Origin of the sequence: Marinomonas phycocola, from assembly GCF_047525455.1 — a bacterium.
Classification (GTDB): domain Bacteria; phylum Pseudomonadota; class Gammaproteobacteria; order Pseudomonadales; family Marinomonadaceae; genus Marinomonas.
Window position 1 is genome coordinate 1 of the sequence record NZ_JBLIXL010000007.1, and the last position, 57,671, is coordinate 57,671.

Sequence of the window (57,671 nt, forward strand, 5' to 3'; positions counted from 1 at the left end):
TTGATAAATCAAACAAACAAGAACGAATTGAAAGTGTTATAGACTCTCGTAAGACTTCAAAATGTTTTCGAAGTCTCCAGCGAGCGCCCACACAAATTATCTGATTAACTATTTTAAAGAGCGATGAGAGTTTTTCTTTACCATCTTGCGATGGTGAACTGCTTCTCAGTGGGGCGTATAATACCCTTTCCGTTTTTTTTGGCAAGTAGTTTTTTACTCTTTTTTAAAAAAAAGTAAAAATTAAAAAAAAACCTGTATACAGAGTAAAATGTATACAAGGTTTGTTATCTTTTCCTTATTAGCCTAACCACTTACGTGCATTTTGGAACAAACGCAACCAAGGCGCTTGCTCAGACCATTCAGTCGGATGCCAGCTATGCTGAACCGTTCGATATACTCGCTCAGGGTGCGGCATCATAATGGTAACTCGACCATCTTCAGATGTAAGTCCAGTAACACCATTTGCAGAACCATTTGGATTAAAAGGGTATTGCTCTGTCGCTTGACCGTAGTTGTTTACATATTTCAATGACACTTGAGCATTAGCAACCAAAGCATCGTAATCTTCGGTATTTCTATATTCTGTTTGCCCTTCACCATGCGCAACAACAATCGGCATACAAGAACCTTCCATTCCTTTAAATAGAATAGAATTTGATTCTTGCACTTCGACTTGAACCAAGCGTGATTCAAATTGAGCTGATTCATTACGAACAAATTTAGGCCAATGTTCTGTACCTGGAATAAGTTCACGTAGCGTTGAAAGCATTTGACAACCATTACACACACCTAACGCAAAGGTGTCGGGTCTTTGGAAGAACGATGAAAACTCTTCTCGTGCTACTTTGTTAAAGAGAATTGATTTAGCCCAACCCTCACCAGCACCTAGAACATCACCATAAGAGAAACCACCGCAAGCAACCAAGCCTTGATACTCTTTAAGGCTCACGCGTCCAGTTAAAATATCACTCATGTGAATATCATAGGATGCAAAACCCGCTTTATGGAAAGCGGCTGCCATTTCAACATGGCCATTTACTCCCTGCTCTCTTAATACTGCAATTTTAGGCCGTTTAACACTTTCACCTACCAATGTCGTTATGTCTTCATTGATATCAAATGTTAGGCGACTGTGTAACCCAGGATCTTTATTATCAAGAAGTGAATCAAACTCTTGCTGAGCACATTCAGGATTATCACGCAATGATTGAACACGATAACTGGTTTCAGACCACGTTCGTTGCCAATTTACTCGACTCTCCTCTAACACAACATTATCTTGATACTTAATACGAATTTGATCATCTGAGCTCAACGTCGCGACAACACAGGCTTGCACACTAACACCAGTTAGATGAGATAAAACGCTTTCTAAATCACTATTACGAACTTGAATCACAGCCCCAAGCTCTTCATTAAACAGCGAGGCCGTTATTTCGTTTGCACTAGAGACTAATTCCGAAAGGTCCACATCCAAACCAAGATGACTGGCAAATGACATTTCTACCAATGTAGCAAACAAACCACCATCAGAACGATCATGATAAGCCAACACCTTACCTTCGCCATTCAATTGCTGAATCGAGTCAAAAAAGGCAGCCAGTACCTTAGGATTATCAACATCAGGAACAATAGAGCCGATTTGGTTATGAACTTGGGCAAGCGCAGAACCACCTAAGCGGTTTTTACCTTCACCTAAGTCAAGCAGCACTAAACTGGTATCAACATCATTTTTTAATTCAGGCGTTAAGGTTTTACGAACATCGACAACAGGAGCAAATGCAGTAATAACCAAAGAGAGTGGAGAGGTAACACTCTTCTTCTCAGATTGCTCTTCCCATACCGTTTTCATCGACATGGAATCTTTACCTACTGGGATAGCGATATCCAATGCAGGACATAACTCCATGCCAACCGCTTTAACCGTTTCATACAGTTTTTCATCCTCACCTGGATGACCGGCCGCCGCCATCCAGTTTGCAGAAAGCTTAATTGCTCTACGTCCTGTCACCAAGGATGCAGCAAGGTTAGTTAACGATTCGCCAACGGCCATACGACCTGAAGCAGGTGCATCCAAAATTGCCAATGGAGTACGCTCCCCCATGGACATGGATTCACCCGTATAACTGTCTAAAGAAGACGTCGTTACAGCAACGTCTGCAACAGGAACCTGCCATGGACCAACCATCTGATCACGCGCAATCATGCCTGTAATTGAACGGTCACCAATGGTGATCAAGAAATTCTTACTTGCAACCGTAGGTAAAGACAATACGCGTTTTGCAGCATCAGATAAATCAATCTGAGAGCCATCAAATTGATCACCTTTAATTGTGTCCTTAGTTGCCTGTCTGTGCATCTTAGGTGGTTTGCCAAACAAAATAGACATCGGTAAATCAACAGGCTGATTAGAAAAAATTGTGTCATCAACAGACAAATGCATCTCTTCTGTTGCCTCACCAACAACAGTAAAAGGACAACGCTCTCTTTCACACAATTTGGTGAATTCAGCCAAACGCGATGGAGGAACAGCAAGCACATAACGTTCTTGTGATTCATTACACCAGATTTCTAATGGCGACATGCCTTTTTCATCAATAAGAACACTACGTAAATCAAACTTACCGCCACGTTCACCATCTTTTACTAACTCAGGTAACGCATTTGATAAACCACCTGCACCCACATCATGAATAAAACTAATTGGGTTATTTTCTTCTAGCTGCCAGCAGCGATCAATCACTTCCTGACAACGTCGCTCCATCTCTGGGTTACCACGCTGTACGGAAGCAAAATCCAAATCTTCATTACCATCAGATGATGACATAGAGGAAGCGGCACTTCCGCCAAGCCCGATCAACATCGCTGGTCCACCTAGGACAATCAACTTAGCGCTAACAGGAATCACACCTTTTTCTACATGATCTCTACGGATATTCCCTAACCCACCAGCAAGCATGATCGGCTTATGGTACCCACGAACCTCATCACCATCAGTTCCTGCGATTGTTTCTTCATATGTACGGAAATAGCCAAGAATATTTGGACGGCCAAATTCATTATTAAAAGCAGCTCCGCCAATGGGACCTTCAATCATAATGTCTAAAGGCGACACAATTCGGTTTGGCTTGCCATATTGACTTTCCCAAGGCTGCTCAAAACCCGGTATTTTCAAATCAGATACTGTGTAACCAGTTAGCCCTGCCTTTGGCTTAGAACCAACACCTGTTGCACCTTCATCACGGATTTCACCACCAGAGCCCGTTGCAGCACCAGAAAATGGCGCAATTGCCGTCGGATGGTTATGCGTCTCAACTTTCATAAGAATGTCTATTGGCTGAGTATTGAAACCATATTCTTTCGAGTCAGCATTAGGATAGAAGCGCCCTGCTGTATGCCCTTCCATCACGGCAGCATTATCTTTGTAAGCAGAAAGCGTACCATCTGGATTATATTCATGAGTGTTCTTAATCATTTTGAATAAAGAACGCTCTTGATCAACACCGTCAATCGTCCAACTTGCATTAAAAATCTTATGTCGGCAATGCTCTGAGTTCGCTTGTGCAAACATCATTAATTCAACGTCATTAGGGTTTCGGCCTAATTGAACAAATGCCTCCACCAAATAATCAATCTCATCATCCGCTAAAGCAAGACCGAGTGTAACATTCGCTGATGCAAGAGCTTCACGTCCACCTCTTATTATATCAATTTGCGTCATTGGTGCAGGTTGTGACTGATGAAAGATTTGAGTAACTTGCTCTAACGACCCCAAAACACTTTCAGTCATTCGATCGTGGCAGACATCAATCAATTGCAACAAATCGCTTTCAGATAATGATGAATCACTATGAACAAAATACTGTATGCCGCGTTCAACACGCAGCACTTGCGTCAAACCACAATTATGTAGGATGTCAGTTGCTTTAGAAGACCAAGGAGAAATGGTTCCTAATCGAGGAATAACCAAAAAGCGAGCGCCTGACTCCTTCACTTCAGAAGTTTTAGCTCCGTATGTTAAAGCTCGGTCAAGAACATTCTCTTCTTCTTTGGACAAGTGATGGCCATCTTCAAGCGTTGCAAAATGTATAAACTGAGCATCAATATCCGTCACTGCTGGAACAATGTGCTGCATTGCTGACAAGATTTTTGCTTTTTGAAATGCGGAAAGGGCGGAAGAACCATGCAAAGTTAGCATGCTGTGTATTGCCTCGCTATGGGTAGTTTTTGGGGAATTTGCTGTATTTTAAAACAAGGCACTTAAAGGAGGCTAGCAAAGAGTCGAGTTTATTGTAGATTAAATCAAAAAAGGGCAACAATTGCCTGTTTCACCTCATTTTCTTGATCTTCTTTTTTTGATCTCGCCTATATTGAAAAAAATGACTCAGCTTTTGAGACGCTTTATCCGCTAAAACACCACCAACGACAGAGACCTTATGATTTAAAAACGGCTCAGAAAAGAATTCATGCTGGCTACAAACGGCCCCACTTTTAGGCTCGACAGCACCATAAATAACTTGCTCAATACGAGCATGAATAATAGCGCCCGCACACATTGAGCAAGGTTCTAAAGTAACGTATAACTGGCAACCCGAAAGTCGATAATTGCCAATATTCTCACATGCTGAGCGAATCGCTTGGATTTCAGCATGCGCCGTGGGGTCACACAAAGAAATCGGAGCGTTATATCCTTGACCAATAATTTCATTGTTTAATACAACAATAGCCCCTACTGGAATTTCACTCTTCAGCTCAGCTTGATCTGCCAACTCAAGTGCTTTTTCCATCCAATATTCATGATCCAATGCTAATTGCCTTTTTTAAATTCAGTATAAAATAAGTTCGCTTAGACAGTGCCAACTAAGGCAACATCTGCGGCTTGCAAACCAAACTCTGTCTCTACGATTTGAAAAGTAACATCTTGTCCTTTTTTTAACGTTTTATGCCCATCAAATAAGATCGATTTATAATGTACAAAAACCTCTCCTTTATCCTCTAACATAATAAACCCTATTCCTTTTGTATTATTAAACCATTTCACTTTTCCCAATTGCTTATTCATTGCTGGCTTCCTCTTTTTTTATTTTTAGCCTAAACAAAAACGGGAGCCTAGGCTCCCGTTTCATAACAACCCTGCTTCTATAATGATTCAATCGTCGTTTTTTGTTGCTGCAATTTACTGACAGCAAGTTCTAAATCCTCCGCTTTGGCTTTCTCTTTCGCTACAACCGCTTCAGGGGCTTTGGCGACAAAACTTTCATTATTTAGCTTACCAAGAATTCGTTGTAAATCTTTCTCTGATTTATCAATTTCTTTTTGTAAACGAGCTAATTCAGCATTTTTATCAATCAAGCCAGCCATTGGAACCAATACTTCCATATCACCAACTAAAGCCGTCGCCGACATAGGCGCTTCATCTTCACCCGACAACCAAGTAACGGATTCTAATTTTGCCAATTTTTGCAAGAAGGTAAGGTTTGCATCAAGACGACGCTTATCTTCAGATAAACCATTACGCATTAATACCGTTAATGGTTTCGATGGTGCAATATTCATTTCACCACGTATATTCCGAATACCTTCAATAACACCTTTAACCCATTCAATATCTGACTCTGCTTGCTCATTCAAACGCGTCATATCTGCTTGAGGGTAATTAGCAAGCATAATTGTATCGCCTTCAATTGCTGCCAGTGGTGCAATTTTCTGCCAGATTTCTTCTGTAATAAATGGCATCATTGGATGCGCCAATCTCAAGAAGACTTCCAACACTCTAACCAAAGTACGACGCGTCCCCATAAGTTGCTCAGGCGTAGCGCTTTCATCCCATAACACAGGTTTAGACAATTCTAAATACCAATCGCAGTATTCATGCCACATAAACTCGTAGAGTGCTTGAGAAGCCAAGTCATATCGATGCGTTTCAAAAGCATGATTAACCGCTTCTTCCGTACGCTGAAGTCGTGAAATGATCCATTGATCTGCCAGTGACAGAGTCACCTCTTCATTATTTTGACCGCAGTTTTGATCTTCCGTATTCATCAATACATAACGGGTCGCATTCCAAATTTTATTACAGAAGTTACGATAGCCTTCAAGACGATTCAAATCAAATTTGATGTCTCGACCGCCAGATGCCAAAGAACACAACGTAAAGCGCAACGCGTCCGTACCATATGCTTGAATACCATCTGGGTACGCCTCTCTTGTTGCCTTCTCGACTTTTTTGGACAAGGCGGGTTGCATCATTCCTGATGTGCGTTTTGCCACAAGTTCTTCAAGTGAAATACCAGATATTAAATCTAGGGGATCAATGACGTTCCCTTTTGATTTAGACATCTTCTGCCCTTTCTCATCACGAATCAAGCCAGTGATATAGACTGTTTTGAAAGGCACCTTTTTAGTGAACTTCAGCGTCATCATAATCATTCTGGCAACCCAGAAGAAAATAATATCAAATCCCGTAACCAATACATCAGACTCACTGAATTTTAAGAAGTCTTGTGTTTCTTCAGGCCAACCTTGAGTCGCAAACGTCCATAATGCCGAAGAGAACCACGTGTCCAATACATCGTTATCTTGGTTTAACTCAAGCCCTGCTGGTAATGAATATTTAGCTCGAACGTCTTCTTCACTATTACCCACATAGAACTTACCTTCAGAATCATACCAAGCTGGTATACGGTGCCCCCACCATAACTGACGAGAAATACACCAATCCTGCAAATCACGCATCCAAGAGAAATAAGTATTTTCCCATTGTTTAGGAACAAATTGAATGTCCCCATTTTCAACCGCATCAATGGCTGGTTGCACTAAAGATTCAACACCAACATACCACTGATTCGTTAAGTAAGGTTCAATTACCACTCCAGAACGGTCACCACGAGGAACCTTTAATTTGTGATCATCTATTTTTTCCAAAAAACCAAGTGCATCAAAATCAGCAACAACGACTTTACGAGCCTCAAAACGATCTAATCCACGATATTTTTCAGGAGCAGCGTCATTAATGGCCGCATCATCGTTGAAAACATTAATCAAAGGAAGATTATGACGCTTACCCACTTCATTATCATTAAAGTCGTGAGCTGGAGTAATCTTTACACATCCTGTACCAAATTCTTTATCTACATAACTATCAGCAATGACAGGGATACGGCGGTCAACTAATGGGAGCAACACTTCTTTGCCCACTAGATCAGCATAACGCTCATCATCAGGGGCCACCGCTACGGCAGAATCACCCAACATTGTTTCTGGACGGGTAGTCGCAACAACAATGTAGTCTTTGCCATCCGCTGTTTTTGCGCCGTCCGCTAGTGGATAACGGAAATGCCACATAAAGCCGTTTTCTTCTTCGGACAATACTTCCAAGTCAGAAATCGCTGTGTGTAATTTTGGGTCCCAATTGACCAATCGTTGCCCACGATAAATAATGCCTTCATCGTACAAACGTACAAACACTTCTTGTACGGCTTTAGACATACCTGGATCCATGGTAAAACGTTCTTTTTCCCATGCAACCGAGTCGCCTAACACACGCATCTGGCCAGAAATTGTGCCTCCAGACTCCGCTTTCCAATCCCATACTTTTTCAAGGAACTTCTCACGACCTAAATCGTGACGCTTAATCCCATCCGCTAACAATTGGCGCTCAACAACCATCTGCGTCGCAATGCCTGCATGGTCGCTGCCCGGCTGCCATAATGCTTGTTTGCCACCCATACGTTCACGACGAATCATAGCGTCCATTAACGTATGCTGGAAAGCATGCCCCATGTGCAAACTGCCCGTCACATTCGGTGGCGGAATCATGATAGAGAAAGGAGTGCCATTACCTTGAGGAGAGAAAGATCCAGACTCTTCCCATTTTTGGTAAATTGGTTGTTCAATTGTGTGTGGTTGGTAAGTTTTTTCCATTATGGTTTCTTAGACTTCTATAAATAATGAGAGGAGAAAAGAATAATTATGGAGGTTAGTATAACGCGACAAAGGGAGAGAAAAAAACAGCCAAGAGTAAGTAAACGCAGAAGACGAGATAAAACTAGATATTCATGACCATGAATATCTATAAATCGTTAAAAAGGCAGTACTAATTTAATCATACATCATTAAACTAATTCATCTCGCTTTTTCAGATGTAAGAGTTAATTCTTTAATTACTTCTTCAACAATAGTTGGCAATAAACGCTCTATCACAGTTTTTATAGCAGATTGTAACTGGGCGCTGTCCACTCCAGAAAAAGATGTAATTGGAGCTTGATCAACAGGCACTGTAGTTACCGAAACGCTGCTATCAAGAGGAGAAGTCGAGGTTACGCCCTTTGATTCACTTTCCATTTTTTTAGAAAAATACGTTTCTTGGTTGAGACTAAGTGAAACATGTTCACCCACGATATCCATCAAAATAGGAATATCATCTTGATTCCGTAGCGCTTCTATTAACACGTTTTCATCGGGTTCAGAGACCATGCGTTCATGCTCTTGTGACAAATCTGACATAACCATGCTTAACCATTAATTAAATTTTTCCGAGTTGTTCAATTAACTTTCTCATTCAAGAGATAAAAAGTCCACCCAAGATAACCCCTAAAAAAGTAAAACACCTTCCTTTGAATACACATTATTGAATTTTTTTCATATAAATCAAATAGATAAAAAAAACAGAAGAAATAAAAGCAATAATTAAACTCGATCACTCAAATTTAAAAAAGAGCAATGAACGACTGAAGCCAACCCTCACTTAGTCGTCCATTTATTAGATAAGCGTAATGAGAGCGACCTAACAATTACCCATTTGCTTTCAACAATAGATATTGAGTGAGTAATGCAACAGGACGACCGCTTGCGCCTTTCGCAGCGCCACCCGACCAAGCCGTTCCAGCAATGTCTAAATGAGCCCAAGGATAAGACTTAGTAAAACGAGACAAGAAACATGCAGCGGTTACAGAACCAGCTTCAGGGCCGCCGATGTTAGCAATATCGGCAAAATTACTGTCTAACTGCTGCTGATACTCTTCATCTAAAGGCATTTGCCAGATTTTATCAGCAGAGACCTTGCTTGCTTCATGTAAATCGGCCGCCACAGTATCGTTGTTTGAATACATCCCAGAGTTCACACTTCCAAGAGCAACGACACACGCACCAGTTAACGTCGCAACATCGACCACAGATTTAGGTTCGAAGCGTTCAATGTAAGTCAATGCATCACACAAAACCAGACGACCTTCAGCATCGGTATTTAAAATTTCTACCGTTTGACCAGACATGGTTCGAACCACATCACCCGGTTTGGTTGCACGTCCACTTGGCATGTTTTCAGCAGCGGCAATCACAGCAGTAACATTAAGTTTAGGTTTCAATTCACAAATCGACTTCATTGTGCCGAACACACTGGCAGCGCCACACATGTCGTATTTCATTTCATCCATTTTAGAACCGGGCTTCAATGAAATACCACCCGTATCAAATGTAATACCTTTACCTAGCAATACATGGGGCGCATCACCTTCTTCTCCGCCTTTGTATTCCATAACAATCAAGTAACTTGGTTGATCACTGCCTCGACCAACAGAGAGTAAGCACTGCATACCCAATTCATCCATGCGATTTTCATCTAACAAATCGACCGATAAGTTGTAATCGTCACCTAGTTGCTGAGCTTGAGAAGCCAAGTAACTTGGTGTACAAACATTCCCTGGCAGGTTACCAAGTTGACGCGCATAATGAGAGCCGTGTGCCGTTGCAACACCAAAACTTAAAGCAGATTCGTCACATCCTTCCAATAGAATCGTTTCAATCTCAGGCTTAACTTCAGGCTCTTTTTTAAAGCCAACAAATTCATAAAAGCCTTCATTTATCCATTGTGAAATCAAAGTTAACACATTTTCGGTAGAACGGTTTTTTATCGTTAGACCGCTGTTCGCAATCGCTACCGTTTTATACGGTAATTTTTTAATTTGAGCCGCAATTGCACCAGTGACTTTACGCGCTTGCGCATCAGACAATGCGCCGTCCTTGCCTATGCCAACCAATAGAATAGGCTGAGCAAAATCTTGTGTCGTTATAGGCAATAGAAGTGTTTCAGAAAGCTTACCAGCAAACACATTGGAGACTCTAAGTTGTTCAATACTGCCGTCTAGACGCTCATTTAACCAACTCGTTGAAACGGGTAATTCTGAATCACTCGGAACAAATGCCACAACCAAATCGGCTTGGACAGTAGATAAACGATCAAATAATGCCGTGTTCATTCACAAACCCTCAAATTATAATTTAAAAAACACTGGATAATCACCATACTAGCACGTGATAATGGGGACTTTATAGCGATTGTCAACTCCCTACGTATTCACACGTAACATAAACGAGGTACTCTTGATAATATTCAGATACTTGGCAAAAGAAGTTCTAGTATCAACAGCAGCGGTTTCACTTATATTACTGTTGATCATAATCAGTGGACGTTTTGTAAGTTACTTAGGCCGTGCCGCTGAAGGAAAAATGACGTTCGAATTTCTCTTCGTTATTTTAGGTTTCCATATCCCAAGCTTCATACAAATGATTCTGCCGCTGGCTTTCTTTTTATCCTTATTATTAGCGTATGGGCGCTTATACGTTGAAAATGAAATGTCGGTTCTATTTTCTTGCGGCATCAGTAAAATCAAACTAACAGGGTACACCTTGGGAATCGCTACTTTAGTAACAATATTGAATGCATTTGTTACATTTTGGGTTGCCCCTGCCAGTGAATATAAGATAGAGCAAGCCTCTCAACAACAGGATCAATTAACCGTTTTTGATTTTATTAAACCAGGGCGTTTCCAAGGCAGCGGTCAACAAACCACATACGTCACCAGCTTAACGCCTAACGAAGGCTGGATGAATGATGTTTTTATTTCAGATTCAGTACGCGTTGAAAACCAAGACGTTCCTGTGCAGACGCTCGCATCTTATGTAGAGCAAGTAACAATAAATTCCGAAGGCGAAGAGGGTGCAAATTACTTAGTCTTTAAAAATGGCACTCGCTACGAAGGCACCCCAGGAAAAAATAACTATAAAATCACCACATTTGACACCTATGCCGTTCGTTTAGAGGAACCTGAAAAGGAAGAAATTACCGACCTCGTCACCAGAACCACCAGCAGCATTTGGAACAGTGAAAATTTAGAAGAATACGTTGAAATGCAGTGGCGTCTTGCCATTGTTTTAATGATTCCTATTCTTGCAATTATTGGAACAGCCTTGAGTCACGTCAACCCAAGACAAGGACGTTTCTTTAAACTATTACCAGCCATTATTTTAGTTATTATCTATTTGGGCATACTTATTTGGGCTCGTACAGCCTTGAATAAAGGAGAGATCCCAAAAGAGTTCGGTCTTTGGTGGGTTCACAGTATTTTCCTCATTATTGCCATACTATTACTTATGAACTTCCTTGGTTTTACTTTAAAGAATAAGAGCCGCATTCAATGAATAAACTTGATCGTCATATTGGCTCCAGTGTTTTTTGGTCATTTTTGACTGTTATTCTTGTCTTACTTGGTATGGACTTCGTTTTAACCTTCATTGATCAAGTAAAAAAAGTAAATGATAGCTTCCCACTTGAATCTCTGCTTCAAGTTCTTGTCTTTCGTCTGCCGGGGAGGTTTACAGAGTACATCCCTATTGCTTCTCTCATCGGCACGTTAGCAGGTCTAGGTGCGTTGGCATCAAACTCTGAGCTTACCATAATGAGGGCTGCCGGCATCCCACTCTGGCGAATCGGTTATTCTGCCATTCAGCCTGTTTTATTAATTTCCGCTGTTGGCATGGCTATTACTGAATACGTTGCTCCAGAAGCCAGACAAAAAGCCGATTTAATTGAGAAATTACAAAACCAACAAAATAACCAATTTTCTTTAACTGGTGGTGTTTGGATACGCTCCGAGGATAAATTTGTTTATATTAATGCCGCAGACAAGAACGGTACATTATATGGGGTACAAATATTCACTCCGGATGGACACAAGCTCTCCAACATTCGCAAAGCAAATACTGCGACACATAAATCTGACAACCAATGGGAATTACAAACGACGAGCACAACCCACTTCTTGGAAAGCACCGTCGAAACGTATCAAGAGAATACCAGCACATGGGCCACTTCATTAAAGCCAGAACATCTATTTCTAGCCGCTCAGGAGCCTGAATCATTGTCTTTAAGTCAGTCACTACAGTATCAAACGTATCTCAAGCAACAAGGATTAGACAGCGGCACTTATCAGTTAGAATTTTGGGGTAAAGCACTCAGCCCTCTTGCCTCAATCGCCTTGGTCATTGTTGCCTTATCGACTGTCTTTGGACCTTTAAGGTCCTCCACCATGGGAGGACGAATTTTCTCTGGTGTAATGATTGGCCTAGTTTTTCAAAATGCTCTAAGCCTATTTGGTAGAATCAGTCTAACTGTCGGGTTTTCACCTTTAATTGGTGTTTTAATCCCTATTGCAATCTGCTTCTTATTTGGGCTAATTTTGATGAAAAGAGTAAATTAATATGGTTTTTATAGAGCTTCTTTTGCTTTTTTATGATCGATGTACACCAATTTGGTTTGACTTAACCTATCATGCCAAGAACGCCCTTCTTTATCGATGAGACACCATAAAAAACCCAGTCCAAACACACCCCAAGATATCATTGAAAGCAAAAAACGCATACTGGCTTGACGGAGCGTCACATGTTGACCACTTTCAGACACTAGCTTAATTTTCCAAACTTGCATACCTAATGTTTGTCCTGGGTAACACCAGAATTTCACAAAAAAAGACCACGCAACAAAAATCAGAAACCAAAACATCCAAGGCCCTTCTACTGCCGCACCATCATTTAATAACACCAACCCCCAGCCCAAGATAAAATACAAAGCCAAAAGCAAAAAACTGTCATATGCGGCAGCAACAAGACGCCGCCATAGTCCGACCCGAATCAAATCCATAGTTTTACCACTTATATAAAATAAACATCAGTATAATGCTTACATCTCATTTGTATCAATCAAGCATCCTTCCGCTTCATGTATTGCTCGATCCTCTTTAAAGCCTCTTCTAAGCGAGCTTCATTACATGTGTAGGCAAAACGTACGTATTTATGAGAATTATGAAATCCGAAATCATCCCCCGGCGTTAATGCAACTTTGTACTCATCCAATAACCCCAAACACCATTGCATCGCATTTCCAGTAATACCTGAAACATCAACAAACACATAAAATGCACCTTGAGCGGGTGCAACAACAGGCAAACCTAAACGATCCAGCTCCTTCAACAGAAATTGACGACGTTTATCTAACACTTGCCGTCTACTTTCACACCCAACAAGAACATCATCCTCTAGCGCTCTCACTGCGGCATATTGAGAGACCGTTGGAGCCGAAATAAAGAGATTCTGTGCTAATTTCGTTGCGCCTTCAATCGCCCATTCAGGCACCACGGCCCATCCTAATCGCCATCCAGTCATTGCGAATTTTTTAGAGAAACTGTTAATAACAAAAATATCATCCGATATGGATAAAGCTGTCATATCTTCACCTTCATAAACAAGACCTTGATAGATCTCATCCACCATCAGGTGACCTCCAAGCCGGCTGACTTTTGAAAAGGCCGTTTCAAGATAGGCTTGATCTAGCACGGCTCCCGTTGGATTAGAAGGTGATGCCAACCAAAGACCTGAAGTCTTATCATCCCAATATTCTGACAACTGCTCTAAATCAATAGCAAACTGCTGAGATGAATGCGTTTCAACTAATTTTGCTTGCGCTCCAACTTGGATCAGAAAGTGTCTATTACAAGGGTAACAAGGGTCTGGCATCAATACATTGTCATCAGAATTAACCAACAGAGATGAAAGTAAAAGCAAAGCCCCTGATGCTCCTGAGGTGACGATAATACGCTCTGGAGAAACATCAACCTGATACTGTTTTTTATAATACGCAGACAGCGTTTTTTTTAATTCTGGTAAACCTGTCGCCGAGGTATAACCCGTATGATGTTTTTGAATGGCTTCTATACCTGCATTGGCGACCGATGAATCAGTAACAAAATCTGGCTCTCCTACCTCTAAGTGAATGACATCTTCACCTGACGCTTGCAACATCTTCGCTTTATCCAAAATAGCCATGACATGAAATGGGGAAATGCTTTCAACTCGATGCGCTAATTTACTCATAATTTGTCTCATTTCCTTAGATAAACCGCTTTTTTCTCAAAGTATTAACAGAAAGTGTTAAAAAAAGTGGTTTCATGATCAATAATTTGATAAGTTTTCGGCCCTCAATATACCACCCTTAATTATTGTTTACAGATTTGTGTAAAAACAGCCTGTAAAGTGAGGCAAATGAATATGCCAAATACGAACCCTGAGTCATTAATGAAAGACTTCACACCTTACGAATCGAAGGCTGATGAAGAGTATATGAACGAAGCTCAGCGCGAGCATTTTAAAAATATTTTGCGTAATTGGAAGCAAAACTTAATGGAAGAAGTTGACCGTACCGTTCATCATCTCCAGGAAGAAGCGGTTAATTACGCAGACCCAAACGACAGAGCCAGTCAAGAAGAAGAGTTTAGTCTTGAATTGCGCACACGTGATCGTGAACGTAAATTAGTCAAAAAAATCAACAAAACAATTGAAAAAATTGATGAAGATGATTACGGTTTTTGCGATCATTGTGGCATTGAAATTGGTATTCGACGCTTAGAAGCTCGCCCAACGGCTACACTTTGCATTGACTGTAAAACGCTTGCAGAGATCAAAGAAAAACAAGTCGGACGTTAAGCTTAACGCTGACTTGATGAGTTGTTTGTACAGCTATGCATAGTCACTATGTAGGTCGGTTTGCACCCTCGCCAACTGGCCCTCTTCATTTTGGGTCTCTTGTTAGTGCACTTGCCAGCTATTTAGACGCCAAAGCCAATCACGGACAATGGCTGCTTAGAATAGAAGATGTTGATCAAACTCGCTGCAAGCCTCATTACATTCAAGAAATCATTAACTGCCTCTCTAGTTATAACCTTGAGAGCGACAGCCCTATCCTGCTTCAATCAGAACACACCACGCTATACCAAACCTACCTAGATCAATTAAAGGTACAAGGCCAGGTATTTCCTTGTAATTGCACTCGCCAAACGCTTCAGCTCACGCAAAATAAGCACATAGGGAATTGCAATGGCACCATCCAGTCCCCCCATTCATGGAGATTACGCATTCAAGCAGAAAACCTTCGTTACATTGATCCAATACAAGGGGATTTGACTTTCACCTTAAATCAACGAACAACATGCCCTATACTCAAACGTAAGGATCAACTTTTTTCCTATCAACTAGCGGTTGTCGTTGACGACCACAAACAAGGCATTACCCATATAGTGAGAGGCTCAGATCTTTTAGAAACCACAGATACTCAGCTCTATTTGTACAAATTGCTTGGCTGGACACCTCCATCTATCGCCCACATCCCCCTTATACTCGACCCTTACAAACAAAAAATCAGCAAACAAAATCACGCACAAGCCTTGCCACATGGAGAGCCTTTTGTTCTAAAAGCAGCATTATCTTATTTGGGAATACCAGAATGCAGTAGCAAGGACATTCTCACAATACTTGAACACGCGACCTTAGCTTGGTCTCTTGCTCCATTAAAAGGCAAAAAAACACTCGACATACAACCACAACATGCTTGCCTCGCTTTTCAAACGTAACGCTGTTAAACATGGCTTTATTCCCAGTTTCTACTTCAAGATAAAATACGAAAGTGTATAATTGTGACCCATCGTTACCAATGGTTACAGCTATGCAGAATATTCTTTTAATCTTTCCGATACACTCTCCTCTTGAGGAAGCCAATATATGGCTGTCTCGTAGTGGATTTAATACCTTTTGTTGTCATCACATCCACCAAGCACAAACAGATCATGAATTAAACACCATCGACTTAATCTTAATCGACACACTCTCACTGCCCTCAAGCTCTGTTAACCTTTCTTTTTCCCCTTGTCCTATTATTATTTTCGATCAATCTCCGTCAGTGACCAACGCCACCTTGATGATGAAAGAAGGAGCTCACGACTACCAGCCATTACCAACAACATCAGAAAAGCTACTCGAAAAAGTAGTAAGTATTTTTGATAAAAGCACGCCAAAAACCAAACTTTTTGCTAAGACAGGCAGTAAAGATGAATCTCTTCACCTACAAATTCTAGCAAATGGCATTATTGGCAGTAGTCCACTGATGCAAAACCTCTTTAATGATATGCAAAAAATATCCACAACGGATGTCACTGTACTGATTAGAGGTGAATCAGGGACTGGTAAAGAACTGGTAGCGAAAGCACTACACAATTTAAGCAAAAGAAAAAATCAGCCCCTCATTAGTGTTAACTGCGCTGCAATACCAGAAAACCTCATTGAATCTGAACTATTTGGTCATGAAAAAGGCGCATTTACTGGAGCAGTAAGCGCTAGAGATGGATTAATTTTTGCTGCAAATAAAGGCACTCTATTCTTAGATGAGATCGGCGAACTGCCTGTAGAAGCACAAGCCAGACTACTACGAGTACTGCAAGAAGGAGAAATCCGACGAGTCGGTGCAGTCACCTCAACAAAAGTCAATATTCGGCTTGTTACTGCTACCCATAGAGACCTAAGAGACATGGTGTCTAAAGGGTTATTTCGTGAAGACTTATATTATCGCCTCTATGTAATGGAGCTTATTCTCCCTCCATTACGAGATAGAGATAATGACATCTCCCTAATTGCCGAAACATTACTCTACAAATCTTGCGAAAAGCATCACAAAACCAAGCTCAAATACACCAAAGAATTTGATCAAGCAATTAGAGCCCATGACTGGCCTGGAAACGTTCGTGAATTAGAAAACGCAATAGAGCGAGCAACCATACTCAGTGATTCGAATAAAGTAGATCCATCAAACTTAAAAATCCCTCCAAGAACCACAAAAAAAGACGAAAAACAAAACAGTGGACTAGACGGAAGCTCGATATTTACCCTAGATGAGTACTTAAAGCACGTTATTCTGACTCATCAACACGCCCTAACAGAAACTCAACTTGCTCTTTCTTTGGGCATTTCTAGAAAAAGTCTGTGGGAGAGAAGAAAAAAACTAAAAGTAGAAAAAAAGTAACAACGAGAAGTAACAAGTGATACATAAATACCCAAAAAAAGACAATTGCTTTTTATTATTTTACCCTTAAAAAAACAAGAAAGTCTTAAATTTCAAAAAGATAACAAAAGTGGCACACCTTGTGCTCTATTACGAACACAACGATAACAAGAAAGACCATAATAAAAATAAGTTAGTCGTGAAATGTAAGTTCCTAAAAATAAAAATAAAAATGTTAGGAACACCTTAGCCTCTTAAAATAAAAATAAAATCTGAGGCTAGGGATAGAAAAATCGCTTTGGATAGTTGATCTTTTTAGATATATAAGCCTTCGGGCAATGAAAACATTGCAATAATAAAAATAAGTTTTGAGTAGAACTGCGACAGCAGCACCAACTTTGTTTTCGGAACTAATATCTTCATGTATCCAAAGCGATTATTTGTTTACCCCACCTAATCGCTAAATCTCATATTCTCATATCTTTTTATTTCAAGTGAAACTTTTACGTTACATGTGTAAAATGCAATCACCGTCAATTTAATAGTTTGTACCCTAATGCTAACAGGATTTAAAAATTTGGCTAAAAAAGCCAGTTCGCTTTTTACTCCAAGAAAAACACACGAGTATCCTATAGTGATACCTCGCGATAAACATACCCTTTCTCGCTCCAACCTAAGCACCAACGCTGTTAAGGTTCTTTATCGTCTAAATAAAGAAGGCTTTGACGCCTATTTGGTTGGTGGATGCATTCGAGATCATTTAATTGATATGAAACCTAAAGATTTTGATGTGGTGACCAGCGCCACACCGGAAGAGGTTCATGCAATTTTTTCTAACTCTCGTTTAATCGGTAGACGCTTTCGCTTAGTTCACGTTACTTTTGGTAGGGAAATCATTGAAGTATCGACATTTCGTGCAAATGCGGCCCCAGCAAACAAAGAAGACGACAAAAAATCAAACAACAGCAGTTTAAAAGGTAAAGATTCTGCTCGCTCTTCCCACGGTATTATTTTAAGAGACAATGTGTGGGGAGACATTGAGCAAGACGCTCAACGTCGTGACTTCACATTCAATGCTCTCTATTACAATGTCACTGACTTTAGCATTCATGATTACTGCGGTGGACTTGAAGACATCCAAGCACAGCAAGTAAGGATCATTGGTGATGCAAGCCAACGCTACCAAGAAGATCCTGTGCGTATGTTAAGAGCGGTGCGTTTTGCAGCCAAACTTGATTTTACTATTGAAGCTAAAACAGCCGCTCCAATTAAAGAGATGGCTCACTTATTAGACCATATACCACCTGCACGATTGTTTGAGGAAGTCTTAAAGCTCCTTGGCAGCGGTAATGGCGTAGAGACCTATCACCTATTGAAAGAATACGGCTTATTCCGTTATCTTTTTCCAGAGATCGATGACCTTATTCGTACTAACTGGCAATCACCTCTAATAGAGGTAGAAGCATTCATTCTTAAAGGTCTTATAAATACAGACAAACGCTTAAGTGAAGGCAAAAGCACTGCACCTTACTTCTTATATGCCGTCCTATTATGGCCGAAAGTGTTGCATCGCCATGAAGAATTTTTAGCACAAGGACTGCCAGAAACACCCGCATTACACCAAGCAGCATCTTTAGTACTGGATAATCAAGTTGCCCATACCTCCATCCCAAGGCGATTTTCAACACCAATGCGAGAAATTTGGGACTTACAGTTCCGCTTGCCTAAGCGCTTTGGAAAACGTGCTTTCACACTGGAGCAACACCCTAGATTTAGAGCCGCATTTGATTTTATCCTGATCAGAGAAGAAAGTGGGTCTGAGCTAGGAGGCCTTGGAGAATGGTGGCAATTATTCCAAGATGCCAATGATAAAGAGCGCCGAAATTTAATAAATAAAGCGGACCCATTAAAAAACGGTAAAAAAACGTCTGCTAAACGCCGTATTAGGCGTCGAAAATCAAATACCAAATCATCATTTGATACAACAAGTTCGACACAAAATGAATAAAATTTATATTGGACTTGGCAGCAATCTAAATAACCCTATACAACAGCTAGAAAACGCACTAGCTGCGCTTTCTGCTTTGCCAGAAATAACTGATTTAATTTATTCCAACTTCTATTCAAGCAAACCCGTTGGCCCTCAAGATCAACCGGACTTTGTCAATGCTGTTGCCTCTTTCTCAACCTTATTAGACCCCATTCCGCTACTAGATGCTTTACAAAACATCGAACAGGAACATAATAGAATAAGAGAAAGACATTGGGGTCCAAGGACGCTGGACTTAGACATACTTCTAATTAACAATGATACCTTATCATTACCTAGGTTGACGGTTCCCCATCCCTATATGCTAGAACGTGGGTTTGTCATTAAACCATTAGCAGATATTACACCGGGAATGCTTTTACCAAACGGCAAAACCGTTGAAGAGCATTTACATTGCATAAATACTACGGACCTAGTCTGTCTATAAGAAGAATACTATGTACGCTGACACTTCGAAGAAAAAACTGAATAGCCCAATTACCCTAAGCCACTTGCAAAAAATGAAAGCAAAAGGGGAAAAGTTCTCTTGCTTAACAGCCTACGATGCAACCTTCACCCACATCATGAACGAAGCGGGCATAGACACCATTCTAGTGGGTGATTCATTAGGAATGGTCATTCAAGGACAAGACAGCACGCTTCCAGTAACGATCGAAGAAATGTGTTATCACGTCAGAGCCGTCAAACGTGGAAATAGCAATGCTTTCTTATTGTCTGACATGCCTTTTATGAGTTATAGCAAGCCTGAGCTGGCGCTCGATAATGCTGCAAAACTTATGCAAGCAGGGGCAAACATGGTAAAGCTAGAAGGAGGAAGCTGGCTATGCGATACCGTAAACCTTTTATCACAACGCGGCATTCCAGTGTGCGCCCATTTAGGACTTACCCCTCAAGCCGTTCATAAACTAGGCGGCTATAAGGTACAAGGCAAAACAGGTGATGCCGCAGATCAAATAAAACAAGACTCTCTCGACTTAGTAAAGTCAGGCGCAGATATTTTACTATACGAGTGCATCCCAACTGATCTAGGCAAAGAAATTACCGAGCTGGTTAGCGTGCCAACCATCGGTATAGGTGCAGGTAAGCATACGGATGGCCAAGTATTGGTGCTACACGACATGATTGGCATCAACCTAGGTAAGCGCCCTAGATTCGTTAAGAATTTTTTAACCGATGGACGATCCATCCAAGAGTCTTTCGAAGCCTATGCACAAGAAGTAAAAAACCAGACCTTTCCATCCGACGAACACGGTTTCTAGCAATGAGAACATGCCATACGGTACATGAGTTAAGAGCAACATTAAAAACCGAACGACTAAAAAACAAGAGTATTGTATTTGTGCCAACAATGGGCAATCTGCACGACGGGCACATGAGTTTGATTAGACGCGCTACAAAGGAAGGTGACATTGTTGTTTCCTCAATCTTTGTCAACCCCATGCAATTTGGAGAAAACGAAGATATTGAACGCTACCCCAGAACACTAGCAGAAGATCAAACTCTGTTATTAGAAAATGGCTGCCACTATCTTTTTGCCCCTGACGCATTAGAAATGTATCCAGATGGCAAGCGCAGTCAAACCCAAATAGAAGTGTCTGATATCTCGAATATTTTATGCGGAGCCAGCCGACCAGGACACTTTGTAGGCGTATCAACTGTTGTAACCAAGTTATTTAATATCGTTCAACCTGATGTTGCTATCTTTGGTTCAAAGGATTTTCAACAGCTCAAAGTCATTGAAAACATGGTTCGAGACTTGAGTGCCAATATCAAAATTATTGGAGAAGAAATTGCCCGCGCAGAAGACGGCCTGGCTTTAAGTTCAAGAAATGGCTATCTAACACCAGAAGAAAGAGTGATTGCGCCATCTGTTTATCAAAGCTTGCTAAATGCAAAAGAGCAAATTCTATCCCGAGAAAAAACGTTCGAAGAAATTAGCGAAGAGGCACAGAAAAAACTTGAGGCATCAGGACTTACCCGAGATTATTTTGAAATTCGCTCGCAACATACTCTTAAAAAGCCCACGAAAAAGGAAAAAGATCTCGTTATTTTAGTCGCTGCTTATTTAGGAAAGGCAAGACTTATAGACAATCTATGCATCACGTTAAACTAACTTAAAACGTATTTTTAGGAGAGAGTAATGACGTCACCAACACACCTACCATCTTGGAAAGCACTATCCGAGCATCGTGCAGAAGTCGACGCGACTAGCATCCAACAAATTTTTGATACACACTCTGATCGTATTACAGAATGCACTGTAAACGCTGCAGGCTGGACCTTGGACTTTTCAAAAAACCGAGCAACGTCAAAAACACTGTCTCTCCTAACTCAACTGGCTAAAGAAGCGGACATTGAATCCCTTAGAAATAAAATGTTTCAAGGCGATACTATCAACTCAACAGAAAACCGCAGTGTATTACATACCGCACTAAGAGCCAGCCACGCTCAAGAGTCTTTAGTAGTAGATAACAGCAATGTATTGGCAGAAGTACGATCTACCTTAAAACAAATGGAAAAATTTGTTTGGCAACTCCAGAGTGGTCAATGGAGAGGCTATTCCAATAAAAAAATCCTTGATGTTGTTTCCATTGGCATTGGTGGATCCTACCTTGGCCCAAAGGTCGTTACTGAGGCATTAAAACCCTACGCCCAAGACACCATACGAGTCCATTACATTGCAAATATTGACGGCTCGGACATTAGCGAAAAGTTAAAAAAACTGGATCCTGAAACGACTCTATTTATTGTTTCATCAAAATCATTTGGAACACTAGAGACTCTATATAACGCAAATGCTTCTAGAGAGTGGTTTCTACGTAATGGCGGACAAGAGAATCAAATACACAAGCATTTTGCAGCGGTAAGCTCTAACGTTAAAAAGGCGGTTGAATTTGGTATCGCAGAAGAAAATATATTCCCAATGTGGGACTGGGTTGGTGGTCGTTATTCCCTTTGGTCAGCCATTGGGTTACCGATTGCTGTCTCAGTAGGCATGGAAAACTTTCGCGCCTTACTTGACGGTGCCCATGAGATGGACACCCACTTTAAAACAGCACCCTTAGAAAAAAACTTACCAGTAATAATGGGAACATTAGGCATTTGGTATTGCAATTTTTATGGAGCACAATCCCATGTACTTATTCCTTATGATCATTACTTGCGAGGCCTCCCTGCCCACATTCAGCAATTAGATATGGAAAGTAATGGTAAAGCCAATCACCAAGACGGCTCCAACACAGAAATAGACACAGGTCCAATAATATGGGGCGGATCAGGTACAAACGGCCAACATGCTTATCATCAACTACTGCATCAAGGCACTCGACTCGTACCAGTAGACTTTATAGCACCTTTAACAACTCACAACCCTGTAAATGATCACCACCTACAGTTATTTGCAAACTGTGTTAGCCAATCTCAGGCTCTTATGGTTGGAAAAACACTTACTCAAGCAAAAGATGAGCTTAAAAACAGCGGTGCAACAAACGAACAAATAAATAAAATCGCACCACACAAAGTCATTAAGGGAAATCGTCCAAGTAACACGTTATTAACTGAGAAACTCACTCCCTTCACTGTTGGTTCACTCATCGCACTGTACGAACATAAAACTTTTGTTCAGGGGGCCATCTGGGGCATAAATTCTTTTGATCAATGGGGTGTAGAATTAGGCAAGGTATTGGGAACAGATATAGCACAAAGGCTTTCATCAAGCACGGATAATGCAGAACTGGACACATCAACACAAGCACTAATCGAAGCCTTTAAAAAAGCACAGTCATAATTAATCTTTAGAACAGAAAAACAACCACACTCATACTCTAACGGTATATAGAATATGAGTGTGGTTTTTTTATATGCCATCCTTATTCTTGCACTGCATTTCGAACCAAGCGAAGAGAGCCGCCCGAGTTCAAACGTTGGGTTTCAACCCGTCCATGAATAAACTCCACAACCCAAATATTATCTTGAGAAACATCTTTCACTGGTGTTGAAGTAAAAAAACTTACAATAGGAGTATTTGGAAACACCTCTAAATTAACGGCAGGTCGGTAGCACTGCTCCTCTACAATAGAGCGAAGCTCTTTTACATTTGGCATACGCCAATCTGTATGACCAGCAAACCCATCACCTTCATTTAAGGTAATTACACTTCGTAAAAAGACATCCCAAAATGCAGAACTGACACTACCCGTCTCGCAATCACTCCCTGACAGTCCTTCAGCACATTGCTTCCACATTAGGCCTGTCTTTAAATCCGTAACAGTCTCATCACCATTAATAGTAAATCGTGATGAGGCTGTCGTAGGCGTAATATTATTCGGCTTACAATTTACCTGCTCAGCATACGCAGAAACGGAACCTGCACTTAAATACCCTAAGCATATAAATCCAAATATTTTTTTCAACATAACTAGTCCCCACTAACCAAGCGAACAGAACGACCTGCGTTTTTACTTTCTGACAGAACAAGACTTCCACCTGTTAATGTCGCTGCATTAGCCACATCAAACAAAATAACCCACGCTTTATGGCTTTCTGTGTTTTCAGGATCAGATCCGTTAGACCAGAACTTGGCACCACTTTCTATATTGGGGAAAAAGTTTGTATCTATTGATGGAGAGCTTTCACCAAAATGCACCAACCCTAATAATTCACTAGGTGATGGCATTCGCCAATCACTTTTCCCACACAATTTGCTCGTATTTACACGCTCTACAAACGCTTTTGTGTTACAAAAATTCTCACTACTTTCAGTATAACCAAAACAAGCAAGTGGCTGCGTATTTTCTCCTCCTGAATCACGACCATTTTCTGCAATATCAGGGTTATACCAGCTGAATATATCATCAACATCATGCAGACCTTGATCCGCCTTGAAACCATTACCTCCTTGTTTAACCTCCCAAACCAATCCAGTGACATTATCTTGAACGCAATTCCAAAAAGTCTCCGTTTCTGCCAAAGGTGAACCCAAAGCATCCAGTTTTGTATAACTAAAACCAGCGAAACCATCTATAGGATCATTACTTGTCGAATCAAGACCAGTAGAACAATCTTGCAGCTCTACAAATGTTCCACTGCAATCAGCATTATGATTACCTGCTGCGTTGGGATCACTCACATAGTCAGGGAAGTCGATACCAAAATCTATTCCAGTATCTGTTAGCACTCTAGACGTAACTGTAGCAGCAGAAACGCTTGGCGTTGCAGAAGCCTCTACACTTATAGCACTTTCCACTCCATCAGAAGCAACAGATGTAACAACAAAAAAGTAAGGTGTATCATTCGTTAAACGTGAGACACTGGTTAAAGCACCGGTAATACCAGAAACAAGTGTACCTCCAGCCAATGAGGAGTAATTCGATATGTCACTTAATGACGCAAAGCTTTCTGTTGCATGATAAACATTGTAAGAAGCTGCATCAGACACTTCGGCCCAAGTCAGTTCTACTCGCTGATTTCCAGCCACAGCAACTAAATTTTCTGGCGCACCATTTGAAATGGGAGTGGCTCTTACTTCCGCGCTTCGACCACCTTCACCTGCGCTATTAACAGCCGTCATGGTAAAAAAGTATTCCGCTTGATTTGTTAAGTTTTCAATGGTCGTACTCGTTCCCGTCAAACCTCCAACCGTTTTCCCTTCTATTAGAGATACGACAGCCGACAAACTCGACAAACCAGCCATACTCTCAAGCGCATAATACACCGTATAGGTATCGGCACCCGTAACTTCCGACCACGTTAACGTCACTGCACTCTCCTGCGCTTCTGCACTTAGGCTACTAATAACATCGGGTAAACTGACTGAACTAGTCGGTATTTCCGTTTCTGTCGTCGGCGTCTCTGTGGTTGGTGTTTCAGTCGTCGGAGTTTCTGTTTCTGTGGTCGATGTTTCCTCTTCTACTGTCCCACCCTCAGGGGTACCACAACCAACCAAACCCACAATACAAACCAGCAATAAAATCCAAAACTTTCTCATAATCCACTCAACATTCCGCAATTTGATCGTAAAAAATCTACCACCCAACATAGATAAGCTTACCCACAAAATGCTATCGGCCCAACCTTTCGTCTCTTTATTGTAAACAAAAAAAAGCAGAGTAAGTGTATACACTACTCTGCCTTCTTAATTTATTCAAAATACTAAAATGACTAGATATGCTCTACTTTTTCTATTTCGTAAACCACTTCACCACTTGGGATTTTGATATTAATTTCATCACCTTCCATTTTGCCAATTATTGCTTTGGCAATTGGAGAAGCATAAGAAATTTGCTTTTTCTTCACATCCGCTTCATCGTCACCAACAATACGGTAAACCACAGTCTCTTCTGTATCCACATTGTATAGGGTAACCGTTGAACCAAACACAACTTTACCCGTATGAGGAATCGTTTTGACATCAATTACTTGAGAATCAGCAAGCTTACCTTCGATCTCTTTAATACGACCTTCAGTAAAACCCTGCTCTTCTCGTGCGGCATGATATTCCGCATTTTCTTTTAAATCACCGTGCTCACGAGCTGTCGCGATGTCCGCAATAATACGCGGACGGTGGACAGTTTTCAGATTATTTAACTCCTCTCGAAGTGCTGCCTCGCCCACCACTGTCATTGGTACTTTTCTCATTATTTCCCCAAATGCAAATCTTGCAATCTTCTAACTTTGGTTTCCTCTTTGAGACTAATCGCTAAGCTTGTCGCCTCAGCACCAGTCAACGTAGTAGTGTAACAAACCTTACGCTGTAATGCTGTACGACGAATTACTGATGAGTCAGCAATTGCCTGCGTCCCTTCTGTTGTATTAATAATGTAGTCAATGTCTCCATTTTTCAACATATCGACAATATGAGGACGACCTTCATTTACTTTATTTACTTTGCGTACAGAGATGCCTTTGTTCGCTAAGAATTTCGCCGTTCCACATGTTGCAACAATATCAAACCCAGACTCAATTAAGCGCTCGACCACGGCAACAGAGTTTTCCTTATCCATATCTCGCACACTGATGAAAGCCATACCAGAAGTAGGTAAAACAGTACCGCCACCCAGAACCGCTTTTCCAAAAGCTTCAGCAAACGTATCGCCGATCCCCATAACTTCGCCTGTAGACTTCATTTCAGGACTAAGAATTGGGTCAACACCTTGGAATTTATTAAACGGAAATACCGCTTCTTTTACACTGTAATAATCAGGAATTATTTCTTCTGTAAACCCAAGTTCCTCTAGCGATTTACCCGCCATAACCATTGCTGCAACTTGAGCCAAGGAACGGCCAACACATTTAGATACAAAAGGCACCGTTCGAGACGCGCGAGGGTTAACTTCTATAACGTATATTTCACCGTTCTGCAAAGCCAATTGTGTATTCATAAGACCAATAACCCCTAGCTCTAAGGCCATTTTCTTAATCATGTCACGAATTGCATCTTGATCTTTTTCTGAAAGAGAATATGGAGGTAAAGAACACGCAGAATCACCTGAGTGAACGCCCGCTTGTTCAATATGCTGCATAATCCCACCGATAACCACTTGCTTACCATCAGAAATACAATCTATGTCCATTTCTATGGCCGCGTTCAAAAAATGATCCAACAGTACAGGACTCTCATTCGATACTTTCACCGCATTCGTCATATAACGAACCAATTCAGATTCGTTATAAACAATCTCCATTGCACGCCCACCTAATACATAGGAAGGTCGCACAACAAGAGGGTAACCAATTTCTGTCGCTTTCATGATCGCTTGATCAGTACTGCGAACCGTTGCATTTCGTGGCTGTTTAAAACCTAAACGCTGAATCATACTTTGGAAACGTTCACGATCTTCAGCGCGATCAATTGCCTCTGGAGTTGTCCCAATGATTGGCACACCTTCTGCCTCAAGTGCACGAGCAATTTTCAGTGGAGTTTGTCCACCAAACTGAACAATTACACCCATTGGTTTTTCTTTACGAACAATCTCTAACACATCTTCAAGCGTTACTGGTTCGAAGTACAAGCGGTCTGATGTATCGTAATCTGTTGAGACTGTTTCTGGGTTACAGTTCACCATGATGGTTTCATAACCACCTTCACGTAATGCTAACGCAGCATGAACGCAGCAGTAATCAAACTCAATACCTTGTCCAATACGATTAGGGCCACCACCTAGCACAACAATTTTTTGGCGATCTGTTGGTTCTGCTTCACACTCTTCTTCGTACGTTGAATACATATATGCGGTATCTGTTGCAAATTCAGCAGCGCAAGTATCAACACGCTTATAAACTGGGTGCACATCCAATAAATAACGACGCTCTCTCAATGACTTTTCAGTAACATCCAATAATTGAGCAAGACGAGCATCAGAGAAGCCTTTACGCTTCAAACGGCGCATTTCATCGTAATCAAGATCAATTAAGCCTTTATCAGCTAAAAAGGCTTCGTCTTTAATTAAATCTTCAATTTGAACTAGGAACCAATGATCAACGCCCGTTAACTCATACACTTCATCAACAGACAAACCAGAACGAAAAGCATCTCCGATATACCAAATGCGATCTGAACCAGGTGATTTCAGTTCATAAATCAGCTTTTCTTTGGAGTTTTCTTTGCTAAAGTTCAACTGAGGATTAAATCCATCAGCCCCCCCTTCCAAACCTCTAAGCGCTTTCTGTAAAGACTCTTGGAATGTACGACCAATCGCCATAACTTCACCCACAGACTTCATTTGTGTCGTCAGTCTGTCATTTGCCGTTGGGAATTTCTCAAAAGTAAAACGAGGAATTTTTGTTACGACATAATCAATTGCAGGCTCAAAACTTGCCGGTGTACGACCGCCAGTAATGTCATTTTGCAACTCATCTAACGTATACCCAATTGCCAATTTAGCGGCAATTTTGGCAATAGGGAAACCCGTTGCTTTAGATGCTAGAGCAGATGAGCGAGATACACGCGGATTCATCTCAATAACAACAAGACGACCTGTTTTCGGATCCATGCCAAATTGAACATTGGATCCGCCAGTTTCAACACCAATTTCACGCAGCACGGCAAGAGAAGCATTACGCATGATTTGATATTCTTTATCCGTTAGGGTTTGCGCTGGTGCGACCGTGATAGAATCACCCGTGTGGACCCCCATTGCATCAAAGTTTTCAATCGCACATACGATGATGCAGTTGTCGTTTTTATCACGAACGACTTCCATCTCGTATTCTTTCCAGCCAATCAAAGATTCATCGATTAACAATTCATTGGTTGGAGACAGATCCAAACCACGCATACATATCTCTTCAAATTCTTCCATGTTGTATGCAATACCGCCACCGGTGCCACCCATAGTAAAAGAAGGACGAATAATACAAGGGAAACCTAAGCTCGCTTGTACTTCCAACGCTTCTGTCATACTGTGAGCGATGCCTGCGCGTGGGCATGAAAGGCCAATCGCTTTCATTGCTTTATCAAAACGATCACGATCTTCTGCTTTATCAATAGCATCTGCCGTTGCGCCGATCATTTCAACATTGTATTTTTCTAAAACACCATGACGCTCAAGATCTAACGCACAATTAAGCGCGGTTTGGCCACCCATTGTCGGTAAAACCGCATCAGGTCGTTCTTTTTCAATAATCTTTTCCACTGTTTGCCACTCAATGGGTTCAATATAAGTGGCATCCGCCATAACTGGATCGGTCATAATCGTGGCAGGATTCGAGTTTACCAAGATAACTCGAAAACCTTCTTCACGTAGCGCTTTACACGCTTGTGCACCTGAATAGTCAAATTCACATGCCTGCCCGATAACGATCGGGCCAGCACCTAAAATCAATACGCTTTTTATATCAGTACGCTTTGGCATAGTAGTTCTGTCCCCAGTTAGGCTTTATTAGCTTTAATATTTTCAATAAATTGATCAAACAAAGGCGCAACGTCATGCGGTCCTGGACTTGCTTCTGGATGACCCTGAAAACTAAATGCCGACTTATCAGTACGGGCAATACCTTGTAATGACCCATCAAATAAAGACTTATGAGTTGCCACCAAATGATCTGGCATATTGTCCTCATCTACTGCAAAACCGTGGTTTTGGCTGGTAATCATTACAATGCCTTTTTGAAGATCTTGCACTGGATGGTTTGCACCATGGTGACCAAACTTCATTTTTTTTGTTTTCGCACCACTTGCTAAAGCTAAAAGTTGATGCCCCAAACAAATACCAAAAACAGGAACATCCGTCGTTAGAATTTCTTTAATCGCTGAAATTGCGTAATCACAAGGTTCTGGATCACCCGGACCATTAGATAAAAAGACGCCATCAGGATTTAACGCAAGCACATCTTTTGCGGGTGTTTGTGCAGGAACAACCGTCAAACGACAACCACGCTCCACCAACATTCTTAAAATGTTTCGCTTAACACCATAATCATAAGCAACAACATGAAATGGAAGTTCCGTTGGTGTCGTATGACCATCAACTAAATCCCATGTGGATTCAGTCCATTCATAGGACTCTTTCACCGTGACTTCTTTTGCTAAGTCCATTCCCTTTAACCCAGGGAAAGACTGTGCATTAGCAATAGCTTCCGCTTCTGAAATAGACTCTCCAGTCATGATGCAGCCCGCAAGAGAGCCTTTTTCTCGCAAAATGCGAGTCAATTTACGTGTATCGATATCAGCAATACCGACCACGCCCTTGCGCCTTAAATAAGCATCTAATGTTTCTTCTGAGCGCCAACTACTCGCAACAAGCGGCAAATCTCTAATGATAAGTCCATCACACCATGTGTTACTCGACTCTTCATCTTCTGAATTGACACCAGTATTACCAATATGAGGATACGTTAGAGTAACGATTTGTCGTGCATAGGAAGGGTCAGTTAGAATTTCTTGATAACCAGTCATCGAGGTATTAAACACTACCTCAGCAGTCGATGAGCCATTCGCTCCAATCGACGTGCCTTTAAATACAGTGCCATCTTCAAGAGCAAGAATTGCTGATGTTGCCAAAGGAGCCTCCCATTTTAAGCCGTTCAGGTTGCAAAAAAGCGAGACGAACAGCTTAGTTCATCTCGCTTTTTAGGAATTGCTGTATTGAAGAAATCAACAGAAGAAAAACTTGCTGTGATGTCCCAAAAATCCTAACAATTCTACTCTCAGGCAGTAATAATATCTACTAAAAAGGCCGTATTTGAGAAGGGAATAGTGTATTTTCTTTGCATTTTAATTGACCAAAAAGTCAAGAATAGTTTTTTCTTAATAAATAGGAAAGTATCTAACACAAAAGACCGTCTGCGACCTCTTGAGCCACATCATAGCCTTTCAAATTTGCCAACAAACTGAGTGCAAAAGTCATTGCTGTTGCAGGGCCTTGACTCGTGAGAGTATTATCATCCATAACAACAGGCTGATCCGAAATGTATTCAGCACCAGTCAAACCACTTTCAAAGCCAGGATAACAAGTTGCCTGTTTATCTACTAAGAAACCATGAGTACCAAACACCAATGCTGGAGCAGCACAAATAGCCGCTAATAGAGCATCTTGAATATCGTGCTTTTCTAGGATATCGATCAACAATTTACACTCTCTTAAGTTCTCTGCGCCAGGCATTCCACCAGGAAGTGCAATAGCATCAAACATGCTATCTTGAACATCCGTCAAAAGCTCATCGGCTTCGATTTTAGAGCCACGAGCAGCACAAATTGTTTTACTTTCATGAATACTGGCTACAACAACCTCAACCCCACCCCGACGTAATACATCAATAATGGTAATTGCTTCTATTTCTTCACTGCCGTTTGCTATCGGCACAAGTAACGTTGCCATTTTTTTTCCTTTCACTTAGTTAACTCATTGACGTTTTATGAAATGCGCTACGATCTATTAGTTACACTCTAATTGCCGACTCATTAAAAGCGCAGGTTCCATGCCTATTTCAGTTGAATAGTAATTTTTTCTAAGCCCAACTTGAAGAAACCCCATGCTTAAATACAAAAACACAGCCAATTTATTCGACGCTCGTACCTCCAATAAAAAGTGATCTACCTGCTTACCTTCCATAGTCAACATCCACGTTAGCATCAACTGTTTTGCAAAACCTTGCTGTCTATAATCAGGATGAATCAGAATCAATTCGAGCTCCGACTCATTTAAAAGCGAGGAAGCCGTCAACCAACCAATGATTTTCCCTTCTAGATCATCTTCAACTACCCAGTTCGAACGGGTTGATAAGGCATCTGTTATCAGCTTTTCCCCCCATGAATAAGAATGGCTAACTAGATCCAATTCAACAATCGAATTGAGATCACTCATTAATGCCTCTCGAATCATAGATCTCTCATCCTTTGCAGTTCATTCCAAGCGTCTCGCTTTAACTCAGGGATACGATATAACTCAGGTAAACTGACAATATTAGCTCTAGGCAGAGAAGCAATTACGGATGATGTCGGCAACGCATCCATCACTTTTTGTAGCTGAGTTCCCGCCACAACTAACATTGATCCATCTTGACTCTCTTCAATATAGCGCTCTACAAAGCTTTCCAGGGCACCTAGCATCCAATCAGTTTTTTCTACAAAATATGAATTATGCAATTTTTCAGGCCAAGAAAAACGAGCAGATTGCCATTCTTGAACAGAGTGCCTTAATAACGCCTTAGACATTTTTAATGTCAAATTTTCAATCGCATCGTACTCATCAAATACCTGAGGGATGTGGGTTATTATCAAAAGGCGGCGCTCTATACTATATAATTGGGCGGAAAAAGACTGAACCAATATATCTTCTTGTGCAGTCGAAGGAGAAATGTCTACGGCGAACTCTTCGATAGGTTGTAAATCTTCAACAATAACAGACGAATTCGATAACAATTCTTCCTTTAGCTCTGTTACTGTTTTTTGAGTAACCTCAGGGTCATCCAACATAGGAACAGGTTGAAAGCCAAAAGAAGTCGCCGCGTTTTGAGATAGGCTTTCTGCTTCCCTTTGAAAAACAGGCACCTGAGAATGCTCGGTTACCCAAGGTATGAAAGGACGGGGGAGAGAGGGAGTCTCTAATGTAGATTCCTTTGGCACCCAGTTTACCACTCCCATTTGTTCCAAGCAGTAAGCCTGCTGTACCGTATCAGTTAGCATGGTATTCTCATATTTTTCACAGAAAAGCGTGTTGACGTTGTAGAGTGTAATTCATTATTTTAATACTTAAACTCAATAAATATCATCAAGTCGCTCTTTTAAATTCAAACCGCTTCATCATAACAGCATAATTCTTTTCAGCGAATCATTGATCTTGAATATATGCATAACTTTCATGCTTAAAAGACGACTGTTCATAACCATTCGGGTAAAAAAAAGATATACTCTTTTTTTCTCCACTAGGTGCTCTGAACAGAGTGAAACGGGAAAACAGTGTAACTCTGTTACTGCCCCCGCAACAGTAAACTGATTTTAGTTGATCAGAAGTCTGGAGACCGGCCTAGTGCAACCTTAATCTATTACACGGGTGGGTGTAATTTATGGAATATTATTATGCATATTGAACCAGAATTAGTCACTGGCGCTAAGCTTCTTTTAAGCTACGCCACAGCAACCGTTTCCTTTGGGCTTGTTGCCAAAGCGTCTTTAAATGCAATAAAACAAGACGGTGTCCGCAAGCTGCTCATTCGTAGCATTATGGCTATTGTCGCCGTATTCGCATTCTTTGAACTTTTTATGCACCACGCAGTTGGGGTTTCAGAAGTTCATTTGATTCTTGGGTCATCACTCTTTCTATTATTAGGCCCTGCCGCTGCCGGCATTGGCTTAATCGGCGGATTATTAATACAAGGCGTTTTCTTTGCTCCAATCGATTTGCCTCAATACGGAATGAACGTAACCACGTTGTTACTGCCTTTATTTGCAATGGCAGAGATAGCGAAACGAACCATTCCAAACACAACTAAATACGTCGATTTAACCTACGCTCAAACATTAAAGCTGTCACTAACTTATCAAGGTGGCATTATTGCATGGGTTGCATTCTGGGCTGTTTACGGTCAAGGTTTTGAAGCAAGCAACTTAGTCTCTGTCGCCATGTTTGGCAGTGCTTACATGAGCGTTGTTTTACTTGAACCAATCGTCGATTTAGGCTTATTAGCAGCAGCAAAAGCATCACGGAAGTTCAGCTTTTCAGCATTTTTTGAAAAACGCCTGTATTCGGCTTCTATCTAACGACAACCTATGTTTAAGGTACATTATGAAACTATCTACTTTTTTAATGGCAACCATTACCACATCTGCCGCTTTGTTCTCCACACCAATGCTAGCCGACACAGCTCCGTTACCTGATTTAGACGGCAGAACCATTGTCGCTGTAACTGAGAACGCCTATTCACCATTAAATTTCATTGATCCTAAAACAGGCAATGGAATAGGCTGGGAGTACGATGCCTTTAATGAAATAGCTCACCGCTTAAACGCTAAAGTAGATTGGAAACTAAGCAGTTGGGATACAATGATACAAGCGGTAAAGCAAGGTCAGTTTGACGTGGGAATGGACGGAATAACCATAAATGAGGAACGTAAAAAAGAAATCGACTTTTCGATTCCTTATATGGTGTCTCAACAGTTTATGTTAGTTCGTCAAGATGAAGAACGCTTCAAAGAGCACACAGCGTTTGCAAAGAATGATGACCTATTAATTGGCGCACAACCGGGCACTACCAATTTTTATGTTGCAGTGTATAACGTATTAAATGGTGATGAGAACAACAGTCGTATACAACTGTTTGAAACATTTGGAGCATCTGTTCAAGCCTTAAAAACAGGTGACGTAGATATGGTTCTAATGGATGCATCGTCTGCTCGTGGTTACATTGGTGCTAACCCTGGCATCTTCAAACTGGTTGGTGATCCTCTTGGAACAGAAGAATTTGGTTTTATTCTAACGCCTAACTCTGATTTAACACCGGCAATCAATGCCGCCATTATTAGCATGAAGGAAGATGGAACTTTAGAAATGCTCAATAAAAAATGGTTCTTTGATTACAACAACTAATCAATAACAATTTTAAACCACTTTTCTTCGGGAAAGTGGGTTTACTTTATTAAGCATTATGATTATAAAACGCTCTTCTTCTCAATTCCCTTGGTGGCTTCTGTTTACGGTAATTATTGGATTACTGCTAAGTTGGAACATTGTTTCTGACCAAGGTTATACCAGAATATTCAGCACATTAAGCAATGGCTTATGGGTCACTATCGGCGTCACATTAATGGCTTTTTGCTTAGCCACCGTGATTGGCTTATTTGTTGCTCTTGCTGGTTTTTCTCGCTTTACACTCATTCGGCAATTGGCAACGTTTTACGTTGAAATAATTCGCGGAATTCCGGTACTTGTGATTTTGTTTTACATTGCTTTTGTGGGCGCTCCCGAGCTTATAAAGCTATATAACTGGGCCCTACAAGATCTAATAGAACAAGGTTTTGTAACAACAGCGAGAACCCGTGATTTCAGCATGATTTGGCGAGCAATATTCGCACTCACAATCAGTTACAGCGCTTTTCTAGCAGAAGTGTTTCGAGCAGGAATACAGGAAGTTGATAAAGGTCAAATTGAAGCCGCTAAAGCGCTTGGGTTAAATGGCTGGCAACGTTTTCGCTTTATCATTTTTCCTCAAGCAATAAAGAAAATTTTACCGCCACTTGGAAACGACTTTGTCGCCATGATTAAAGATTCAGCACTTGTTTCGGTCTTAGGCGTGCAAGATATTACACAAATGGGAAAAGTATTTAGTGCATCCACGTTCCAATTTTTTGAAACGTATAATGTTGTCGCTTTTATGTATTTAGTTCTTACCCTCAGTCTATCGCTAATGATACGAGGGATAGAGAACTATTTAAAACGCAATGAAAGATAAGACAAAACGAAAAATCCAGTCTTATGCGTTCATCAAAGCATTTATACACCGAGATAAATTAGCCCCTGCAATGCAAAAAAAGCAAACACACCCGCTAATACATCATCTATCATAATGCCAAAACCACCATGAACCTTCTTGTCCAGCCAAGAGATTGGCCAAGGTTTTAAAATATCAAACAAGCGAAAGAATGCAAAACCAATAATAATGTACAGCCACCCTTCAGGCGCCATCCACATAGTAATCCAAAAGCCAACAAACTCATCCCAAACGATACCCGAATGATCATGTACTCCAAGGTCTTTTGAAGTCTTATCGCACAAATACACACCCACAATGAAGGTTGATATAAGCATGATCAAATAGGTCTGATCAGCCCAATGCTGCATCAACAAATAAATGGGAATCGCAGCCAGAGTACCAAACGTGCCCGGTGCTTTATCAACCGTACCAGAGCCTAAACCAAACGCAAGAAAATGAACGGGGTTACGCCATACGGAATTGGGTACTTTATCTGTCATATAGAAACCTCTTAACCAATGTAAAATAATAGTATGGCGAATTAAAAATGCTGCCAGCCATTTAAATGCCCTGAATACCCTTCAATCGTAAAACCAGACTCAACAACATGCCCTATACGAGTACAAGGTAAATGCAATGTCTGCGTAATCAGAAGTATGTCCTCTCTCATGGAGTTAGGAGCGGTAAAGCAAAGCTCATAATCATCCCCTCCCGTCAGGGCAAGGCTAAGAGCACTCTCTGGCTGCCACTCCCGTAAAGTGTCAGAAATAGGCACAAGGCGACCATCAATAACAGCTCCTACACCAGATCCTAACAGGATGTGCTGAACGTCTTGGGCTAAGCCGTCTGAGATATCCATCATGGATGAAGCCACTCTTTTCAGTGCCATACCCCCAATCAAACGCGGAGTTGGTCGCCAATAGCGATTATAAAAATATTCATATATATCATGCTGAACAATCCTTTCTCCCGTTACTATAGGAACAGCGGCAGATGCATCTCCCAAACAACCAGTCACATAAATATCATCTCCCAGTAAGGCTCCTGAACGAACTCGGCATAGCGATGCTTCAATGTAGCCATGCACCTGCAAAGTGATGGCTAACGGCCCTTTTGTTGTATCGCCTCCCACCAAAATCAAACCAATAGGCTCGGCCAATTCCGCCATACCTTGCGCAAATGCAGCCAGCCATTGAGCGTCTGAATTGGGAAGTGTCAGTCCTAAGGTAAAGAAGGCAGGCTTTGCTCCCATCGCAGCAAGGTCGCTAACACACGTCGCTACGGCTCTATAGCCGATTGCAGCAGGATCCGCATCATAAGGAAAATGCCTGCCCTCCACCAAGGTATCCATTGAAAACACCAAGGTTTGATCAGCAGGCACCTTCACTTGAGCGCAATCGTCTCCAATCCCCAATAGAATATCATTACGCCCTTCTATATTTGCCATAGAAGCGTTTTTAAAAATACTCTGAATAAGCTCAAATTCTTTCATATAGGACATCTCAAAATACGGAAATTAGAGTTTAGATCGGTTTAAAATCCACCCCAGCAGACATAAAAAAGCCATCATTGAAGATGGCTTTTCAAGGCAATACTATTATTATCTTTCGCGACGCGCCGCTATTTCTTCACGACGAACTCGCTGAGAAAGCTTGTCTAATATACCGTTCACGTATTTATGACTTTCGGTTGCACCAAATGATTTCGCCAATTCAACGCCTTCATTAATAACAACTCGATAAGGAACATCCAAACGTTCTGATAACTCAAAACTACCAATGCGTAAAATAGTCAATTCAATTGGATCTAACTCAGATAAAGATCTATCTAATAAAGTCTCAAAAAGATCGTCTAATTTATTTGCTCGTACGGTCACACCTTGAATTAATTCACGGAAATAGACTTTATCGCATGTACCTAAATCATGATCAACAGCAAATTGCACTTCAATTTCATTAATTGGAGTACGATTCATATGCCATTGATAAACAGCCTGCAATGCGAAGCTACGAGAAGCGCTGCGCAATTGCGAACGAGATGGCTTCTTAGCTTTTGGCTTAGAACCCTTATTTGGTTGGGTAGACTTATCTACTTCGCTCATTTTTTTCCTCAATAATCCAAGCTACGCAATCTAGTAACAATCTCAACACAGATAAAATGACTTCGGCCTTTATTACCTATTGTTTAGTCTGTTCACTTAATAGCTTGCTCAATAATATCTACAGTTAATACACCAAAAGAAACAGAAATGCCAAATCCCAACACCAAATAGCCTAAGCTTTTAACATCTTCATCAACATCGTATTTAACGTGTGGCGTGCCACCACGAATAACAGCACTTACAGCAATAACGGCATTCATTTCGCCTTTTTTGCTATTTCCTAGTCTAAACACGGAAATGCCCCCCCGTGACCAGCCCAACAATCATCTCTTCTTTACAAATACAGCGAAGAACAAAACATTTAGAGCTACACGGATAAACCCGCGCATCTAATAAACCACACTAAAGGTCTGTTTTAACTTCTCTCGTAAGGAATAAACTCTACCGCTTCCAAATCAAATCCAGTTAATGAGTACTTCATCGGTGAACTCAATAACTTCATTTTGCCAACACCCAGATCTTTTAAGATCTGAGAGCCTGTACCGACCGTTAAATACATGCCTGAACCACTTTTATCAGAGCCTTTTCCACCTGGTGGATTCAATGACGTCGCAAAACGAGCTGCCATATCCGTGGGTTTATCAATCGTATCAATCAATAACACCACACCTTCACCTTGTTCACCTACATACTCCATTGCTTTATGCATTGACCAACTTTGTTTACTGGCATTTGTAACAGCCCCCGTTAAGTCTCTTGCTAAATCAGGAACATGAACTCGAACAAAAGTAGGAATGTCTTTCTGTGGCTGCCCCTTAACAAACGCTAAATGAGACAACCCATGAACGGTGTCACGATACGTAATCATATTAAATTCACCCGCTTCCGTTTGGATGATTTCTTCTGATTCACGCTGTATTGTGGTTTCATTCAACGTACGGTAATGAATAAGGTCGGCAATTGTACCAATTTTTAAATCATGTTTCTCGGCAAACTTCTCTAAATCTGAACGACGAGCCATTGTTCCATCATCATTCATGATTTCTACAATCACAGAGGCGGCTTCGTACCCAGCCATTCTAGCTAAGTCACAGCCCGCTTCCGTATGACCTGCACGGCTCAATACACCACCAGGGCGAGCCATTAAAGGAAAAATGTGCCCAGGCTGCACAATATCTTCAGGCTTGGCATTCGCCATCACCGCTCTTTTCACCGTTAACGCTCTATCCGCCGCAGAGATACCCGTAGTCACCCCTTCAGCCGCTTCAATCGATAAAGTGAAATTCGTTGAATATGCCGCACCATTATTAAGCACCATTAAAGGTAAATTTAATTGCTCACAACGTTCATGGGTTAAGGTTAAACAAATTAACCCCCGAGCATGAACCGCCATAAAATTGATCATTTCAGGCGTGATGCATTCGGCTGCGATAATCAGATCGCCTTCATTTTCACGATCTTCATCGTCCATCAAGATAACCATTTTACCTTGACGAATATCCGCTAAAATCTCTTCAATAGTATTAATTGCCATAGCTCTGCCTATTTTTAAACTTAGACAACATTAATGAGATCCTCATTGTTAGGCTGCCTATAAAATGTCGAAACCCATGGAAAGCTCATAGGCCGAATCGAAGTATCTAAATTATCGTCTGCTTTTATCTATTTATCTTTACTCTTCTTCTGCTTCATCTAGGTAAACAGGCACAAAAGTAATGCGTAAATCTTGTCCCACTTGACGAACAGACTGAATGATTAAATCAACAGATTCGCTCATCGATTCAAGTGGTAACTGAAACAAAGGACGTGCTAAAGAGCCCATCAATTTTGGCGCCATATACACAACAACCTCATCCACCAAACCTTGCTGAAGAAAGTTGCCAGCTAATTCAGAGCCAGACTCAACCAGTACCTCATTAATACCTTCGTCTGCTAGCTGTTCCATAATACAAAGCAAATCCATCCGCCCATCTTCACCACGATCAACAAAAGAGATTTCCACCCCTCTTTTACTTAATGTGGTTACATGTTCCGCTTCAATTTCGTCTTCTAATGCAAAGATCGTTGCTTGGTTTGCGGGATAAAGGATTTTAGATTCAGGCGTAATAGAAAGTGCGGTATCCAACACGATACGTCTAGGTTGACGGACCGTTTTCGCGTCCACCATATTGTCATTGGAGTCAATTCTAACGGTCATGCTTGGATTGTCGGCTAATACAGTTCCAATCCCCGTCACAATGGCATCACTTTGCGCTCTCAATCGTTGCACATCCATACGAGCATCGGTACCCGTTATCCACTGACTCTCACCCGATTCCATTGCGGTACGTCCATCCAAGCTCATTGCCATCTTCAATCGAATAAACGGCAGACCTTCGGTCATACGCTTAATAAAGCCTTTATTCAATGCAGCACACTCATCTTCTAATACAGGGCCAATCACGGTAATACCAGCCGCGCGGAGTGTCGCCAATCCATTACCAGACACGGCTGGATTCGGATCTTGCATACCGTAAACAACACAAGCAATTTTTGCGTCGATTAGAGCTTGTGCACAAGGCCCAGTTTTACCTTGATGACTGCAAGGTTCTAATGTCACATACGCGATTGCACCAGCGGGATCAATGCTTGTGGATTGAAGTGCATTAATTTCAGCATGCGCTTCCCCCGTTTTAAGATGAAAACCTTCCCCAATTTTTTCGTCTTCTTTAACTAAAACACAGCCGACTCTTGGATTAGGATGTGTGGTATAAAAGCCCTTTTTCGCTAATTGGCACGCTTGAGACATCCAGAATGAGTGAGGTTGTGGCATTATGTGATTTCCTTTAAAGATGAAGGTTTCGTATTTACACTGTTTTCCAACCGCTCAATCTCGTCACGGAATTCGCTGATATCTTTAAAACTCCGATATACTGAGGCAAAACGGACATACGCCACTTGGTCTAACAACTTTAATTCATCCATAACCGCTTCACCCAGCCACATTGAAGGTAACTCCCTTTCACCCGTTGCTTGCATTTTTTCTTTGATGCGGGTGATAGAGGTTTCTATTTCTTCCATACTGACAGGACGTTTCTCAATGGATTTAAGAATGCCATTGCGCATTTTATCTTCGTCGAATGGCACTCTACTACCATCGCTTTTAATAAGGCGTGGCATTTGTAACTCAGCAACCTCAAAGGTTGTAAAACGCTCGTTACATGCATTACAAGTACGTCGGCGTCTTACCTGGGCGCCTTCTGAAACAAGGCGAGAGTCAACAACTTTCGTGTCGTGAGCACCACAAAAAGGACATCGCATATTGGTTCTCAAAACCTAACTAAGAAGAATTTTTACTGTTTCTATAACAGCGTTATTTGACTTGCAAATAATACCAACCCAGCAATAATATAGCTACCTCTCATGCCTTTCTAAGCCTTTCTCTTGATCGCTATTTTTTTGCAGGGATTCAAAATGACATTTGTGGAATTATCAGGATTAATTGCAGCTTTTTGTTGGACACTATCTAGTTTAATGGCGCCTAAACTGATTACAGCGTTTGGCGTGATGCGCTTCAATACGTTTCGCATAATCATTGCTGCTTTTATCTTACTTTGCATTAGTGTTATTAGTAATCGCTTTGATCACACTATTTTAGCTCATTCGAGAAGCCTTGTTTTATCTGGGGTAGTGGGAATTGTTATTGGTGACTCTTTATTGTTTGCAGCCGTATCACGCCTAGGCCCTAGGCGAGCAGGGGTGCTATTCGCAACAAACGCGCCCATTTCCATTTGTCTTGGGTGGGTACTCTTTAATGAAGCACTGTCATTAGTAGAGTTATTCGCTTGCTTTATCGTGTTAGCTGGCGTGATTGTCGCCATTTTATTTGGCAAACGAACATATCAAGAGCACGCTTGGGAAGAAACCAGAGGAAAACTCTACGTTGGAATATTAATGGGGTTAGGTGGCGCTTTAGGTCAAGCATCAGGAGCACTATTAAGTAAACCCGCTCTATTAGATGGAGCAGACTCGATTGCAGTCTCCTCTATTCGTGTCAGTAGCGGAGCCATTACATTATTACTTGCTTATCATTTGTATTACAAACGACGTTCAGCTTCTCTTAAACCTTTTATTTTTAGAGACATCCCTTTGGCTATCTACGGTCAATTAGCCATTATGGCTTGCATCGGTATGGTAATAGGAATGAGCATTCTCGTATGGGGTATAGGCAAAGGAAATATTGGCATTGTGACCACCTTATCTGCAACCACTCCCGTATTAATATTGCCTGCAATATGGCTAACCACGGGTCAAAACCCTACAATAGGCGCTTGGACTGGCTCTGCTTTAGTGGTTATAGGGGCGTCTATGATTATGCTTTTTTAGTTTCGCTAACTAACCTATTCGTGACTTCTCCCTCTCAGCAACAACACTGTTCCATAAAAGCGTTTTTCCCATATTAAATCAACTTTAATTTTGCAAGAAAAGGAAATAGATATTGCTTTTTTTAAGTTCTGTACATTAGGTATATTTTTCCATTTTCTCCCTTGTGTTATCCTGTGTTTACATATACCTGAATATATAAAAATTCTTGTATTCAATATAACAATCCAATTAACCTAAAAAAGCATTCTCTCATGGCTCAATTCGTATATAGCATGAATCGCGTAGGGAAAGTTGTCCCTCCTAAGCGTGAAATACTGAAAGATATTTCCTTATCTTTCTTCCCTGGGGCAAAAATAGGCGTATTAGGTCTTAACGGTTCAGGTAAATCCACGCTCCTACGCATTATGGCGGGCGTCGACACCGAACATAATGGTGAAGCTCGCCCAATGCCGGGCATCAAAATTGGTTACTTAGAGCAAGAACCGCATCTTGATCCAGAAAAAAATGTTCGAGGTATTGTTGAAGAAGCGTTTGCTGACGTGATCAAGGCGATGGCGCGTTTGGACGCTGTGTACGCAGAATACGCAGAACCTGATGCAGATTTCGATGCGCTTGCTAAGGAACAAGGCCAGCTTGAAGCCTTGATCGAATCCAAAGAAGGACACAACTTAGAACGCGCTCTTGAAGTGGCTGCCGATGCACTTCGCCTTCCACCTTGGGATGCAAAAGTAGAGTTTCTTTCTGGTGGTGAGCGTCGCCGTGTTGCGCTTTGTCGTCTATTACTCGACAAGCCAGACATGATCCTTCTAGACGAACCAACAAACCATTTGGATGCTGAATCGGTTGCTTGGTTAGAACGCTTCTTAAAAGACTATCCAGGTACTGTTGTGGCGATTACCCATGACCGTTATTTCCTTGATAACGCAGCAGGTTGGATTCTTGAGCTTGACCGTGGGCATGGTATCCCATACGAAGGCAACTACTCTTCGTGGCTAGAACAAAAAGACGCACGACTTGAAAGAGAGTCAAAACAACAAGCTTCCCATCAAAAAGCCATCAAGTCTGAGCTTGAATGGGTTCGCCAAGGCGCTAAGGGTCGTCAATCTAAATCCAAAGCACGTTTGGCTCGATTCGAAGAGATGAACTCTCAAGAGTTCCAAGATCGTAACGAAACCAACGAATTGTATATTCCACCAGGACCACGTCTTGGTAACAAAGTCATCGAGATCAAAGGCGTCAGCAAAAGCTTCGAACACAAGATGTTACTAGAAGACTTCAACATGGTTGTGCCTCAAGGCGCAATTGTGGGTGTAGTTGGTGGTAACGGTGCAGGTAAATCCACTCTGTTCAAAATGATCGCAGGTACAGAACAACCCGATACAGGTACTGTAACACTAGGCGAAACAGTACAACTGGCTTACGTAGACCAAATGCGTGAACTGGATGGTAATAAAACTGTCTTTGAAGAAATTGCTGACGGCCAAGACATGATCACAGTCCATAACTACAAAGTTGTGTCTCGTGCTTACATAGGTCGCTTTAACTTTAAAGGCTCCGATCAACAGAAATTGGTTAAGCACTTGTCGGGGGGTGAGCGTAACCGTTTGCACCTCGCAAAACTGCTTAAAGAAGGCGGCAATGTATTGCTACTGGATGAACCAACCAATGACCTTGATGTTGAAACATTACGTGCCCTAGAAGATGCATTACTTTCATTCCCTGGTGCTGCCATCGTTATTTCTCATGATCGTTGGTTCTTGGATCGTATTTGTACTCACATTCTTGCTTACGAAGGCGATTCAAAAGCCGTATTCTTTGAAGGTAACTACGCTGAGTATGAAATTGACTACAAAAAACGTACTGGTAATGAAGCAACACCAACACGTATAAAATACAAACGTATTGATGCGTAGAATAATATAGACACAAAAAAACCGCATGATGAATACCATCAGGCGGTTTTTAAAACCTTTCCTTAAAGGGCTTCAATAAAACCTTTAGATCATGCAACTTTCTTTTGTATTGCCTTGATCAAAGTATTCTTGAAACACTTTAGGAGTACGGCCACGGCCAGTCCATTCAAATACCTCACCTTCGATTTCAAGACGGTATTTTGGATCAACTGTTTTGCCTTTTGCGACGGCTGCTTTAGGCGCAGAAAGCATTGCCACTTCTTCCATTGTTAAACCACTGTCGGCAATCAGCTGAGCGATTTTCCCAGCTGCTGCCGCCTTCTCAGCTTCTTGAGCTACGATTAAAGCTTCTTCTTCTTTAAGCTTAATCAATGCATTATTAAACCCGGCTATTAGATTTTCTAATTGCGGGATAGTTAACTCTTTCGCTGCTGCGCGCGCTTTTGCTTTGTTACCAGCCAGTTCAAGCAATAGACTCATATAAAACTCCTATACATTTCAGAAAGTAGATGTTTAAAACGACGTGCTTTACTTTTCTTCAGTAAATTCACTATACATTAAGTCCATTTACTTTTTTTAAATCAGGTACAATGAAAAATGAAACTAAAATGGTAACTACTCACGTATTCAAATAGTTTTATAGTGAGATAAGTTTCTCAATTTCAAAGCATTCTCTCTATAAAAAGGCAATTTATAAAACAAACTTAACATATTATTCTATGAAATAGATTTTAGTAAATTATTCACCAAATATCTAACAAACTTTTTAAAAGTATCGTTAACAGTGTGTAAGGAATGAGATTGCATATGTCTAACACCCTCAAAAAGCTAACTTCTGAGTTTTTTATCTCTTTAAACTCAGCTAAAAAAACAATTGAGCTCTTTCAAAATGGCTCAACCGTTCCATTTGTTGCTCGCTATAGAAAAGAAGTTACAGAAGGAATGGATGACATTCAATTAAGGTTGTTTTTTGATCGGTGGCAATATTTAGACGATTTTGAAAAAAGACAAACTTACATTTTGAGCCAACTATCAGAACAAAATGCATTATCCCCCCTATTAAAATCAGCCTTGCTTAATGCTGAGACAAAGAGTCAACTCGAAGACTTATTTGCGCCTTATAAATCCTCAAAGAAAAGTAAAGCCTCTCTAGCAATAGAAAAAGGTCTACAACCTTTAGCAGATTTAAGTTGGAATCAATGGGATACTTTCCAGATAAAAGAAGCTCAAAAGTGGTGTGAGGACCACAAGGTAATGATCACAGAAGAAGATGCATACAAGGGTGTCTTAGATATATTATGTGAAACATTAAGCTTGCATGTCCCTTTACTACAAGAAACTAAAAAGAGCTTATTACATCAAGGAATAATAAAAAGCCGAGTCATGCGAGGGAAAAAAGAATTAGGAGAGAAATTTCAAGACTATTTTGATTTTTCAGAGTCGATTAAAAAAATCCCTCCACATAGAATGATGGCTATATTAAGAGGAAAAAAAGAAAACATTCTCAAAATAAACATTTCATTCGATACTGAAGAAAGTGGATTCCCTTCATTTTTGTTACAAGACATACCCTCAAACAATGCCACAAATAACAAAAACAGCATAGCTAAGCTATCTCCTTTTAAAAGAGATGTTTTAAATAAGGCTTGGGAAGAGAAAATACTCCCAAAAATCGAAAGTGAGATTTTAGCTAATTTAAAAGACAATGCAGAGTCAAAAGCAATCGATGTTTTTTCGAACAATCTTTCAGATTTATTAATGTCTCCCCCTGCGGGGCAGAAAGCGGTGCTCGGTGTTGATCCTGGGTTTAGAAATGGTGTAAAAATAGCAGTAATTACCGAAAACGGTTTGTGTGTCAATCACGCGGTTATTTATCCCCACCCACCTCAGAATAAAATAAACCACTCTAATCACACACTATTGAATCTTATTAAAAGTAACAATATAGACCTCATTGCGATAGGTAATGGAACCGCCTCTAGAGAAACAGATTTACTCATTAAAGCGCTAATCAAAGACAATAACTTGACCTGCCAATCCGTTATTATTAGTGAAGCGGGTGCTTCTGTTTATTCAGCGTCTCCCATTGCATCAAAAGAGTTCCCAAATTTAGACGTCACAATTCGAGGGGCTATCTCCATTGCACGCAGACTACAAGACCCTTTAGCAGAGCTTGTTAAGATAGAACCTCAAGCTATTGGAGTAGGACAATACCAACACGACCTAAAAAACAGTACTCTGATTACAGCCCTTAAAGCCGTTGTAGAAGATTGTGTAAACCGAGTTGGGGTCAACTTAAATTTAGCGTCATCCAGTTTACTGAGCTTTGTTTCAGGCTTAACACCTAGGCTCGCTGAGAATATTATTGAATATCGCAATAAACACGGTTTATTTACCTCATTACAAGATCTAAAAAAAGTTTCAGGTATCGGTGAGAAATGCTTTGAACAATGCGCGGGGTTTTTAAGGATTCCTACTTCGCCCTATGTGTTAGACTCATCAGGCGTTCACCCTGAGTCTTACCATCTGGTAGAAAGGATGGCGAAAAACACGAATAATGTTGTCAATAATCTCATTGAAAACGCCAACCTGATTAATAAAATTAAGCAACAAAGACACTTATTTAGTGACGTTGATGATTACACCTTTAACGATGTATTGTCTGAATTAGAAAAGCCAGGGCTCGATCCTAGACCTGAATTTACATACGCGAATTTTAGACAAGATATTCATGTAATCGACGATCTCAAACCAGAAATGGTATTAGAAGGAAGCATAACGAATGTGGCTGCTTTTGGTGCTTTCGTTGATATTGGAGTACATCAAGATGGGCTTATTCACATCTCTCAGCTGTCAGATCGCTTTGTAAAAGATCCAAGAGAATTAGTACGGGTAGGTCAAATCGTCAAAGTTGTCGTTCTCGAAGTCGATGTAAAAAGGAAACGAATCAGCCTTAAAGCATTGAAACTTTAATCTTTTATGGAACACGCTTATAAGCCACCCCAAGCAACAGCCTTGAGGCACAAAAATGCAAAAAACAGCAAGAGTTACATTAGAGCAATGGCGAGTTTTATTGGCAGTAGTCGATTGTGGGGGGTTCTCTCAGGCCGCAGAAGCACTTCACAAAAGCCAATCTTCCGTGAGTTACACCGTTGCCAAGCTACAAGAGCAACTGGGTTACCCATTATTAGTGATTGAAGGTAGAAAAGCGCAATTAACCGATCAGGGGCATGTTCTAATAAAGCGTTCTCGACAACTCTTAGAAGAAGCCATTGAATTAGAAACGTTAGCCCACACTCTTAGAACAGGTTGGGAGACTGAAATTGAAGTGATCATTGATGGTGCATTTCCCACCATTCCTCTTTTAAAAGCATTACAAGTTTTTCAATTACAAAGCCGTGGCACGCTGATTAGATTAAGGGACTCAACTCAAAGTCTGGAAGAAATACCGTTAGAGGAAGCACCAGACCTTCTTATTTGCCCTGATATACCTAATGGCTTTTCTGCTAGCCTTATTGTTGAAACCGATATACTAGCCGTTGCCTCACCCTGCCACTCTTTGTTTTATCAAACAGAAAGCATTTCAGTTGAACACCTTTCAAATGAACTGCACATTATTGCCGCAAACACAGCAGGCAATAGCGAACACAGCCATAACGCCACCTCTGCATTTAGCTGGACTGTCCCTAACGTTCAATCTGTGATAGAAATCGTTTCAAAAGGCATGGGATTCGCTTGGTTACCCATATCTGAAATTGCAATAAGATTGGAACAGGGAGAACTGAAAGCACTGCCTTTGCTTTCAGGGAACCGCCAGTCGATACGGTTTTTTTCAATTTTCGGGAAAAAAGACAAAACAGGGCCAGCAACGCAACTCTTCCTAGACATACTAAAAAATGAATGTGCTTTAATGAACATCAAATGTCTGTGATTAAACTTACACCATGTCACACGAACATGCATTTATCTCGTCAGTTAAAGCAGGCTAGTGCAATAAAAAACCGCGTTATGACGGATCATAAAGCCGTTTTTAAAAATCACTTTTTTAAACGTTAGATAGGCTCTTTCTTGGAATAGATAAGATCCCAAACTCCGTGCCCCAAACGCTCCCCTCGTCTCTCAAATTTTGTTAAGGGGCGCCAATCAGGTCGGGGGTGGTAAGCACCAGTGCCTGCAACATTTTCATACAATGCCTGTGCTTCCATTACTTCTATCATATGTTCTGCATAAGGCTCCCAATCTGTTGCCATATGAAAGGTTCCAGAAGGTTTTAAAATCGCAGCTATTTTTTCAGCAAACGACGCCTGAACGATACGGCGCTTGTTGTGCTTTTTTTTATGCCATGGATCAGGAAAAAACAACTGAAAAGTCGATACAGACTCATTGGGTATACAGCTTGCCATCACTTCAATCGCATCATCGCAAAAAACACGAATATTTTTCACGCCAGCTTCATCGGCTAACATCATCAACTTCGCGACACCTGGGGGATGCACTTCGATGCCAATAAAATCTTTCTCTGGTGATTTTTTGGCCATTTCGACAAGAGATGAGCCCATTCCAAAGCCAACTTCAACAACCACATCCGCTTCTCTTCCAAAAACTGTTTGATAATTCAACAACCCCTCTTCAAGGTGAAGACCGTATATTGCCCAATTAACATCGTAGGCTTTTTGTTGTCCATCCGTCATACGTCCACTGCGTACAACAAAACTTCTAATAGTCCGTTTTTTTAACGTATTTTCTGCTTCGTTTGAAATATCTGACATGTTCCGATTCATTGAGTATAAAGTAATTAGGAAAAACGCTCGATTAATAGCCTGCAATGCTACCCGAAAAGTCAGATTATGTCCTGCTCACAGAACGGGAAAATACAAAAATCAACCATCCCCACCCAAAAAGAAAGAAAAGCCCGCCAATTGGCGTCACCATTCCTAGTAACGTAATACCCGAAAGAGACATGGTAAATAGGCTGCCAGAAAAAGCTAAGCTCCCTAACAAGAAAGCCCATAGAGAAAATCGTACAGTTGGCAAGGAGTCTAACAATAGCGTAATAAACATGCCACCAAGAGCATGATACATCATATACTGACAGCCGGTTTGCCACCAAGAAATTGCCTTTTCATTTAACGCAGAAGAAAGCGCATGAGCACCAAAAGCGCCCAAGGCAATGGATGAAAACGCTAATAATGAAAAGAGACTTAGCCAAATAGATTGAGCTTTCGATAAGTGATTCAATGTTTTATTTGGCTTTTTTGAGGAATGCATTATTCGAAAATATTCAACATGCCATTACTACCAATAGCATAGTAGGCCGAATTTTGATCGCCAAAAGCCAACGCAAGAACTGAAGAGCCTGTAGGGCGTAAAGTATCTTTCAACTCAAGAGACCACTCGCGTAAGACATCACCATTCGATAGACTAATAAGCTTAACATCAGGACTAATCCCTCCTGTTAATAAATAGCGGTTATCGGGCGAAAAAACGGCCTTGCCGATTGTCACATTTCGAGAATCTAACTTGCCTGTAGAAAGGCTAAATAGCTCTTTGCCTGTTTCTGTTGACCAGACTTTCGCATTTCCTAGTTGTGCCGCTCCAAACGCATACCGACCGTCATCTGACAGAGTCACCGATGCAATTCGATTGCTTAATTCCCATTGATGCTTAATCTCACCATTGGACGTGTCCCATAGGATGACCTGATATTTGTCGTCACCCGTTAATGCCAATAATCCCGAGTCATCCACATCAACACTTCGAACAACAGCACCAGTACGAAACGTTTGTTTAATACCGCCATTTTTCACATCAAAATAACGAGCAGTCTGATCATCTAAGCCAACTATTGCATAATCACCGTTATTAGACAGTTTTGTCGAACGAATGTCACCCGGCGTATTCCAAAACCCTTCAGACTGCCCTGTAGACATGTTCCACAAAACCATCGTTCGAGCGCCGCCAGTCAGTGCATAATTCCCAGAAGGGTCAATATCAACACTAATTAGAGGTGTGAAATCACCTTGAGCATGGTTCCAGTTAAAGCGCCTTTCTGAAAGGCTGTTCTTCCAAAAACTACCACCATGCTGAATAGAGCCAATCAATGAATATTCACCATTATTACTGAGTGATGCAGAATACAACCCCTGCGTGGCCAGCTCTACGGTTTTAGTCGGCCCTTCTGCGGAACAGGCATACAAAAACGTACCCGCTATTAAAAAAAGCGCGGATTTAAGCACTTTTTTCATTATGAGCCTCGTGCAACTCTTGAATCAATTGATCTTCCAAACCAAAACGCTCAGCCATAACCACTCCCAAAGTTTGCAAAGCAAATGGCAGCTCTGATAACAAAACATCGCAATGCTCTTTGGTATCAAATTTGTCATTAAACTCAACAGCAATGGTGGTTGTTTCTTCAATATCGGGTAGCAACTCGGTTAACCGCATTAAAGCCCTATCGTCATGAAACTCTTTTGCTTCTAATGCAAGTTGCTCATATATCTCAAAATGACCAGCAGAAACATAATCTATCAATTTTTCGCAGACAGCCAGAATCGTGGGTGTTTCGATGGGAGTAAAGGTTCCTTTTTTCCTAAGCTGAACCATCTCTTCAATTAAAAAACGACGCTGCTCTAACCAACGATCTATCATGTCATGAACACCGCCCCAACGTTCTTGTGCAGATTTACAACTTTCCAACATAAGATAGCTCCCTAGAATAAGTTATTATCAATAGCATATTCTCATCCAATTCAGGCTGCAAGACATTCACAAAGCCCTTTAACACTTTAACAACAAACGTTTTAAGCCTGCTTTGCTTTCATTGTAATCATTAGATTCATTAACGCCATTCCAACAAAAGCCACTAAGGTCCAACCAGGGATACTTAATCCTAGAAAGGTCCAAACAACATCCCCACATTCTCCTGTTCCCAGAATCATAGCAGACACAATTTCTTGCCATGAAAACACTTCAACCATATAACTTAACCCTGGTAAACACGCAGGCAGTTGTTCTTCTGGTAAACCTTGGAGGTATAAATGACGTATCGATAAACCAGCGCCTAATAAAGAAAAAACAATAACCCCAATAGCGTACCGTCGGTATGACTTTGCTGAATGATGTAAAGCCGACGCAATAGAGACCATACCAATGATTAAAAAGACAATTCTCTGGAGCATACAAAGAGGGCAAGGTTCTAATCCCATTTCATATTCCATATAAAAAGCAACAGCGAGCAACACAAACGCAACAAAGCCGACAAATCCGTGAAAACGACGTATAGAAAAAAAGTGCAACATATCAGCCTCGTATAAAGGGGAAATCATAATAAATCAGCATTATTCACATTTTAATATCCGATAAAATACAAATACCTACTGACATAAGACTTTATTGGCAGGTAGTATACAAATAATTGAACTTAAAACGAGACACCTTATGAAACTATGGACAATACCTTACATTTTACTGACGTTTTTACTGGGCTTTGTTGCTTTAAGCCCTGTTCATGCAGCAGATGAAGACGTAGTAAGCCTGCCCGTTTACGTTGAGCTCTCGCCTGACTTTATTGTCAACTATGGCTCTAAAGGCAAAAAACTAAAATACATTAAGACCAGTATTACACTGAGATCAAAAACAGAAACGGCAAGTTACATACACGATAACATGCCATTAGTAAGAGACGCGATTGTCATCTTTATGAGCCAACTAAAGGATGAGCAAGTGAAAGGCGCGCTTGCACGAGAACAAAGCCGCAAAGACGCTCTAGAAGCATTAAACGCCACTTTAAAAGAAGAAACAGGACAAGAGCCCGTCATTGATTTGCTCTTTGCGAGCTTTGTAACGCAGTAAAGGCGCATTAATCAACGGCTAAAAAGGAAGCCTAATCGCTTCCTGTTTATTGAACGAGATCATAGTGAATCTACAGTTCTACAATATCACTTGGATCCACATATCCTGTGACACGATCTGTTGGTTCATTATTCATAAACTTATCCATTTGCTCCATGATGTACTTACGAGACTCAGGCATCATCATATTCAGCTGCTTTTCGTTAATTAACATGGTCTGTAAGGTTTGCCACTCTTGCCACGCTTGTTTAGAAACAGTAGCAATAACATCTTGTCCACGAGCCCCGGGAAAAGGAGCTCGCTCTAATCCCTCAAGTTCTTTCTGATACTTTTTACAAAACACTGTATTCGCCATAATATGGGCCTTTTAGAAAAATCAAAAATAACATGTCATCAAAACTAAACAACCACTTCGTTTAAGGAAGGGGAGAATAAGTCTACTAGAGTATCTCGAAAATAGGCCAGCTATTCACATTCGATACTCGCCTCGAATAGCAGGCTTTTATTCACATGATGAGACAAGAGGACTTATTAGCACCTTCCTTAATATGGCACAACGACTATAAATCAAGCGATTAAATAACGAACAAAGGCCATAATAGAAAATGTCAGTAGCAGTATAAGAATGCTTGGTCGCCTCCAAAAGAGCCAAACACCACCACACAATACAATGACGCCATCAATAAAACCTAACACACTATGGGGTAATACCACCGAAATAAATATGTACATTAGTAATCCAACCACCGCCGCATTTAACACCACGATCACTGCATTCATTTTAGGAATTGTCGACAACTGTTTCCAATGATGCTGAGCAAACATCATAAGCAGTAGCCCAGGAAGAAATACGCCTAATGTCGCCAGCCCACCAATTAATACAAGTGAGCCGATTCCCCCAACATTCGCTCCAGTTACACCACCTAGGAAAGTAGCTACAGTAAACATAGGCCCAGGAACAGATTGAGCCAATGCATACCCTGCTAAGATTATTTCTTCAGACTGTTGATCTAAGACATTTTGTAATAACGGTAAAATGACATGTCCACCACCAAATACCAAGCTTCCCGCTTGGTAATAATCAAAGAAAACATCAAGAGCAATAGATGAAAAAGTAAGGAAACTTAATAAAAAAAGAGCAACCGCGATCAAGCCCGCAATATTCGCAAAACGTACATCCGCAAGTTCAACGGCATTTTTCTGTTCATGAGTCGATAAAAAACAACCCACCATCGCAGTTATAAACAATAATGCCAAAGCGCCTAACCCAAACGGCCACACAAACAAAAAGACCACAGACAAAATAGCGACTACGCTGGTTACCTTAGTTTTGCAAAACTGTTTCCACATCGTATAACAAGCATCAGCAACAACAATACCTGCCAACAATGTAAGGCCATGTAACCAATACTGAATAAAAGCATTCGTCTGTAAACTGACATTTGCCCAGACCAATACCAGCATCAACACTACAGAAGGTAAAGTAAAGCCTAAGAAAGCGCTGACAGCACCCAGCCAACCACCCCGATGATAACCAATCGCGAACCCTACTTGACTAGAACCAGGCCCAGGAATCACCTGACTAAGCATAACAAACTGAGCGTAATGGTCTTTCGACACCCATTTTCGATGCTCCACAAACTCCCGATGAAAGTATCCTAAGTGAGCGGCAGGGCCACCAAAACTGCTGCAACCTAATACAAAAAAGCGTGTAAAAATTTCAAAAAAAACAGACATTACAACTTACCGTTATCCACTTAAATAGCTTTAATTAAAGCAAACGAATATGACAATTTAATGTAAGCACCTTCGTTATTTCCACTTATTCCATATCTATTAAGATCTGCCTAACGGGTGCAGGCAAACCTAAATTTAACGCATTATCTTTAGTACACCACTGATATTTATTACTGTCGTGTATCATTGATTGAGATTCAACAACCAATTTAACCGGGTGAATCATTAAATGATAATGACTAAAGGTATGGCGAAACGACTCTAATGATTCTTCAGACATTAATTGGAAGTGGAAACGCTGCTCCGCATCTAAAATCAGAGACTCACTTTCTTCCGATTCAGGTAAACTCCATAGCCCTCCCCAAATACCAACAGACGCCCTTTTTTCAAGTAATAATTGCCCATCCTCATTTATCAAAATAAGCATAACAGTGCTTTTTGTTGGCTTGGTTTTCTTCACTTTTTTAATGGGGAAATCCGTTGGATCGCCCAGTTTAATCGCCATACAATCCTCATGTAAAGGGCATAAAAGGCACTGAGGTTTACTTCTCGTACAAAGGGTTGCACCTAAGTCCATCATAGCTTGTGTATAATCACCCGCCCTATCTTGTGGAGCATACCCTTCTGCTATCTCCCACATCTGGTTTTCGGTTTTCTTCTCTCCCGGCCACGTTGGAACGGCATGAAATCGAGCAAGGACGCGTTTAACATTACCGTCCAATATCGCCGCCTGAACCCCTCTAGAAATAGAAAGAATGGCCGCTGCCGTTGAGCGTCCAATACCGGGGAGTTCACACACACCATCAACAGTTAAAGGGAATTCACTATCAAATTCACTGACCAGTTTTTTCGCGGCTTTATGCAGATTACGCGCTCTTGCATAATACCCAAGTCCGCTCCAATGAGATAACACATCGTCTTCAGAGGCGTTCGCTAATGCTTCCACAGAAGGAAAAGATGTCATAAATCGAGCATAATAAGGAATAACTGTAGCCACTTGGGTTTGTTGCAACATAATTTCCGAAATCCAAACACGGTACGGTGTTTTATCCTGTTGCCATGGTAAGTTTTTACGACCATGTTCATCAAACCATGATAATACGCGTTCAGAAAAATTTTCAGCAGGGATCATTGAGTTCTCACGGCCAAGAGAAGCAAACACTTCTCTTGGGTATTTGAAAGATAAATAGGGTAATAATACGCATTAGCCAAATAAGCCTTTTAGACTACTTTTTAACTTATCTTCTAATTTTTCTTTCGCTTTCTCCTCTTCTTCTTTTAATTTTGCTTTTGCTCTGGCTTTTTCAGCATCTAGTTTTTCTTGTGCTCGTGCCTTAGCCGCATCGAGTTTCGCTTTGGCACGAACCTTTTCAGCATCTAATTTAACATTCAACTTTGCTTTTGCCAGATCCGCAAACACCTTGCCGAATCCCTTAATATCAGGAGCACATAAACCTGCAGGGTCATCACTAAAGTGGCCTTCACACACAATTGGGAATGCCAGTTCAGTAAAGGTGTCTTTTACTCTACAAGCATTATCCAATTGACTTCCTGCAAACGCGACATGCGTTTTATAGTTTAAAGATGAATCAGGCAATGAAATGACACCATTGCCTGTTACCTGTAAACCGACGGCAGTAATAGCCAATCCCGGAGTAGACACGTCACCATTTACAATATGCGCAGGGAAAGTAAGCAATTCAAAAGGCGTATCTTCACCCCATGCAGACTGAGATAAGGATTCACTTCGTGTAGCGGCAATTCCTGCACAAACTGTTTTAGTCAGGTTCATTCCAACCAAAGCACCCTCTTTCACTTCTACTAGAAGATCACCACTTAATGAACTCATAAGCGCGTCAACACTGTTCCCTTTTAGATCGATACTGCCATTAATGACAGCGTTACCTGCAATTTTTTCCAGCTCCATAAAATCATTTAACAAAGGTCGAATTTGAACGTTTTTAACATCAGGGTGAACCGTAATAATAGGAGTATTTTTACGAACATCAACATTGGCATTGAGTTGCGCACTCCCTGAATACAGATCTACGTTAAGTGGCTCTAATTTCACCAAACCATTTGATTGTGTGGATTTTGCTGTCAGAGAATCCAGTTTCAAATTTAATACTTTCAAATTCTCCAACTCAACACTCACTCGCCCATTTAACGTTCTAATCAATTCAACTGGCAGTAATTCCTCAATACTTGTGTCCGCTGGTGGAGGGGACGTTGCCTCAGGAGAATTTATGGCGGCTTCTGGTTCGTCAGATTTAGGCGGTAAATAGCGGTCTACATCCAGAGCATTACCTTTAAGAGATACATCCCAGTACAAAGGTTCTAAATCCACCTGAGCCGTTGTATTAAATGTTGTTTCGTCAAAATTCAATTCAAAAGGGGTGACTTGCAGCTTTTTGGCCGTGCCAGACAAAGACATATTTGCCGACAAACTGGTGAGCGCTTTTGAATCGCTCATTTCTGGCAATTCAATGGATAACAAGGCCAAGAGGTCACGAGGGTTCATTTGAGCTAACTCTAGCGTACCGTCGAACGCAGGAGCACTCAATATTTGATAGGCATTGATTGTCGCTAGAAGGTTGACGCCTAACGTATCAAACTGTGCGCGATCAATTAACACATTCTCTTGTGGTAGATTGACATTCACTTGTTCTATAGAAATAGACGCATCCAGAGGAGATACAGGTAAAAAGTCCGCGACAGTATTGGTTTTTAAGGTGATTTTTTCTAACGAAGCAACTTCTTTTTCAGGGAAAATTGATAAGTTAGCACCTAAAACAACATCCGTATTTATTTTATTCTGGCCCGCAAGGTTACTGGTTTCCAAAGAAACATCGAGTAACATAGGCCAAGCTTCATCCCAACGAACATTATTCAATTCAAGATTCAATGTGGTGTTTAAGATGACATCATTTTGCTCATCTCGATATTGCACGATCGCATTTTGTACTAGCAATTGGTCAAGCTGAATATTGGGTAGTGACAAAGGGGCTGAACTGCTTGTGGAGCTAGGTTCATTCGTGGTTTGAGCTGTGACCGTGTTCGGCGACCTTGTTGAATCGGCTGTAATCGCTGACACCCAATTTTGTCCCCCTTGTTTGTCAACAGCAAGGTTCGCCTTCAAATCAATCAGCTTCACTCTGTCCACTTGAACGGTTTGGCTCAAAAGAGGAAGGATAGCTAAACCAAACTCAGCCTTACCGAACTGAACTAATTCTGGTTGGTCTCCTAGAGCTACACCGATGTCTGCCAACTCCAAACCTAACCAAGGGAAAAACGACCAGCTAATATCGCCATCAAGCCGCAAAGTGACACCAGCTTGCTTGCTTGCAACGTCTTTAAGCTCTTTTTTGAAGTCATTTGGATCAATGAATACAACAATGTAAATAATGACTGCAATCAATAAAGCCACTATTGCAGCAATCCCTAAACCTAACCGCTTTAACCAAACCATGTCACTCTCCATTAAACATTAAAATCACAAAAAATGGCTGAGTTTTTAATGACAATAAAACCCACCTAAGATCATACTCGCACATTAGAACATATTGAAAACGCCATCTAAACCAACAAACGTAAGAAGAATTCAAAAGAGAGTCATTTTAGGATAGAAGCCTAAGAAGCTCCGTTCTATAATGTAGCGCATTTCTATAGGCTAGAACCCAGTTTTCCTATAAGCTAGCCTCATACTTTCTTTTTTAAAAAGCACGGAGAACTTATTCATGTCAGACCGCATTGCCAGCGTTGAACGTAATACTCTTGAAACTCAAATAAACGTTTCGATCAACTTAGATGGCACAGGTAAATTCAACTGTGAAACAGGTGTTCCTTTTCTTGACCACATGCTGGATCAAGTAGCACGCCACGGTTTAATTGATATGGATATCCATGCTGTTGGTGATTTACATATTGATGCTCACCACACTGTCGAAGATTTAGGCATAACGTTAGGCCAAGCTTTTGACAAAGCCGTTGGGGATAAAAAAGGCATCAAGCGTTATGGACATGCATATGTCCCATTAGATGAAGCATTATCACGCGTTGTCATCGACTTTTCTGGCCGCCCAGGTCTAGAAATGCATGTGCCATTCACTCGCGGCTCTGTTGGTGGGTTCGATGTTGATCTATTTTCTGAATTCTTCCATGGCTTTATTAACCATGCAAAAGTCACTTTGCACTTGGACAATCTGCGCGGTAAAAACACACATCACCAAGCAGAAACCATTTTTAAAGCATTCGGCCGTGCTTTGCGTATGGCTCTGGAATTAGATGAACGCATGGCGGGACAAATGCCATCCACCAAAGGTTGCTTGTAAGGACTCACAATGACAAACAAACAAAAATCGGTTGTAGCGGTTATTGATTACGGCATGGGGAATCTTCATTCCGTCGCTAAAGCGCTAGAGCATGTTGCAGATGAAAACACGCAAATAATCATTACCAGCGACCCAGCAACAATCGATGCCGCAGACCGAGTTTTATTGCCGGGCGTTGGCGCAATACGCGATTGCATTGGTGAAATGCACAACACAGGGCTTATACCTAGTATTCGCAAAGCCATGGCTGAAAAACCCT

General features: G+C 41.1%; 53 protein-coding genes and 1 riboswitch (1 of these 54 running past the window's edge). Of the genes, 20 read left to right on the forward strand and 33 right to left on the reverse strand.

The window, feature by feature from the left end:
- Positions 1–298: 298 nt before the first annotated feature.
- The 6 genes from purL to ACMUMJ_RS06970 form a co-directional block, all read right to left on the reverse strand.
- A complete protein-coding gene (purL, locus tag ACMUMJ_RS06945) occupies positions 299–4,198 on the reverse strand; it encodes a phosphoribosylformylglycinamidine synthase (RefSeq protein WP_414678083.1) in 3,900 nt (1,299 codons plus the stop codon).
- A gap of 130 nt (positions 4,199–4,328) precedes the next feature.
- Complete coding sequence (tadA, locus tag ACMUMJ_RS06950; protein WP_414678084.1) at positions 4,329–4,805, reverse strand: tRNA adenosine(34) deaminase TadA; 477 nt, start codon at positions 4,803–4,805, stop codon at positions 4,329–4,331.
- A 41-nt stretch (positions 4,806–4,846) separates the two neighbouring features.
- Positions 4,847–5,062, reverse strand: a complete 216-nt coding sequence (locus tag ACMUMJ_RS06955) for a cold-shock protein (protein ID WP_414678085.1) — start codon at positions 5,060–5,062, stop codon at positions 4,847–4,849.
- A 77-nt stretch (positions 5,063–5,139) separates the two neighbouring features.
- Positions 5,140–7,923, reverse strand: coding sequence for a valine--tRNA ligase (locus ACMUMJ_RS06960; RefSeq protein WP_414678086.1), 2,784 nt, complete (start codon positions 7,921–7,923; stop codon positions 5,140–5,142).
- Positions 7,924–8,124: 201 nt separating this feature from the next.
- A complete protein-coding gene (locus ACMUMJ_RS06965) occupies positions 8,125–8,505 on the reverse strand; it encodes a hypothetical protein (protein WP_414678087.1) in 381 nt (126 codons plus the stop codon).
- Between the two features lie 287 nt (positions 8,506–8,792).
- Positions 8,793–10,256, reverse strand: a complete 1,464-nt coding sequence (locus tag ACMUMJ_RS06970) for a leucyl aminopeptidase (protein ID WP_414678088.1) — start codon at positions 10,254–10,256, stop codon at positions 8,793–8,795.
- Positions 10,257–10,380: 124 nt separating this feature from the next.
- Between ACMUMJ_RS06970 and lptF the strand changes: the two genes are divergently transcribed.
- Together lptF and lptG are read left to right on the forward strand one after the other, a co-directional pair.
- Complete coding sequence (gene lptF / locus ACMUMJ_RS06975; RefSeq protein ID WP_414678089.1) at positions 10,381–11,478, forward strand: LPS export ABC transporter permease LptF; 1,098 nt, start codon at positions 10,381–10,383, stop codon at positions 11,476–11,478.
- A complete protein-coding gene (lptG, locus tag ACMUMJ_RS06980) occupies positions 11,475–12,536 on the forward strand; it encodes an LPS export ABC transporter permease LptG (RefSeq protein WP_414678091.1) in 1,062 nt (353 codons plus the stop codon). Before lptF ends, lptG begins: the two co-directional genes overlap by 4 nt.
- An 8-nt stretch (positions 12,537–12,544) precedes the next feature.
- Here lptG and ACMUMJ_RS06985 read toward each other — a convergent pair whose 3' ends face one another.
- A complete protein-coding gene (locus ACMUMJ_RS06985) occupies positions 12,545–12,976 on the reverse strand; it encodes an RDD family protein (protein WP_414678092.1) in 432 nt (143 codons plus the stop codon).
- Between the two features lie 59 nt (positions 12,977–13,035).
- Positions 13,036–14,205 carry an aminotransferase class I/II-fold pyridoxal phosphate-dependent enzyme gene (locus ACMUMJ_RS06990; RefSeq protein ID WP_414678093.1) on the reverse strand — a complete coding sequence of 390 codons (1,170 nt, stop codon included), beginning with the start codon at positions 14,203–14,205 and terminating at the stop codon, positions 13,036–13,038.
- A 174-nt stretch (positions 14,206–14,379) separates the two neighbouring features.
- On the opposite strand from ACMUMJ_RS06990, the gene dksA reads away from it, so the two are divergent.
- From dksA to pgi, 8 genes are all read left to right on the forward strand, one after another.
- Positions 14,380–14,814, forward strand: a complete 435-nt coding sequence (gene dksA / locus ACMUMJ_RS06995; protein WP_414678094.1) for an RNA polymerase-binding protein DksA — start codon at positions 14,380–14,382, stop codon at positions 14,812–14,814.
- A 35-nt stretch (positions 14,815–14,849) separates the two neighbouring features.
- Positions 14,850–15,737, forward strand: coding sequence for a tRNA glutamyl-Q(34) synthetase GluQRS (gluQRS, locus tag ACMUMJ_RS07000; RefSeq protein WP_414678095.1), 888 nt, complete (start codon positions 14,850–14,852; stop codon positions 15,735–15,737).
- 92 nt (positions 15,738–15,829) lie between these two features.
- Positions 15,830–17,179 carry a sigma-54 interaction domain-containing protein gene (locus ACMUMJ_RS07005; RefSeq protein ID WP_414678096.1) on the forward strand — a complete coding sequence of 450 codons (1,350 nt, stop codon included), beginning with the start codon at positions 15,830–15,832 and terminating at the stop codon, positions 17,177–17,179.
- A gap of 535 nt (positions 17,180–17,714) precedes the next feature.
- Entirely contained in the window at positions 17,715–19,166 is a 1,452-nt protein-coding gene (gene pcnB / locus ACMUMJ_RS07010; RefSeq protein ID WP_414678097.1) for a polynucleotide adenylyltransferase PcnB, read from the forward strand.
- A complete protein-coding gene (gene folK, locus ACMUMJ_RS07015; protein ID WP_414678098.1) occupies positions 19,159–19,635 on the forward strand; it encodes a 2-amino-4-hydroxy-6-hydroxymethyldihydropteridine diphosphokinase in 477 nt (158 codons plus the stop codon). Before pcnB ends, folK begins: the two co-directional genes overlap by 8 nt.
- Positions 19,636–19,645: 10 nt before the next feature.
- A complete protein-coding gene (gene panB / locus ACMUMJ_RS07020) occupies positions 19,646–20,467 on the forward strand; it encodes a 3-methyl-2-oxobutanoate hydroxymethyltransferase (protein WP_414678099.1) in 822 nt (273 codons plus the stop codon).
- Between the two features lie 2 nt (positions 20,468–20,469).
- A complete protein-coding gene (gene panC / locus ACMUMJ_RS07025) occupies positions 20,470–21,321 on the forward strand; it encodes a pantoate--beta-alanine ligase (protein ID WP_414678100.1) in 852 nt (283 codons plus the stop codon).
- 27 nt (positions 21,322–21,348) lie between these two features.
- Complete coding sequence (pgi, locus tag ACMUMJ_RS07030; protein WP_414678101.1) at positions 21,349–22,995, forward strand: glucose-6-phosphate isomerase; 1,647 nt, start codon at positions 21,349–21,351, stop codon at positions 22,993–22,995.
- An 82-nt stretch (positions 22,996–23,077) separates the two neighbouring features.
- Here the strand turns inward: pgi and ACMUMJ_RS07035 are convergent, their stop codons facing one another.
- The 8 genes from ACMUMJ_RS07035 to ACMUMJ_RS07070 all read right to left on the reverse strand — a co-directional run bounded on the left by ACMUMJ_RS07035 (position 23,078) and on the right by ACMUMJ_RS07070 (position 32,331).
- A complete protein-coding gene (locus ACMUMJ_RS07035) occupies positions 23,078–23,623 on the reverse strand; it encodes an Lcl C-terminal domain-containing protein (protein WP_414678102.1) in 546 nt (181 codons plus the stop codon).
- A gap of 2 nt (positions 23,624–23,625) precedes the next feature.
- A complete protein-coding gene (locus ACMUMJ_RS07040) occupies positions 23,626–25,194 on the reverse strand; it encodes an Lcl domain-containing protein (RefSeq protein WP_414678103.1) in 1,569 nt (522 codons plus the stop codon).
- A 173-nt stretch (positions 25,195–25,367) separates the two neighbouring features.
- A complete protein-coding gene (greA, locus tag ACMUMJ_RS07045; RefSeq protein WP_414678105.1) occupies positions 25,368–25,844 on the reverse strand; it encodes a transcription elongation factor GreA in 477 nt (158 codons plus the stop codon).
- Entirely contained in the window at positions 25,844–29,059 is a 3,216-nt protein-coding gene (carB, locus tag ACMUMJ_RS07050) for a carbamoyl-phosphate synthase large subunit (RefSeq protein ID WP_414678106.1), read from the reverse strand. The genes greA and carB overlap by 1 nt, the downstream gene beginning before the upstream one ends.
- Before the next feature lie 17 nt (positions 29,060–29,076).
- Entirely contained in the window at positions 29,077–30,207 is a 1,131-nt protein-coding gene (carA, locus tag ACMUMJ_RS07055; RefSeq protein WP_414678107.1) for a glutamine-hydrolyzing carbamoyl-phosphate synthase small subunit, read from the reverse strand.
- Positions 30,208–30,472: 265 nt separating this feature from the next.
- Positions 30,473–31,024, reverse strand: a complete 552-nt coding sequence (locus tag ACMUMJ_RS07060) for a DJ-1 family glyoxalase III (protein WP_414678108.1) — start codon at positions 31,022–31,024, stop codon at positions 30,473–30,475.
- Positions 31,025–31,081: 57 nt separating this feature from the next.
- Entirely contained in the window at positions 31,082–31,510 is a 429-nt protein-coding gene (gene rimI, locus ACMUMJ_RS07065) for a ribosomal protein S18-alanine N-acetyltransferase (protein ID WP_414678109.1), read from the reverse strand.
- A gap of 14 nt (positions 31,511–31,524) precedes the next feature.
- The gene (locus tag ACMUMJ_RS07070) at positions 31,525–32,331 is read right to left on the reverse strand and encodes a hypothetical protein (RefSeq protein ID WP_414678110.1); all 807 of its coding nucleotides are present in this window, start codon (positions 32,329–32,331) and stop codon (positions 31,525–31,527) included.
- A 224-nt stretch (positions 32,332–32,555) separates the two neighbouring features.
- A riboswitch (cobalamin riboswitch) is annotated at positions 32,556–32,689 on the forward strand.
- Between the two features lie 35 nt (positions 32,690–32,724).
- Between ACMUMJ_RS07070 and ACMUMJ_RS07075 the strand changes: the two genes are divergently transcribed.
- The 3 genes from ACMUMJ_RS07075 to ACMUMJ_RS07085 are packed head-to-tail and all read left to right on the forward strand — an operon-like array spanning position 32,725 to position 35,093.
- Positions 32,725–33,405, forward strand: coding sequence for an energy-coupling factor ABC transporter permease (locus tag ACMUMJ_RS07075; protein ID WP_414678111.1), 681 nt, complete (start codon positions 32,725–32,727; stop codon positions 33,403–33,405).
- A gap of 25 nt (positions 33,406–33,430) precedes the next feature.
- Positions 33,431–34,231 carry a transporter substrate-binding domain-containing protein gene (locus tag ACMUMJ_RS07080; protein ID WP_414678112.1) on the forward strand — a complete coding sequence of 267 codons (801 nt, stop codon included), beginning with the start codon at positions 33,431–33,433 and terminating at the stop codon, positions 34,229–34,231.
- A gap of 58 nt (positions 34,232–34,289) precedes the next feature.
- Entirely contained in the window at positions 34,290–35,093 is an 804-nt protein-coding gene (locus tag ACMUMJ_RS07085; RefSeq protein ID WP_414678113.1) for an amino acid ABC transporter permease, read from the forward strand.
- A 41-nt stretch (positions 35,094–35,134) separates the two neighbouring features.
- Here the strand turns inward: ACMUMJ_RS07085 and ACMUMJ_RS07090 are convergent, their stop codons facing one another.
- From ACMUMJ_RS07090 to nrdR, 7 genes are all read right to left on the reverse strand, one after another.
- A complete protein-coding gene (locus tag ACMUMJ_RS07090) occupies positions 35,135–35,614 on the reverse strand; it encodes a phosphatidylglycerophosphatase A family protein (RefSeq protein ID WP_414678114.1) in 480 nt (159 codons plus the stop codon).
- 41 nt (positions 35,615–35,655) lie between these two features.
- On the reverse strand, positions 35,656–36,606 hold the full coding sequence (gene thiL / locus ACMUMJ_RS07095) for a thiamine-phosphate kinase (RefSeq protein WP_414678115.1): 951 nt from the start codon (positions 36,604–36,606) through the stop codon (positions 35,656–35,658).
- Between the two features lie 108 nt (positions 36,607–36,714).
- Complete coding sequence (gene nusB, locus ACMUMJ_RS07100) at positions 36,715–37,215, reverse strand: transcription antitermination factor NusB (RefSeq protein ID WP_414678116.1); 501 nt, start codon at positions 37,213–37,215, stop codon at positions 36,715–36,717.
- Positions 37,216–37,307: 92 nt separating this feature from the next.
- On the reverse strand, positions 37,308–37,508 hold the full coding sequence (locus tag ACMUMJ_RS07105) for a 6,7-dimethyl-8-ribityllumazine synthase (protein ID WP_414678117.1): 201 nt from the start codon (positions 37,506–37,508) through the stop codon (positions 37,308–37,310).
- A 122-nt stretch (positions 37,509–37,630) separates the two neighbouring features.
- Positions 37,631–38,749, reverse strand: coding sequence for a bifunctional 3,4-dihydroxy-2-butanone-4-phosphate synthase/GTP cyclohydrolase II (gene ribBA / locus ACMUMJ_RS07110; RefSeq protein ID WP_414678118.1), 1,119 nt, complete (start codon positions 38,747–38,749; stop codon positions 37,631–37,633).
- Between the two features lie 138 nt (positions 38,750–38,887).
- The gene (gene ribD, locus ACMUMJ_RS07115) at positions 38,888–40,027 is read right to left on the reverse strand and encodes a bifunctional diaminohydroxyphosphoribosylaminopyrimidine deaminase/5-amino-6-(5-phosphoribosylamino)uracil reductase RibD (protein ID WP_414678119.1); all 1,140 of its coding nucleotides are present in this window, start codon (positions 40,025–40,027) and stop codon (positions 38,888–38,890) included.
- A complete protein-coding gene (gene nrdR / locus ACMUMJ_RS07120; protein ID WP_414678120.1) occupies positions 40,027–40,515 on the reverse strand; it encodes a transcriptional regulator NrdR in 489 nt (162 codons plus the stop codon). The genes ribD and nrdR overlap by 1 nt, the downstream gene beginning before the upstream one ends.
- Positions 40,516–40,668: 153 nt before the next feature.
- On the opposite strand from nrdR, the gene ACMUMJ_RS07125 reads away from it, so the two are divergent.
- Together ACMUMJ_RS07125 and ettA are read left to right on the forward strand one after the other, a co-directional pair.
- Complete coding sequence (locus ACMUMJ_RS07125; protein WP_414678121.1) at positions 40,669–41,580, forward strand: DMT family transporter; 912 nt, start codon at positions 40,669–40,671, stop codon at positions 41,578–41,580.
- A gap of 251 nt (positions 41,581–41,831) precedes the next feature.
- The gene (ettA, locus tag ACMUMJ_RS07130) at positions 41,832–43,493 is read left to right on the forward strand and encodes an energy-dependent translational throttle protein EttA (protein WP_414678122.1); all 1,662 of its coding nucleotides are present in this window, start codon (positions 41,832–41,834) and stop codon (positions 43,491–43,493) included.
- 84 nt (positions 43,494–43,577) lie between these two features.
- Here ettA and ACMUMJ_RS07135 read toward each other — a convergent pair whose 3' ends face one another.
- Entirely contained in the window at positions 43,578–43,973 is a 396-nt protein-coding gene (locus ACMUMJ_RS07135) for an H-NS histone family protein (protein WP_414678123.1), read from the reverse strand.
- Positions 43,974–44,300: 327 nt separating this feature from the next.
- Between ACMUMJ_RS07135 and ACMUMJ_RS07140 the strand changes: the two genes are divergently transcribed.
- Both ACMUMJ_RS07140 and ACMUMJ_RS07145 read left to right on the forward strand, forming a co-directional pair.
- A complete protein-coding gene (locus ACMUMJ_RS07140; RefSeq protein ID WP_414678124.1) occupies positions 44,301–46,466 on the forward strand; it encodes a helix-hairpin-helix domain-containing protein in 2,166 nt (721 codons plus the stop codon).
- Positions 46,467–46,521: 55 nt separating this feature from the next.
- The gene (locus ACMUMJ_RS07145) at positions 46,522–47,424 is read left to right on the forward strand and encodes a LysR family transcriptional regulator (RefSeq protein ID WP_414678125.1); all 903 of its coding nucleotides are present in this window, start codon (positions 46,522–46,524) and stop codon (positions 47,422–47,424) included.
- Between the two features lie 121 nt (positions 47,425–47,545).
- Here ACMUMJ_RS07145 and trmB read toward each other — a convergent pair whose 3' ends face one another.
- From trmB to ACMUMJ_RS07170, 5 genes are all read right to left on the reverse strand, one after another.
- A complete protein-coding gene (gene trmB, locus ACMUMJ_RS07150; protein WP_414678126.1) occupies positions 47,546–48,262 on the reverse strand; it encodes a tRNA (guanosine(46)-N7)-methyltransferase TrmB in 717 nt (238 codons plus the stop codon).
- A 76-nt stretch (positions 48,263–48,338) separates the two neighbouring features.
- Entirely contained in the window at positions 48,339–48,761 is a 423-nt protein-coding gene (locus tag ACMUMJ_RS07155) for a DUF423 domain-containing protein (protein WP_414678127.1), read from the reverse strand.
- A complete protein-coding gene (locus tag ACMUMJ_RS07160; RefSeq protein ID WP_414678128.1) occupies positions 48,761–49,738 on the reverse strand; it encodes a WD40 repeat domain-containing protein in 978 nt (325 codons plus the stop codon). Before ACMUMJ_RS07160 ends, ACMUMJ_RS07155 begins: the two co-directional genes overlap by 1 nt.
- Positions 49,722–50,192 carry a sigma D regulator gene (rsd, locus tag ACMUMJ_RS07165; RefSeq protein WP_414678129.1) on the reverse strand — a complete coding sequence of 157 codons (471 nt, stop codon included), beginning with the start codon at positions 50,190–50,192 and terminating at the stop codon, positions 49,722–49,724. Before rsd ends, ACMUMJ_RS07160 begins: the two co-directional genes overlap by 17 nt.
- 101 nt (positions 50,193–50,293) lie before the next feature.
- Positions 50,294–50,791, reverse strand: a complete 498-nt coding sequence (locus ACMUMJ_RS07170; RefSeq protein ID WP_414678130.1) for a disulfide bond formation protein B — start codon at positions 50,789–50,791, stop codon at positions 50,294–50,296.
- 139 nt (positions 50,792–50,930) lie between these two features.
- On the opposite strand from ACMUMJ_RS07170, the gene ACMUMJ_RS07175 reads away from it, so the two are divergent.
- The gene (locus tag ACMUMJ_RS07175; RefSeq protein ID WP_414678131.1) at positions 50,931–51,344 is read left to right on the forward strand and encodes a flagellar basal body-associated FliL family protein; all 414 of its coding nucleotides are present in this window, start codon (positions 50,931–50,933) and stop codon (positions 51,342–51,344) included.
- Between the two features lie 70 nt (positions 51,345–51,414).
- On the opposite strand, the gene ACMUMJ_RS07180 is transcribed toward ACMUMJ_RS07175, so the two are convergent.
- From ACMUMJ_RS07180 to ACMUMJ_RS07195, 4 genes are all read right to left on the reverse strand, one after another.
- On the reverse strand, positions 51,415–51,699 hold the full coding sequence (locus ACMUMJ_RS07180; RefSeq protein WP_414678132.1) for an oxidative damage protection protein: 285 nt from the start codon (positions 51,697–51,699) through the stop codon (positions 51,415–51,417).
- Positions 51,700–51,911: 212 nt separating this feature from the next.
- Positions 51,912–53,081, reverse strand: coding sequence for a chromate efflux transporter (chrA, locus tag ACMUMJ_RS07185; protein WP_414678133.1), 1,170 nt, complete (start codon positions 53,079–53,081; stop codon positions 51,912–51,914).
- An 85-nt stretch (positions 53,082–53,166) separates the two neighbouring features.
- Positions 53,167–54,213: an A/G-specific adenine glycosylase gene (gene mutY / locus ACMUMJ_RS07190; RefSeq protein ID WP_414678134.1), complete on the reverse strand. Its 1,047-nt coding sequence runs from the start codon at positions 54,211–54,213 to the stop codon at positions 53,167–53,169.
- A gap of 72 nt (positions 54,214–54,285) precedes the next feature.
- Positions 54,286–56,550 carry an AsmA family protein gene (locus ACMUMJ_RS07195; protein WP_414678135.1) on the reverse strand — a complete coding sequence of 755 codons (2,265 nt, stop codon included), beginning with the start codon at positions 56,548–56,550 and terminating at the stop codon, positions 54,286–54,288.
- Positions 56,551–56,818: 268 nt separating this feature from the next.
- Here ACMUMJ_RS07195 and hisB point away from each other — a divergent pair, with 268 nt between their 5' ends.
- A complete protein-coding gene (gene hisB / locus ACMUMJ_RS07200) occupies positions 56,819–57,412 on the forward strand; it encodes an imidazoleglycerol-phosphate dehydratase HisB (protein ID WP_414678136.1) in 594 nt (197 codons plus the stop codon).
- Positions 57,413–57,421: 9 nt separating this feature from the next.
- Positions 57,422–57,671 carry the 5' end (the start) of an imidazole glycerol phosphate synthase subunit HisH gene (hisH, locus tag ACMUMJ_RS07205; protein WP_414678137.1) on the forward strand. The gene runs 413 nt beyond the window's last position, so only the first 250 of its 663 coding nucleotides appear in the window; the start codon lies at positions 57,422–57,424; the stop codon falls past the right edge of the window.

Excerpts from the sequence above, each read along its gene's own strand:
- purL (WP_414678083.1), bottom strand. The coding sequence starts at position 4,198 with ATGCTAACTTTGCATGGTTCTTCCGCCCTTTCCGCATTTCAAAAAGCA.
- ACMUMJ_RS06955 (WP_414678085.1), bottom strand. The coding sequence starts at position 5,062 with ATGAATAAGCAATTGGGAAAAGTGAAATGGTTTAATAATACAAAAGGA.
- ACMUMJ_RS06960 (WP_414678086.1), bottom strand. The coding sequence starts at position 7,923 with ATGGAAAAAACTTACCAACCACACACAATTGAACAACCAATTTACCAA.
- ACMUMJ_RS06965 (WP_414678087.1), bottom strand. The coding sequence starts at position 8,505 with ATGTCAGATTTGTCACAAGAGCATGAACGCATGGTCTCTGAACCCGAT.
- ACMUMJ_RS06970 (WP_414678088.1), bottom strand. The coding sequence starts at position 10,256 with ATGAACACGGCATTATTTGATCGTTTATCTACTGTCCAAGCCGATTTG.
- lptG (WP_414678091.1), top strand. The coding sequence starts at position 11,475 with ATGAATAAACTTGATCGTCATATTGGCTCCAGTGTTTTTTGGTCATTT.
- ACMUMJ_RS06985 (WP_414678092.1), bottom strand. The coding sequence starts at position 12,976 with ATGGATTTGATTCGGGTCGGACTATGGCGGCGTCTTGTTGCTGCCGCA.
- ACMUMJ_RS06990 (WP_414678093.1), bottom strand. The coding sequence starts at position 14,205 with ATGAGTAAATTAGCGCATCGAGTTGAAAGCATTTCCCCATTTCATGTC.
- dksA (WP_414678094.1), top strand. The coding sequence starts at position 14,380 with ATGCCAAATACGAACCCTGAGTCATTAATGAAAGACTTCACACCTTAC.
- gluQRS (WP_414678095.1), top strand. The coding sequence starts at position 14,850 with ATGCATAGTCACTATGTAGGTCGGTTTGCACCCTCGCCAACTGGCCCT.
- ACMUMJ_RS07005 (WP_414678096.1), top strand. The coding sequence starts at position 15,830 with ATGCAGAATATTCTTTTAATCTTTCCGATACACTCTCCTCTTGAGGAA.
- pcnB (WP_414678097.1), top strand. The coding sequence starts at position 17,715 with ATGCTAACAGGATTTAAAAATTTGGCTAAAAAAGCCAGTTCGCTTTTT.
- folK (WP_414678098.1), top strand. The coding sequence starts at position 19,159 with ATGAATAAAATTTATATTGGACTTGGCAGCAATCTAAATAACCCTATA.
- panB (WP_414678099.1), top strand. The coding sequence starts at position 19,646 with ATGTACGCTGACACTTCGAAGAAAAAACTGAATAGCCCAATTACCCTA.
- panC (WP_414678100.1), top strand. The coding sequence starts at position 20,470 with ATGAGAACATGCCATACGGTACATGAGTTAAGAGCAACATTAAAAACC.
- pgi (WP_414678101.1), top strand. The coding sequence starts at position 21,349 with ATGACGTCACCAACACACCTACCATCTTGGAAAGCACTATCCGAGCAT.
- ACMUMJ_RS07035 (WP_414678102.1), bottom strand. The coding sequence starts at position 23,623 with ATGTTGAAAAAAATATTTGGATTTATATGCTTAGGGTATTTAAGTGCA.
- ACMUMJ_RS07040 (WP_414678103.1), bottom strand. The coding sequence starts at position 25,194 with ATGAGAAAGTTTTGGATTTTATTGCTGGTTTGTATTGTGGGTTTGGTT.
- greA (WP_414678105.1), bottom strand. The coding sequence starts at position 25,844 with ATGAGAAAAGTACCAATGACAGTGGTGGGCGAGGCAGCACTTCGAGAG.
- carB (WP_414678106.1), bottom strand. The coding sequence starts at position 29,059 with ATGCCAAAGCGTACTGATATAAAAAGCGTATTGATTTTAGGTGCTGGC.
- ACMUMJ_RS07060 (WP_414678108.1), bottom strand. The coding sequence starts at position 31,024 with ATGGCAACGTTACTTGTGCCGATAGCAAACGGCAGTGAAGAAATAGAA.
- rimI (WP_414678109.1), bottom strand. The coding sequence starts at position 31,510 with ATGAGTGATCTCAATTCGATTGTTGAATTGGATCTAGTTAGCCATTCT.
- ACMUMJ_RS07070 (WP_414678110.1), bottom strand. The coding sequence starts at position 32,331 with ATGCTAACTGATACGGTACAGCAGGCTTACTGCTTGGAACAAATGGGA.
- ACMUMJ_RS07075 (WP_414678111.1), top strand. The coding sequence starts at position 32,725 with ATGCATATTGAACCAGAATTAGTCACTGGCGCTAAGCTTCTTTTAAGC.
- ACMUMJ_RS07080 (WP_414678112.1), top strand. The coding sequence starts at position 33,431 with ATGAAACTATCTACTTTTTTAATGGCAACCATTACCACATCTGCCGCT.
- ACMUMJ_RS07085 (WP_414678113.1), top strand. The coding sequence starts at position 34,290 with ATGATTATAAAACGCTCTTCTTCTCAATTCCCTTGGTGGCTTCTGTTT.
- ACMUMJ_RS07090 (WP_414678114.1), bottom strand. The coding sequence starts at position 35,614 with ATGACAGATAAAGTACCCAATTCCGTATGGCGTAACCCCGTTCATTTT.
- thiL (WP_414678115.1), bottom strand. The coding sequence starts at position 36,606 with ATGAAAGAATTTGAGCTTATTCAGAGTATTTTTAAAAACGCTTCTATG.
- nusB (WP_414678116.1), bottom strand. The coding sequence starts at position 37,215 with ATGAGCGAAGTAGATAAGTCTACCCAACCAAATAAGGGTTCTAAGCCA.
- ribBA (WP_414678118.1), bottom strand. The coding sequence starts at position 38,749 with ATGGCAATTAATACTATTGAAGAGATTTTAGCGGATATTCGTCAAGGT.
- ribD (WP_414678119.1), bottom strand. The coding sequence starts at position 40,027 with ATGCCACAACCTCACTCATTCTGGATGTCTCAAGCGTGCCAATTAGCG.
- nrdR (WP_414678120.1), bottom strand. The coding sequence starts at position 40,515 with ATGCGATGTCCTTTTTGTGGTGCTCACGACACGAAAGTTGTTGACTCT.
- ACMUMJ_RS07125 (WP_414678121.1), top strand. The coding sequence starts at position 40,669 with ATGACATTTGTGGAATTATCAGGATTAATTGCAGCTTTTTGTTGGACA.
- ettA (WP_414678122.1), top strand. The coding sequence starts at position 41,832 with ATGGCTCAATTCGTATATAGCATGAATCGCGTAGGGAAAGTTGTCCCT.
- ACMUMJ_RS07135 (WP_414678123.1), bottom strand. The coding sequence starts at position 43,973 with ATGAGTCTATTGCTTGAACTGGCTGGTAACAAAGCAAAAGCGCGCGCA.
- ACMUMJ_RS07140 (WP_414678124.1), top strand. The coding sequence starts at position 44,301 with ATGTCTAACACCCTCAAAAAGCTAACTTCTGAGTTTTTTATCTCTTTA.
- ACMUMJ_RS07145 (WP_414678125.1), top strand. The coding sequence starts at position 46,522 with ATGCAAAAAACAGCAAGAGTTACATTAGAGCAATGGCGAGTTTTATTG.
- trmB (WP_414678126.1), bottom strand. The coding sequence starts at position 48,262 with ATGTCAGATATTTCAAACGAAGCAGAAAATACGTTAAAAAAACGGACT.
- ACMUMJ_RS07155 (WP_414678127.1), bottom strand. The coding sequence starts at position 48,761 with ATGCATTCCTCAAAAAAGCCAAATAAAACATTGAATCACTTATCGAAA.
- ACMUMJ_RS07160 (WP_414678128.1), bottom strand. The coding sequence starts at position 49,738 with ATGAAAAAAGTGCTTAAATCCGCGCTTTTTTTAATAGCGGGTACGTTT.
- rsd (WP_414678129.1), bottom strand. The coding sequence starts at position 50,192 with ATGTTGGAAAGTTGTAAATCTGCACAAGAACGTTGGGGCGGTGTTCAT.
- ACMUMJ_RS07170 (WP_414678130.1), bottom strand. The coding sequence starts at position 50,791 with ATGTTGCACTTTTTTTCTATACGTCGTTTTCACGGATTTGTCGGCTTT.
- ACMUMJ_RS07175 (WP_414678131.1), top strand. The coding sequence starts at position 50,931 with ATGAAACTATGGACAATACCTTACATTTTACTGACGTTTTTACTGGGC.
- ACMUMJ_RS07180 (WP_414678132.1), bottom strand. The coding sequence starts at position 51,699 with ATGGCGAATACAGTGTTTTGTAAAAAGTATCAGAAAGAACTTGAGGGA.
- chrA (WP_414678133.1), bottom strand. The coding sequence starts at position 53,081 with ATGTCTGTTTTTTTTGAAATTTTTACACGCTTTTTTGTATTAGGTTGC.
- mutY (WP_414678134.1), bottom strand. The coding sequence starts at position 54,213 with ATGATCCCTGCTGAAAATTTTTCTGAACGCGTATTATCATGGTTTGAT.
- ACMUMJ_RS07195 (WP_414678135.1), bottom strand. The coding sequence starts at position 56,550 with ATGGTTTGGTTAAAGCGGTTAGGTTTAGGGATTGCTGCAATAGTGGCT.
- hisB (WP_414678136.1), top strand. The coding sequence starts at position 56,819 with ATGTCAGACCGCATTGCCAGCGTTGAACGTAATACTCTTGAAACTCAA.